50 protein-coding genes (2 of these 50 cut by a window edge) are annotated in these 57671 nt (G+C 41.8%); 43 read left to right on the forward strand and 7 right to left on the reverse strand.

Going from position 1 to position 57671, the window contains the following annotated elements; translation table 11 throughout:
- The 3 genes from AC58CZ_RS04610 to AC58CZ_RS04620 form a co-directional block, all read left to right on the forward strand.
- On the forward strand, positions 1-89 hold the 3' portion of the coding sequence (locus AC58CZ_RS04610) for an NrtR DNA-binding winged helix domain-containing protein (protein WP_494223923.1). 943 nt of this gene lie to the left of the window's left edge; the window shows 89 of its 1032 coding nt (coding positions 944-1032); its start codon lies beyond the left edge, outside the window; its stop codon occupies positions 87-89.
- Positions 90-259: 170 nt separating this feature from the next.
- Positions 260-1120 (forward strand): carboxylating nicotinate-nucleotide diphosphorylase, encoded by an 861-nt coding sequence (gene nadC, locus AC58CZ_RS04615; protein ID WP_093070670.1) that lies wholly within the window; start codon positions 260-262, stop codon positions 1118-1120.
- A 219-nt stretch (positions 1121-1339) separates the two neighbouring features.
- Positions 1340-1981 carry a MarC family protein gene (locus AC58CZ_RS04620; RefSeq protein ID WP_340050235.1) on the forward strand — a complete coding sequence of 214 codons (642 nt, stop codon included), beginning with the start codon at positions 1340-1342 and terminating at the stop codon, positions 1979-1981.
- 119 nt (positions 1982-2100) lie between these two features.
- On the opposite strand, the gene AC58CZ_RS04625 is transcribed toward AC58CZ_RS04620, so the two are convergent.
- On the reverse strand, positions 2101-2703 hold the full coding sequence (locus AC58CZ_RS04625) for a LysE/ArgO family amino acid transporter (RefSeq protein ID WP_186474895.1): 603 nt from the start codon (positions 2701-2703) through the stop codon (positions 2101-2103).
- Positions 2704-2882: 179 nt separating this feature from the next.
- On the opposite strand from AC58CZ_RS04625, the gene AC58CZ_RS04630 reads away from it, so the two are divergent.
- From AC58CZ_RS04630 to AC58CZ_RS04640, 3 genes are all read left to right on the forward strand, one after another.
- Complete coding sequence (locus tag AC58CZ_RS04630; protein WP_186475400.1) at positions 2883-3632, forward strand: hypothetical protein; 750 nt, start codon at positions 2883-2885, stop codon at positions 3630-3632.
- Between the two features lie 207 nt (positions 3633-3839).
- Positions 3840-4508 (forward strand): hypothetical protein, encoded by a 669-nt coding sequence (locus AC58CZ_RS04635; protein ID WP_228724617.1) that lies wholly within the window; start codon positions 3840-3842, stop codon positions 4506-4508.
- A 67-nt stretch (positions 4509-4575) separates the two neighbouring features.
- Positions 4576-5127 carry a hypothetical protein gene (locus AC58CZ_RS04640; RefSeq protein ID WP_186474894.1) on the forward strand — a complete coding sequence of 184 codons (552 nt, stop codon included), beginning with the start codon at positions 4576-4578 and terminating at the stop codon, positions 5125-5127.
- Between the two features lie 140 nt (positions 5128-5267).
- Here AC58CZ_RS04640 and rluB read toward each other — a convergent pair whose 3' ends face one another.
- Positions 5268-6194 (reverse strand): 23S rRNA pseudouridine(2605) synthase RluB, encoded by a 927-nt coding sequence (gene rluB / locus AC58CZ_RS04645; protein WP_186474893.1) that lies wholly within the window; start codon positions 6192-6194, stop codon positions 5268-5270.
- A 552-nt stretch (positions 6195-6746) separates the two neighbouring features.
- Here rluB and AC58CZ_RS04650 point away from each other — a divergent pair.
- From AC58CZ_RS04650 to AC58CZ_RS04750, 21 genes are all read left to right on the forward strand, one after another.
- On the forward strand, positions 6747-7832 hold the full coding sequence (locus AC58CZ_RS04650) for a polysaccharide biosynthesis/export family protein (protein ID WP_058024345.1): 1086 nt from the start codon (positions 6747-6749) through the stop codon (positions 7830-7832).
- Between the two features lie 12 nt (positions 7833-7844).
- Entirely contained in the window at positions 7845-8276 is a 432-nt protein-coding gene (locus AC58CZ_RS04655) for a low molecular weight protein-tyrosine-phosphatase (protein ID WP_252962858.1), read from the forward strand.
- Between the two features lie 45 nt (positions 8277-8321).
- A complete protein-coding gene (locus AC58CZ_RS04660; RefSeq protein WP_494223922.1) occupies positions 8322-10601 on the forward strand; it encodes a GNVR domain-containing protein in 2280 nt (759 codons plus the stop codon).
- A 113-nt stretch (positions 10602-10714) separates the two neighbouring features.
- The gene (locus AC58CZ_RS04665) at positions 10715-12634 is read left to right on the forward strand and encodes a polysaccharide biosynthesis protein (protein ID WP_228724616.1); all 1920 of its coding nucleotides are present in this window, start codon (positions 10715-10717) and stop codon (positions 12632-12634) included.
- Positions 12635-12674: 40 nt separating this feature from the next.
- Positions 12675-13952: a Vi polysaccharide biosynthesis UDP-N-acetylglucosamine C-6 dehydrogenase TviB gene (gene tviB, locus AC58CZ_RS04670; protein WP_494223921.1), complete on the forward strand. Its 1278-nt coding sequence runs from the start codon at positions 12675-12677 to the stop codon at positions 13950-13952.
- A gap of 39 nt (positions 13953-13991) precedes the next feature.
- Positions 13992-15026: an NAD-dependent epimerase/dehydratase family protein gene (locus AC58CZ_RS04675; RefSeq protein ID WP_494223920.1), complete on the forward strand. Its 1035-nt coding sequence runs from the start codon at positions 13992-13994 to the stop codon at positions 15024-15026.
- Between the two features lie 42 nt (positions 15027-15068).
- Positions 15069-16388, forward strand: a complete 1320-nt coding sequence (locus AC58CZ_RS04680) for an oligosaccharide flippase family protein (protein ID WP_494223919.1) — start codon at positions 15069-15071, stop codon at positions 16386-16388.
- A gap of 2 nt (positions 16389-16390) precedes the next feature.
- Positions 16391-17593, forward strand: a complete 1203-nt coding sequence (locus AC58CZ_RS04685) for a polysaccharide pyruvyl transferase family protein (protein ID WP_494223918.1) — start codon at positions 16391-16393, stop codon at positions 17591-17593.
- A gap of 111 nt (positions 17594-17704) precedes the next feature.
- On the forward strand, positions 17705-18796 hold the full coding sequence (locus AC58CZ_RS04690) for a glycosyltransferase (protein WP_494223917.1): 1092 nt from the start codon (positions 17705-17707) through the stop codon (positions 18794-18796).
- Between the two features lie 59 nt (positions 18797-18855).
- Entirely contained in the window at positions 18856-19977 is a 1122-nt protein-coding gene (locus AC58CZ_RS04695; protein ID WP_494223916.1) for a glycosyltransferase, read from the forward strand.
- Between the two features lie 9 nt (positions 19978-19986).
- Positions 19987-21333: a phenylacetate--CoA ligase family protein gene (locus AC58CZ_RS04700; protein ID WP_494223915.1), complete on the forward strand. Its 1347-nt coding sequence runs from the start codon at positions 19987-19989 to the stop codon at positions 21331-21333.
- A gap of 112 nt (positions 21334-21445) precedes the next feature.
- On the forward strand, positions 21446-22477 hold the full coding sequence (locus tag AC58CZ_RS04705; protein WP_494223914.1) for a hypothetical protein: 1032 nt from the start codon (positions 21446-21448) through the stop codon (positions 22475-22477).
- Entirely contained in the window at positions 22474-23616 is a 1143-nt protein-coding gene (locus AC58CZ_RS04710) for a glycosyltransferase (RefSeq protein ID WP_494223913.1), read from the forward strand. The genes AC58CZ_RS04705 and AC58CZ_RS04710 overlap by 4 nt, the downstream gene beginning before the upstream one ends.
- The gene (locus AC58CZ_RS04715; protein WP_494223912.1) at positions 23613-24206 is read left to right on the forward strand and encodes a sugar transferase; all 594 of its coding nucleotides are present in this window, start codon (positions 23613-23615) and stop codon (positions 24204-24206) included. The genes AC58CZ_RS04710 and AC58CZ_RS04715 overlap by 4 nt, the downstream gene beginning before the upstream one ends.
- Positions 24203-24991: a metallophosphoesterase gene (locus AC58CZ_RS04720; RefSeq protein ID WP_494223911.1), complete on the forward strand. Its 789-nt coding sequence runs from the start codon at positions 24203-24205 to the stop codon at positions 24989-24991. The genes AC58CZ_RS04715 and AC58CZ_RS04720 overlap by 4 nt, the downstream gene beginning before the upstream one ends.
- Positions 24988-26001 carry an ATP-grasp domain-containing protein gene (locus AC58CZ_RS04725; RefSeq protein ID WP_494223910.1) on the forward strand — a complete coding sequence of 338 codons (1014 nt, stop codon included), beginning with the start codon at positions 24988-24990 and terminating at the stop codon, positions 25999-26001. The genes AC58CZ_RS04720 and AC58CZ_RS04725 overlap by 4 nt, the downstream gene beginning before the upstream one ends.
- The gene (locus AC58CZ_RS04730) at positions 25998-26684 is read left to right on the forward strand and encodes an NAD-dependent epimerase/dehydratase family protein (RefSeq protein ID WP_497413138.1); all 687 of its coding nucleotides are present in this window, start codon (positions 25998-26000) and stop codon (positions 26682-26684) included. The genes AC58CZ_RS04725 and AC58CZ_RS04730 overlap by 4 nt, the downstream gene beginning before the upstream one ends.
- Before the next feature lie 78 nt (positions 26685-26762).
- A complete protein-coding gene (locus AC58CZ_RS04735) occupies positions 26763-27971 on the forward strand; it encodes a DegT/DnrJ/EryC1/StrS family aminotransferase (RefSeq protein WP_494223908.1) in 1209 nt (402 codons plus the stop codon).
- A 61-nt stretch (positions 27972-28032) separates the two neighbouring features.
- Positions 28033-29511, forward strand: a complete 1479-nt coding sequence (locus tag AC58CZ_RS04740) for a capsule assembly Wzi family protein (RefSeq protein WP_284719168.1) — start codon at positions 28033-28035, stop codon at positions 29509-29511.
- 229 nt (positions 29512-29740) lie between these two features.
- Positions 29741-30619 carry a bifunctional methylenetetrahydrofolate dehydrogenase/methenyltetrahydrofolate cyclohydrolase FolD gene (folD, locus tag AC58CZ_RS04745; RefSeq protein WP_494223907.1) on the forward strand — a complete coding sequence of 293 codons (879 nt, stop codon included), beginning with the start codon at positions 29741-29743 and terminating at the stop codon, positions 30617-30619.
- A 95-nt stretch (positions 30620-30714) separates the two neighbouring features.
- Complete coding sequence (locus AC58CZ_RS04750) at positions 30715-31233, forward strand: phosphate-starvation-inducible protein PsiE (protein WP_240365313.1); 519 nt, start codon at positions 30715-30717, stop codon at positions 31231-31233.
- Between the two features lie 64 nt (positions 31234-31297).
- Here AC58CZ_RS04750 and corA read toward each other — a convergent pair whose 3' ends face one another.
- Entirely contained in the window at positions 31298-32452 is a 1155-nt protein-coding gene (corA, locus tag AC58CZ_RS04755; protein ID WP_494223962.1) for a magnesium/cobalt transporter CorA, read from the reverse strand.
- 163 nt (positions 32453-32615) lie between these two features.
- Positions 32616-33005, reverse strand: a complete 390-nt coding sequence (locus AC58CZ_RS04760) for a DUF2237 family protein (protein WP_058024362.1) — start codon at positions 33003-33005, stop codon at positions 32616-32618.
- A 487-nt stretch (positions 33006-33492) separates the two neighbouring features.
- On the opposite strand from AC58CZ_RS04760, the gene AC58CZ_RS04765 reads away from it, so the two are divergent.
- Both AC58CZ_RS04765 and AC58CZ_RS04770 read left to right on the forward strand, forming a co-directional pair.
- The gene (locus AC58CZ_RS04765; protein WP_494223906.1) at positions 33493-34788 is read left to right on the forward strand and encodes an ATP phosphoribosyltransferase regulatory subunit; all 1296 of its coding nucleotides are present in this window, start codon (positions 33493-33495) and stop codon (positions 34786-34788) included.
- A 147-nt stretch (positions 34789-34935) separates the two neighbouring features.
- Positions 34936-36225 carry an adenylosuccinate synthase gene (locus AC58CZ_RS04770; RefSeq protein WP_348653735.1) on the forward strand — a complete coding sequence of 430 codons (1290 nt, stop codon included), beginning with the start codon at positions 34936-34938 and terminating at the stop codon, positions 36223-36225.
- A gap of 228 nt (positions 36226-36453) precedes the next feature.
- On the opposite strand, the gene AC58CZ_RS04775 is transcribed toward AC58CZ_RS04770, so the two are convergent.
- Positions 36454-37761: an RNA-guided endonuclease InsQ/TnpB family protein gene (locus AC58CZ_RS04775; RefSeq protein ID WP_427618980.1), complete on the reverse strand. Its 1308-nt coding sequence runs from the start codon at positions 37759-37761 to the stop codon at positions 36454-36456.
- A gap of 348 nt (positions 37762-38109) precedes the next feature.
- On the opposite strand from AC58CZ_RS04775, the gene ndk reads away from it, so the two are divergent.
- From ndk to AC58CZ_RS04825, 10 genes are all read left to right on the forward strand, one after another.
- Positions 38110-38541 (forward strand): nucleoside-diphosphate kinase, encoded by a 432-nt coding sequence (gene ndk / locus AC58CZ_RS04780; RefSeq protein WP_058025095.1) that lies wholly within the window; start codon positions 38110-38112, stop codon positions 38539-38541.
- Positions 38542-38841: 300 nt separating this feature from the next.
- The gene (gene rlmN, locus AC58CZ_RS04785) at positions 38842-40071 is read left to right on the forward strand and encodes a dual-specificity RNA methyltransferase RlmN (RefSeq protein WP_186474867.1); all 1230 of its coding nucleotides are present in this window, start codon (positions 38842-38844) and stop codon (positions 40069-40071) included.
- A 215-nt stretch (positions 40072-40286) separates the two neighbouring features.
- Positions 40287-41222 carry a type IV pilus biogenesis/stability protein PilW gene (pilW, locus tag AC58CZ_RS04790; RefSeq protein WP_227517153.1) on the forward strand — a complete coding sequence of 312 codons (936 nt, stop codon included), beginning with the start codon at positions 40287-40289 and terminating at the stop codon, positions 41220-41222.
- The gene (locus tag AC58CZ_RS04795; protein ID WP_494223905.1) at positions 41213-42034 is read left to right on the forward strand and encodes a RodZ domain-containing protein; all 822 of its coding nucleotides are present in this window, start codon (positions 41213-41215) and stop codon (positions 42032-42034) included. The genes pilW and AC58CZ_RS04795 overlap by 10 nt, the downstream gene beginning before the upstream one ends.
- A 117-nt stretch (positions 42035-42151) precedes the next feature.
- On the forward strand, positions 42152-43267 hold the full coding sequence (gene ispG / locus AC58CZ_RS04800; RefSeq protein WP_494223904.1) for a flavodoxin-dependent (E)-4-hydroxy-3-methylbut-2-enyl-diphosphate synthase: 1116 nt from the start codon (positions 42152-42154) through the stop codon (positions 43265-43267).
- 121 nt (positions 43268-43388) lie between these two features.
- Positions 43389-44690, forward strand: a complete 1302-nt coding sequence (gene hisS, locus AC58CZ_RS04805) for a histidine--tRNA ligase (protein WP_427643266.1) — start codon at positions 43389-43391, stop codon at positions 44688-44690.
- 70 nt (positions 44691-44760) lie between these two features.
- Positions 44761-45555 (forward strand): YfgM family protein, encoded by a 795-nt coding sequence (locus tag AC58CZ_RS04810; RefSeq protein ID WP_212563754.1) that lies wholly within the window; start codon positions 44761-44763, stop codon positions 45553-45555.
- A 158-nt stretch (positions 45556-45713) separates the two neighbouring features.
- Positions 45714-46934 carry an outer membrane protein assembly factor BamB gene (bamB, locus tag AC58CZ_RS04815; RefSeq protein ID WP_277077951.1) on the forward strand — a complete coding sequence of 407 codons (1221 nt, stop codon included), beginning with the start codon at positions 45714-45716 and terminating at the stop codon, positions 46932-46934.
- A 317-nt stretch (positions 46935-47251) separates the two neighbouring features.
- The gene (der, locus tag AC58CZ_RS04820) at positions 47252-48673 is read left to right on the forward strand and encodes a ribosome biogenesis GTPase Der (RefSeq protein ID WP_071003380.1); all 1422 of its coding nucleotides are present in this window, start codon (positions 47252-47254) and stop codon (positions 48671-48673) included.
- A 184-nt stretch (positions 48674-48857) separates the two neighbouring features.
- Positions 48858-50819 (forward strand): ATP-binding protein, encoded by a 1962-nt coding sequence (locus AC58CZ_RS04825; RefSeq protein WP_494223903.1) that lies wholly within the window; start codon positions 48858-48860, stop codon positions 50817-50819.
- Between the two features lie 211 nt (positions 50820-51030).
- Here the strand turns inward: AC58CZ_RS04825 and AC58CZ_RS04830 are convergent, their stop codons facing one another.
- A complete protein-coding gene (locus AC58CZ_RS04830; protein ID WP_494223902.1) occupies positions 51031-52197 on the reverse strand; it encodes a serine hydrolase in 1167 nt (388 codons plus the stop codon).
- Between the two features lie 512 nt (positions 52198-52709).
- Positions 52710-53144 (reverse strand): MCR_0457 family protein, encoded by a 435-nt coding sequence (locus AC58CZ_RS04835; protein WP_494223901.1) that lies wholly within the window; start codon positions 53142-53144, stop codon positions 52710-52712.
- 494 nt (positions 53145-53638) lie between these two features.
- On the opposite strand from AC58CZ_RS04835, the gene surE reads away from it, so the two are divergent.
- The 4 genes from surE to AC58CZ_RS04855 form a co-directional block, all read left to right on the forward strand.
- On the forward strand, positions 53639-54484 hold the full coding sequence (gene surE, locus AC58CZ_RS04840) for a 5'/3'-nucleotidase SurE (protein WP_494223900.1): 846 nt from the start codon (positions 53639-53641) through the stop codon (positions 54482-54484).
- A gap of 195 nt (positions 54485-54679) precedes the next feature.
- Positions 54680-55456 (forward strand): peptidoglycan DD-metalloendopeptidase family protein, encoded by a 777-nt coding sequence (locus tag AC58CZ_RS04845; protein WP_494223899.1) that lies wholly within the window; start codon positions 54680-54682, stop codon positions 55454-55456.
- A gap of 68 nt (positions 55457-55524) precedes the next feature.
- Positions 55525-56823 (forward strand): lytic murein transglycosylase, encoded by a 1299-nt coding sequence (locus AC58CZ_RS04850; protein WP_494223898.1) that lies wholly within the window; start codon positions 55525-55527, stop codon positions 56821-56823.
- 355 nt (positions 56824-57178) lie between these two features.
- On the forward strand, positions 57179-57671 hold the beginning of the coding sequence (locus AC58CZ_RS04855) for a molybdopterin-binding protein (RefSeq protein ID WP_494223897.1). It continues 803 nt past the right edge of the window; 493 of the gene's 1296 nt are visible here — the first part of the coding sequence; the start codon lies at positions 57179-57181; its stop codon lies off the right edge, out of view.

Raw genomic sequence — 57671 nt, forward strand, 5'->3', positions numbered from 1 at the left:
GTGGTCGCCCCGCCAAACTCTATCGTTTTCGCCATGATATCGAGCTACAAAGCTTATTGATGGACAGCAAACTTCCTAAGCGTAAATAATTGCTACTAACAAATACAGCTAGGTCAATTTCATATAGAAATCGACTTGCTCAATAAAAACTTTTTCACCTTCCCTTGCAGGAGCGTCAACTTTACGCTATATTTATGCTCATTTTGAGTTTAAATATTTAGACGTTTTTATTCATATTACGCCTACATAAGGGTCAAACATGACAATTGAAAAAGAGCCAGTATTAGATGACGTATTGCTTAAACCTTTGGTAGAAGATGCGCTAGCGGAAGATTTGGGCAGGCGTGGTGATGTCACCTCGCAAGCCACTATCCCAGCAGATATGCAAGCCCAGCTACAAATCAAGGCGCGACAATCAGGTGTGATATGCGGTATGGATTTGGCGCGGTTGTCTTTTGCCTTAGTTGATGCAAGCATTGAGTTTGTGGCTCAAGTGCAGGATGGCGAAACAGTCGCCGCTGGTGCCGTATTGGCTACTGTAAAAGGTAATGCACGCCATCTGCTAACAGCAGAACGTACAGCATTAAACTTCATGACGCATCTGAGCGGTATTGCGACTGCGACCCGCCAGATCGTCGATAGCGTGGCGCAATATCCGGCACAAATTACTTGTACGCGTAAAACCATTCCAGGTCTGCGTATTGTACAAAAATACGCGGTACGCTGCGGTGGCGGTCGCAATCATCGTTTGGGCTTGGATGATGCGATCTTAATCAAAGACAATCATATCGCCATTGCTGGTGACATAAAGACGGCTATCGAGCAAGCACAGCATTTTGCTGGGCATCTGATTCCGATTGAGGTTGAAGTCGATACACTAGAGCAATTAGAGCAGGCATTAGAGGCGGGTGTGAGTTTGGTGTTGCTAGACAATATGTCGCCAGAAATCTTATCGCAAGCGGTTGCTATGTGTAAAGGTCGCGCAAAGACTGAAGCATCCGGTGGTATTACGCCTGAAACGGTACGAGCCGCCGCCAGTACAGGGGTTGATTTTATCGCGATGGGCTACCTAACGCACAGTACTACTGCGCTGGATATTGGCTTAGATTTTAGTGCATAGGCCATCAATTATTTCAGCTTAACCTGAGTCATAGCTTTTATATTCGCTGGATTTCTCGCCAAGATGACATAGAAGGGTAACCGAGCAAAGTTAATGATTTAACTCGCTTATCTGCCTATGTTACAATGCTATTATGAATTGCCTATTGGGTCATCGTCGCACTCGCACGATGGCCTTATCTTTTTGCACCAATGCTATCAATAGACAAGCGAGCGCTCAGTGAATACTGAAATTATCAAGATAATCCTAGCCTTTATGGTATTGATCAATCCATTTAGCGCATTGACGTTGTTCTTGGATTTGACTCGCGGCTATTCGATGAACAATCGACGCAAAGTCGCACGTGTTGCTTGTCTGACCATTTTTATCACCATCAGTTTTTTTACGGTGGCAGGTGAGGCCTTACTAAAAGCACTAGGTATCTCTATTGGCTCGTTTCAGCTAGCTGGTGGTATATTGGTGTTCTTGATTTCACTAAATATGATGAACGGTGAAGGCAACCCTGTTAAGCCTGATCAAGAGAACTTCGATGTCGACCACGTGCAAGATGCACTGCCGACGATGGCATCCGCAGTGGTCCCCATTGCGATACCGATGATGATTGGACCAGGTGGTATTTCTACCGTTATTATTTATTCATCACAAGTCTCAGGCATTTTGCAGGTATCTGCCATCATCATTGCTGGTCTCTTCATTAGTCTATTTTGCTACCTGGCATTGATGGCTGCTGGTCGTATCAGTCGTTTGTTGGGTGATACCGGCCTTAACATCATGAGCCGGATCATGGGTATGCTATTAGCAGCCGTGTCTATCGAGATTATCGTTAGCGGTCTGCGCACACTGTTTCCTGCTTTAATCTAAGCTATTTATTCTGTGTCTAATATTGAGCACTTAAAATCCTAATAATTGAATTAAGAGGCCGTATCAGATAGCTGATAATGGCATCTTAGTTTAACTAGATTTAATGCCTAATGTTGTATTTAGCTTTGGTATAAATGCCAAGCCAGATACAACATCAGCAGTCCTACCAACGCATCGAGTATGTTCCAAGCTTTTGGCTTTTCAAATAACGGCCTGAGCAGGCGTGCACCGTAACCGAGCGCAAAAAAGAAAAAGAATGAGGCGCTAATTGCCCCAATGGCAAAGGTAAGTTTGCTAGCAGCGCCTGTTGAAACCATCCCAACGAGCACCAATGTATCTAAGTAGACGTGCGGATTGAGCCAAGTGAAACCAAAGCAGAGTAGTAGCGCTTTTTTTAAGCTGGTCACTACTTGCCCATCAACGTTCAAAGCGTGTGATACACGGATACTGGCATACAAACTTTGTAAGCCATAACCCAACAAAAATAAAACGCCTGCTATTTTTGCGATATCTATCACATGCGGATAGCGTGCGGTGACCGCACCAAATCCACCAACGCCTGCTGATATCAACAGCGCGTCGCTCACTGCGCAAAACAGGCAAACAAAAAATATGTGCTCACGTTTGAGACCTTGTTTGAGTACAAAGGCATTTTGTGAGCCAATGGCGATGATGAGCGATAACCCAAGCAGGAAACCAGAAATATAATCGGGAGCATTCATAACAAGTCGCTTAGCATTTAGGAAGTGAGCGGAGAGAGTAGGAATGTTGACACTTTGCGTACTGGCAGGTCAGCAAAAACCTGTTAAGATAAGCTATTGAATGAACGTATGCAATACGAGCACAACGTGTGTGTACTGGATGAGGGGCAGAGCAAGTCATGGTAGTCAGTTTGACAAGAATGCTAAAGTCATTTGGGCAAGCGCAAGATGACCTACCAACGTTAGCTGCCAACAATGCGCAGGAGATGGGTGTTAACCATAATTTAAATGACAATAGTGATAATATCGATATCCATCATAATAATGACGGCACTCAATCAAATCACGAGCGTGCTGCATTAACGCCACCTGAGCGGGTACACCGTATACGTGATGCACTAGCGCAAGTGAACGATATTCACTCATCAACCCCGCTGACTGATCGCTATTTGTCCAATCGCGCCCAAATGCAACCGACCAATAGACCACCTTTTGACCCCGATACCTTGTGGTATCTCAAACATGGACGTTGTCCGATTATGACTGAGCTTGTTGATGTGGTCGACGAGGCCACCCTAAATGCGATGCCTATCGAAGCCGTTGCGATATTAGATCGTATCAATGGTAAGCTAAAACGCTATCGTGAGTGGAGTAGTGAGCTAAACGAGCAACAGCAGCAGCAACATAATGAGCGCCAGTTTGTCATTGATAAGCTGGTGTCCGAGAGCATCCCTGAAGCGCTACATCATTATGAGCAGTTGCAGCGCTTTAGTCCGCATCGCACCAAAAACAATATGGTTCAGGGAAAAATGACCGCAGGTGATATGTTGACCGATTTGTTTTTAGAAATCGATTATGAGCTTGATGAGCTATTGGATGAGTTGCATCAAACCGTTTTAAATCGTCTTGCCTCAACCCATCGTTATGTCAAGAGCCGCACGCAAAGCTAGCGTATTTTATAAAATAAAAGATTATCCAAAAACATAACAGACTCAATGTATAACAATATAAGGCTTTCATAGAGCCTTATTTTTTTGTTTAATAAAAGCAGTGCTAAGCAATAAAGTTGACGACACTAAAACCGCCTAGCTTAAAATACTGATTAAAATAACAAGAAATCTGCCAAACTATTCTGTCAAAACAATAAGGAAAACCCGATGACCCAAGTGACTGCTATGTTAGTGATGTTTGTATTATACGGAGTGCTGCCGGCCGCTGGGTTATATTTGGGGTATCGTGGTATTAAGAAAGTTACCGCGCCCAAAATGCTGGAATATACTGCCATGCCGCAACTGGGATATATACCAGAGAAAAGCCTACCTGTTGAAGTCAAAACAGCACTTGAGCAAATCAATCGAAAAGGCAAAAAACTCCGCTTGATTTATGGTGATACCAATAATGACGGCAAAATTGACGATAAAGACACCATCAATGAAACTTATATTATGATCCAAAATCTGATGGACCGACACATTCCGCAAGCTGTGGCCGATTATCGCCGCTTATATGACTTAGATGTGACAGATGGGGCGCGTGCTGATACCACCAAAATCAAACATTCAGATGTCACTGGTAAACAAGCATTGTTAGAAGTGCTTAAAACGATCAATACCCAGTTTGACGATTTACTCAATGCCTCATACCATCAAGATGGGCAAAAACTGCTCGCGACCAATCGCTATCTGCAAACACGCTTTGATCATCCAAATATGGATTCAACAATGCAGCCGCTGAGTAATCTCAGTAAGAAAACAGAGGCTATTGAGTCACCTACTTTGAGTAGCACGGATGTGAAAAATCCAGTAGCAGAAGATATTAAACGCTAAATGCTAAATGCTAAGTGCCAACGATAAGTAGTCATACATAGAATTGAGTGATGAGTAGCGAGCAGTTATGAGTATATTAATAGGCATCGGTATTGTAACGACCGTCACAACTTTTTATCTAGGTAGAAAAGGCTGGCATGCATTGCACAAAGCGGTCGGTATTACTCCAGGTGTGCTTATATATCAAGATGATCATGCGCCATTGTCACTGGCTACGTTAAGTTGGGAGCAGCTTAACTTAAATAAAAAGCACTTAAAAAGCTTGTCAGATCAGCAGCTACGGCAATTAAAACGTATCGATAACAAAGTGAGTGGCTATCAAGCTTATCAGGCAGCATTACAAGCTCAACATAAAACACCTGCTATAACAGAAGCACAGTTTGTATTGAACAAAATGTTGCAAACTCGGCTACCCGAAATGCTAGCCACTCACTACCAATTAACAAATATAAATGTCACTAATGAGAATAGTGAAAAGAGGTTAGAGGCTAGTGAGTTATTGCAAAGTGTTTTAGATAACATCGAACAGCGTTTGGATAGACTACTGGCACAAATGGACGAGGAGCAGCTAAAAGAGCTGCGAGTCATGACGCATTATATTAATACCCACGATAGCTGAGGCGTTATTTTTATACTGAGTCACTGTGAGGCCTGTAAAAAATACATAAAAAAAGGGGTCAATGATGAATAGTCATTGACCCCTTTTTTATGTTTATTCTAAATCTATCAAAAACTTAGAATAATGTTAAATCAATTGAATTAGCGCTTATCATTGCGGTCACGACTATTACGCGTACCGCGGCTGGCAGGGCTAGCACTGCTTTTAGGCTTCGCGCTGCTGTTGCGATTGTCATTACGAGTGTCCGTGCGACGCGCTTTAAGCGGCTTGTTTCTGATACGCTCTTGCTTTTTTTTAGCCGCACCATGTAGACCTGTGCCATAACGTGGGCGTAAGCTCACCAAATCGGTCAATGTATTGATCTCTTTTTTATCGAGCTCTAAGAAACGACCTGTACGTAACTCTTTTGGCAAGGCAATCGTACCGTAACGTGTACGCAATAGGCGGCTAACTTTCAGACCTTGTGACTCAAACAAGCGGCGTACTTCACGGTTACGACCTTCTTTAAGCTTGACGTGATACCACTTATTAACGCCTTCACCGCCGCCTTCTTTGATGTCGTCAAACTGCGCCATGCCGTCTTCTAACATGACACCAGCAGTCAAGTTGCGGGCGATATCGGGAGTGACTTCACCCAACACACGAACGGCATATTCACGCGTCACTTCGCTAGAAGGATGCATCAGGCGATGCGCCATCTCACCATCATTGGTAAATAATAGTAAGCCAGTTGAATTGATATCCAAACGTCCAACCATGACCCAACGATCATGAGTGAGCTTTGGCAAGCGCTCAAACACAGTCGGACGACCTTCTGGATCCTTGGCTGAGCAGACTTCGCCTTCTGGCTTGTAATAAGCGATCACTCGGCGACGCTTTTCATTTTCGGCGGTATATTTGATCTGACGACCATCCACACGTATTTCATCGCCTTGCGATACACGATCACCAATCGTTGCTGGACCGTTATTAACAGATACGCGACCTGCTTTAATCACTTCTTCCATTTGACGGCGTGAGCCAAGGCCCATACGGGCGAGTGCTTTTTGCAATTTTTCGTCTTTCATCTTAATGTCCTTGAGTCGGTGGGTTTACATTTCTCAATGTATAATGATTCACAATTGTTTATACTAGATTATAAATGATAATAGGTAAGAAAATGCATTGTTTGCTGTGAGCAGCATTATACTAGTAAAAGACTGCTTATACTGTATTTTTTGACTTATTTCTTTGACTTATACACCTCGCAACTGTACTCAAGCCAATTTGAACAAAATCTTGCATATTTTTACTAAGAATGTTTAACAGCTTTTAGGTAGTCGTACATATGCAGCAACATAGCAGTGTAAGAATTTAATATAAATTCAATCAATTATTAATATACGTAATATATTTAATTGTAATTGATAAAAAGAATTTATATGCTACATGGAGTAATTAGTTTAAAAATAGCTTTTTGTATCAATCAATAAGAACATTACTGTATAACAGATAACTTATGTTATGATGCCGATTATTTTTGTGAAAGATGTAAAAAAATAACATCGATACAAATTTATTAATACAAAACTGTTTTTAGTCGTTTTATGTGATTGCAGTAATAGAAGAGGCTTTTTGATATGAGACAGACAACTAAGTTGTTGAGTGCAGCGTGTTTGTTAGCCAGTAGTATGCTCTATGGATGTGCTACTACAACCATCAATTCTGGGCTTCAAGCTGGTCAGTTACCGCCCAGTGGATCTTTTACTGCAGAGAATGGTATTAATTTCAATGTACTGCCATTGACTCTCGCCACACTGCCACCTAAACAAATCGCTCGCTCACAAATGAGTGCCAACCTATCTGACCTAGTACGATCGTCTAATAGGATGAATTACCGTATTGCATCCTCTGATGTATTAAGTATTATTTTGGTAGATTATCCTGATATTAATGCTGCAGGAGCATCTGGTTATCCTGTTGATCAGCAGGGGTTTATACAGTTTCCGTTGATAGGTCGTATACAAGCTGGCGGGCTAAGTGTTCCACAGTTCACCGCAAACCTAAGTTCAAGATTGCAACGCTACCTAAAGTATGCAGATCCGCAAGTGAAAGTTGCTGAGTATCGAGGCAATAAGTTTTTTATCGATGGTGAGGTTAACAAGCCTGGTCAATTCAATATTGCTGACGAACCTGTGTCATTGTACAGTGCAATATCTATGGCTGGTGGTACGACGAGAGAAGGTAACTCAAACAGTATTGTATTGAGAAGAAATGGTATTGATTATCGTATGGGATTACAGTCTCTGCAGCAGGCGGGATTATCAGCCAATCAAATTTATGTACAAGATGGTGACTCTATTCGTGTCAGTAGCGAAGACATCAATAAAGTGTATGTTTTGGGAGAGTTTGGCAAAGTTGCACCTGTACCTATTATTGACCAGGGGTTGAGCTTAGCGCAGGTGATTGGGGAGTCAGCTGGTCTGAATTCTAATACGGCTAATGCGGCTAAGATCTACGTAGTACGTGATCAACCTGAATATCAGCGTACAAATATATACTATGTAGATATGCAGGCGCTCACTAGCTTTCCACTGACTAGCCGGTTTGAGATGTTGCCTAATGATATTGTCTATGTCGACCCAACTGGTCTGACGCGCTGGAACCGTGTTATCAGTGCTTTGTTACCATCAACTTCAGCAATCAGAAGTTTTTCAACTTTATAGGAAGTGATAAGCATGGCTTTTGATAATATTTTGGTTGTTTGTGTAGGTAATATTTGCCGTAGCCCAATGGCAGAAGCTTTGCTAAAAAAGCGTTATCCTAACAAAGTAATTGACTCCGCAGGCGTTGGCGCTTTAATTGGGCATCCTGCAGATTCATCTGCTCTCAAAATTATGACTGAACAGCAGATAGATATTACAGACCATATAGCCAAACAAATCGACGAAAAATTAGTAAAAAAGGCTGATCTTATTTTTACCATGTCAGATAGTCAGACTAAATGGATTGAGGAACGTTGGCCATTTTGCCGTGGTAAAACCTTTAAGCTTGGTCACTGGCAAAATAAGGATATTGCTGACCCATATAAACATGAAATGAGCGCTTTTGAGACAGCATATCAAGATATTGTTGATGGTCTCGATCAGTGGGCCGATAAAATTAACTAAGTAATGCTTATCCGATGAACAAGCTGAAGTGGTAGACCTATAGTTATGAGTACAGATTCGAAAAATTTATCAAACCCTGTTTCGAAAGAAAATAATGATGACATTGATCTTATGGCGCTGCTATTTGCCATTTTGCGTGGCTGGAAAACTGTATTGTTTTTCGCATTAATTGGCTTATTGATTGGTGTGCTGTACGGGCGCTATGTGAACCCCACTTTCAAATCCGATGCTTTGATACAAATAGAGGAAAACTCTCAAGGTATATCAGCATTAGGTACAACTGCATCAGAGCTCATCGCTCCACAATCGAGCAAAGCTCAGACAGAGTCCGAGCTGATAAGATCTCGTATGATACTTGAGCCTGTAGTAGATAAGTTAAACTTGCGTATACGTCTAATGGATCCTTCTATCGGCTATATTGATCGGATCAAAAGTGATCGCGTCGCTACCCAAATTAATACTCCTGATGGTGTATCGTTACAAACAGAAGACGGCGATGCTCAGATTAGCCAGTTCAATGTATCGCAAGCTTATCTTAATCAAACATTTACTCTGACCAAATCCGAAACAGGTTTTGTCTTGAGCAATGGGTTCGATGATTTTAAAGGCCAGTTGAATAAACCGCATTTATTTAAGGGTGTAGATGGTCAGATTCAGATTACTGTGACTGATTTACCTGACAACTCTCATCCTATCAACTTAGCCAAGCAATCTCTACAGACTACTACTGATTCAATAAACAGCAAGCTATCCGTAGTTGAGCAAGGGCAACAGACTGGTATTGTTGAGCTGTCTATGACAGGGTCTAACCAACAGCAAGTCAGTTTGATATTGAAAGAAATAATTCTGTCTTATGTAGATCAGAACCAAACGCGGGGCACTGAAGAAACAACCAGAACAATCAAGTTTATGGAAACACAGATTCCAGACTTGAAGAAAAAGTTAGAAGATTCTGAAGCAGCATTTAATAAATTCCGTGAAAATAACGGTACTATTGACGTTAGCAAAGAAGCTGAACTTTTATTATCAGAGAACTCTCAAATTGATACACAGATTAATGAGCTCAAGCTGAAAAAAGCTGATTTGACTACCTATTATACGGAAGAGCATCCATTAGTCATCCAGATCAACGAACAACTCGACGTACTTAATCGTAGAAAACAAAATATAGATGACACCATTGAAGGATTGCCGGAAATACAAAGGGAGTTCTTACAGTTGTCTGAAGATACAGCGATTAATAGAGAAATATACCTAACACTGCTAAAAAATTATGAACAGCTAAAAGTCGTGAGAGCTGGTCAGATCGGCTACGCTCGTATTATTGATTTGCCTATCAATACTTTCAATGCTATTGCGCCAAATAAGCCACAAATTTGGGTGTTAGCAACGCTACTAAGCACTATGATAGGTGTATTGCTCGTACTCCTGAAAAACATGCTTAGAAATGTGGTTAAAGACCCTGAACGTATCGAAGCAAAAACGGGTGTACCTGTGGTCGCAACGATTCCTCGTTCACCTTTACTGACCAGATTACGTAAAGATAAGAAAACGCCTAGTCGTTTGCTGGCCTATACTGATAGTAACAGCTTGAGTTATGAAGCCATCAAAAGCCTAAGAACGAGCCTGATGTTCGGTATGACGACACCAGAGCAAGCGGGCCAAAGGGCGAAAGTTATACTTATCACTGGTGAGAGTCCTGGCGTTGGTAAATCATTTATCTCGGCCAATCTAACGGAAGTTTTTGCTCAGTTAGACAAGAAGGTGCTGATTATGGACGCAGATATGCGCTTGGGTGAGCTGCATAAAATATTTGGTATGACCCAATATAACGGTTTGGCCGACTATCTATCGCAAGATAAATTATCACAAAATATGACTGATTTTGCGCAGAATAACGCTCAAGTCCCAGAAGCTATCACCACCCAAAATATCAGTAATCTAGCGAGCTTTATCCATCCGACCAATATAGATAATATTGATTTTATGCCAAGGGGCGAGTATCCACGTAATCCTGCATCGCTGTTGTCTGATAGCAGGCTCAATAACCTAATGACAGAGTTAAGCTCACACTATGACTATATCATTATTGATTCACCGCCGATCCTAGCAGCTTCCGATGCAATGATACTGGCGCAATATGCTAATAAAGTATTGATGGTAACTAGATATGATAACTCAATTGAGGGACAGCTGGTCTATGCGGTCAATCAGATGAATAAGGCAAATATAGAAGTAGATGGAATTATCTTAAATGACGTACAGCAGGGTATTATGAGCAAATACAGCTATCATTATAGTTATGCCTATGGTAACAACCAGTAGTATGCTATTAACTAACTTAGTTCTTAAAAACGATGTGGTATGAATAGACAATCCATATGGTTGAAACGTCTTTACATAGTGTCAAACGTAAGCCGAAGCTTATAGGTGGAAATGTGTTGCAATCTATCGCTCAGTACCTGTTGTCGCTGCCAAGATATGTCAAGCGTCTGATTTTGATTAGCGCAGACTTTATAATGGCTATTGCCTGTCTGTTTTTGTCACTATTATTGCGATATGGTTATATCGAGCTTCATATTAGTTTATGGACATTAAGTTTATATGCCTTAATTCCTGTCATTGGTTTATACCTTGTAGGCTTTTATCATGGCGTATCTAGAGGGTTTCTTGATACGGTTATGAGTGGTGTATTGCAGCTGTTTTTTGTGCTGATTGTTTTTTATGAACTGATTATCTACTTTGATGTACTGCCACAAATCCCTCGATCGACCCCTATTTTGTTTCTGTTTTTGCTTTATATCTGGCTGTGGAACAGTCGTCTGACAATTAAAGAATTATTGAAGCGATGGCAAGGTAAGCGTTTTGAGGGTGAGCTTATAGACTACGATAATATTTTGATTTATGGTGCAGGTGAAGCAGGGCAGGAGTTGATGAAAGGTTTGAGTAACTCACATAAATATAGTGTGGTTGCTTTTGTTGATGATGATCGTCAGCTAACAGGTGCCCATATTATGGGTAAAAAGATTTACCATACTGATAACTTATTGGATATCGTAAATACCCTTGATATTGCCCAAGTATTTTTGGCAGTACCCTCGATTAGCCGTGCTCGTAAGCGCAAAATTATTGAAAAGCTTTCACATATCTCTATCAAGATAAAAGAACTACCCAGTCTAAAAGAATTGGCTGACGAAAAAGTCACGGTTAGCCATATGCGCAAGATCGATATATTAGACGTATTAGACCGCCAAACTGTAGAGCCAGACGAAGAGTTGCTGAAGAAAAATATCGCTCATAAATCTGTCTTGGTAACAGGGGCTGGTGGCTCTATCGGTAGTGAGTTGTGCCGTCAAATCATCAAAAATAAACCAACTTGTCTGGTGTTATACGAGCTATCAGAGTTTGCCCTTTATAGTATTCACCAAGAGCTTTTGGCAAAACAGGCTAGTAGTAATGAATATCAGGATATTCAAATCGTATCCATTATTGGTAATGTGACTGATGAGCATAACCTTATGCGGATATTTCAGACTTATCATGTACAAACAGTCTACCATGCAGCAGCATATAAACATGTGCCTATGGTCGAGCACAATCCGTTTCAAGGGGTTATTAATAATAGTCGCGGTACTTACCATTGTGCGCGTGCTGCTATTCAAACAGATGTAGAAACTTTTGTTTTGATATCTACTGACAAAGCTGTTAGACCTACTAATGTGATGGGTGCCACAAAGCGTTTAGCTGAGCTTGTGTGTCAGGCATTAAGTTATGAAGCCAATTCAATCAAGCCAGGTAGCAAAACCTGTATTAGTATGGTTAGATTCGGCAATGTGCTAGGCTCATCAGGATCTGTAGTACCTGTTTTTACCAAACAAATCGAAAAAGGTCTTCCAATTACTGTCACCCATCCTGATGTGACACGCTATTTTATGACTATTCCAGAGGCTGCTAATCTAGTAATACAGGCAGGTGCTATGGCGCAAGGTGGTGAGGTTTTTGTGCTTAATATGGGAGAGCCAGTAAAGATTGTCGATCTGGCTCAGCGTATGATTCGCCTAAGTGGGCATGAGGTCAAAGACGATAAGCATCCTAATGGTGATATCGAAATTGTCTTTACAGGTCTTCGTCCTGGTGAGAAGCTCTATGAAGAGCTCATAATCGGTGATGACAATGTTGAAGAAACTGCTCATCCTCTTATTATGCAAGCTATGGAGCATAGGTTTTCTCTAGCAGATCTTGAACGGGTATTAGAGAAGTTACCAGAAAAATCTCAATTATACGACGTTGTATGGTTAAAGTTGCAGTTCAAACATTTTGTAGATGGATATAAAGAAGATACTACAGTTCACTCCTAATTTGGAAAACACTCATTGATAAGGTTGGTTGATAGATACTATGCTAAATATTGATAATATTAAAATTGCCGTTATTGGTCTTGGTTACGTGGGGCTACCATTAGCAGTAGAGTTCGGTAAAAATCACTCGGTTATAGGCTTTGATATCAATGCTGAACGTATTTCAGCTCTGACTGCGGGAACGGACCACACGTTGGAAGTGAGCGATGAAGAGTTAGCGCAAGCCACGCATTTGAGCTATAGCTCAGATATCCAGATGCTTAAAGACTGTAACTTCTTTATCGTTACTGTACCGACACCGATTGATGCGTATAAGCAGCCAGATCTGACACCGCTTATCAAAGCTTCAGAGGCCATCGGCGGCGTGTTAAAGCAAGGGGATATCGTCGTCTATGAGTCGACCGTCTATCCTGGCGCAACTGAGGAAGTATGTATCCCTGTGCTAGAGAAAGTATCGGGATTGAGCTTTAACCAAGACTTTTATGCAGGCTATAGCCCAGAGCGTATTAACCCAGGTGATAAAGAGCACCGTGTGACTAATATTTTAAAAGTCACCGCAGGCTCAACGCCAGAAGTGGCAGACTTGGTAGACGAGGTCTATAACTTAATCATCACTGCTGGTACTCATAAAGCACCTAGTATTAAGGTAGCGGAGGCAGCAAAAGTGATTGAAAATACCCAGCGCGATGTGAATATTGCCCTTATCAATGAGCTTGCCGTTATCTTTAATAAAATGGGTATCGATACGCAGGCAGTACTAGAAGCTGCTGGTACTAAATGGAATTTCTTACCGTTCCGTCCAGGTCTGGTCGGTGGTCACTGCATCGGTGTCGATCCGTATTACTTGACGCATAAGGCTCAAGCAATCGGTTATAACCCTGAGATTATCTTGGCTGGCCGCCGTCTAAATGACAGTATGGGTGAGTATGTTGTCACTCAACTAGTCAAAACCATGATCAAAAAACGTATTCAAGTTGAAGGTGCCAAAGTTCTGGTATTAGGCTTGAGTTTTAAAGAAAACTGTCCTGACGTACGTAATACCAAAGTCATCGATATCGTACACGAGCTGCAAGAATATAATATCGATGTCGATGTGTACGACCCATGGGTAGATGCTGTAGAAGCTCAAAAAGAGTACGGTGTTAAGCCTGTCAATGAGCCTACAGCCAATAGCTATGATAGTATTATTTTAGCAGTAGCTCACAGTGAGTTTGTCGATATGGGCGTAGCGCATATAAGAAGTTTAGGTAAACATAATCATGTGCTATATGATCTGAAGTATGTGTTCGCCAAAGAAGACACAGATATCCGTCTATAAGCCTATATAGTCTTACAATAACAGCATGCGAGCAATACTATGACAGCGACAACCTACAATAAAGTGAAAGAAACATTAGTACAGACGCCTAAAACTTGGCTTATCACAGGAGTAGCGGGCTTTATCGGCTCTAATTTGCTTGAGACACTATTATTGCTTGATCAAAAAGTGGTTGGGTTAGACAATTTCGCCACAGGTTTTCAGCATAATTTAGATGAAGTAAAAAGTTTAGTAAGCGCTGAACAGTGGGAAGGTTTTACTTTCATAGAGGGTGATATTCGTCAGTTAACTGATTGCTCAAAAGCCTGTCAAGGCGTTGATTACGTGCTGCATCAAGCAGCTTTAGGCTCTGTACCGCGCTCTATCGCTGATCCTATCGCAACCAATGAGACTAATATTTCAGGCTTCTTAAATATGATGGTAGCCGCTCGTGATGCTAATGTAGCTAGCTTCACCTATGCTGCTAGTAGCTCAACATATGGTGATCATCCGGCACTGCCAAAAGTTGAGGAAAATATTGGTAATCCTTTATCGCCATATGCGGTGACTAAATATGTCAATGAGCTATATGCAGATGTGTTCTCACGTACTTACGGCTTTAAGACGATCGGTCTGCGGTATTTCAATATCTTTGGTAAGCGTCAAACCCCTGATGGTGCCTATGCGGCGGTGATACCGAAATGGACGGCCGCTATGATCGCAGGTGATGAAGTATTCATTAATGGCGATGGTGATACCAGTCGCGACTTTAATTTTATTGAAAATGCCGTGCAGGCCAATATTCTGGCAGCAATTGCCACTGAAGAAGCTAAAAATCAGGTGTATAACGTGGCAGTAGGTGGACGTACGACCCTTAATACGCTGTTTTCAGCACTTAAAGAGCATTTAAGCGCTAATGGCGTTAGCTATACTCAAGCACCAGTCTATCGAGATTTTAGAGCAGGGGATGTGCGTCATAGTCAGGCTGATATTAGCAAAATACAAAATGCATTAGGCTATGAGCCACAGTTCGATATTATTCAGGGTATTGAGAAAGCAATGCCTTGGTATGTGAAGTCCTTAACTAATAAGTAATAATTATATTATTAGAATCTTTTAACTCAGGCTAATTAAAATATGAGTAAACAAAGCCTCCTGACATCTAAACTATCTAGGTTGCTTGCAGGAACTTTTTTAGTACGAGTATTGTCTGTAGGAGCTACTTTCCTATGTTCTGTATTACTTGCTAGAACCTTAGGACCTGAGCATTTTGGGATTTATTCTTATATCCTAGCTATAGTTAGTCTTTTAGCTTTACCTGCGACGGCAGGGATGCCGACCTTAGTACTTAGAGAAACTGCTAGTACTAAAGCTCTAAATGATTGGGGTAAGATGAAGGGTATATGGTTATGGAGTGGTTTTGTAATAATGACACTATCACTCGTAATATATTCTTTTTCTACTTTGGCAATTTTGAACTTCTTTGAAGGAGCTAAGGTATTTATAGAGTATAAAACTTTCGCTTTAGGCCTAGCTATGTCTCTTCTCATGGCAATGGGAAATGTGCGAGGAGCCGCCCTTAGAGGATTAGGGCTCATAATCCAAGGTCAACTCCCTGAGAGCTTAATAAGACCTATCCTTTTTGCAGTATTTTTGTTAATACTAATACAGCTAGATATTACTTTAGATCCAGCGTATTCCATGGGTGTCCACCTAGTAGCAGCGTTGATAGCATTTATCATAGGAGCAGGACTACTACTAAAAGCTAGACCTCCAGAGTTAAAGGTTACTAAGCCTGTTTTTTTCAACAGGCCTTGGTTATTTACTATTCTACCACTAGCTTTAATGACAGGAATGCAGTCGCTGAGCTCACAAGTAGATATCTTAATGCTAGGTAGTATGGGAATAGCTTCAGATGTAGGTGTATATAAAATTGTTGTATCTGGTGCTGCTCTAGCTGTCTTTGGATTACAAGTCGTAAATATGGTTATTACACCTAGACTGGCAAGTGCTTTTGCCCAAAAGGATACCTTGAAAGCTCAAAAAACAGCCTCTCTTGGCTCAATTCTAAGTTTTGGTCTCACTTTTCCAGTAGTATTGGTCTTTTATTTTTTTGGTACAGAAATATTGGGTCTTATTTTTGGTAGTGAATATGTAGTTGGCTATCGTGCACTACTAATAATTTCATTGGGACAAGCGGTAAATGCTTTTTTTGGCTCTTCCATCTCAATCTTGACAATGTCAGGTAATGAAAAATTCGTAATTAAAGGTATGTCATTATCTACCATAATAAATGTGGTATTAAATCTAGCTTTAATACCACATCTTGGCATAGATGGGGCAGCTTTAGGGGCCACTACAGCTCTGCTAGTTTGGAATATTTATCTTTGGATAGTAATAAAAAAACAATTAAATATAGATTGTACTTTCTTTGGTTTAATTAGAAGGATAGCTTGAAAATGAAAAAGATAGTAATAGCAGCAGAGGTCTTTAGCTCTAACCTTGGAGACTATGCAATTTACGACAGCTTGAGTAAACTTCTTTCATCAAGAGATATTAAAGCTATACCTCTAGATATATCTTTCAGACGTGGTTTTCCCGTAAGGTCCACTGACTCGAAGTCAAAGTTGACCAATAGTAGTTGGAAATCGTTAATACCAAAGAAGATAAAGCATCATAAGCTCACCCAGTATATGATAACTCATACTATGTGGTATTTAGTACATCGACAGGACATTACAAACTACTGGAGCGAATTAATTAGTAGTTCTGATGCGGTAATAATTGGAGGTGGTCAATTATTAACAGATACTAGCGCTGGTTTTCTCACTAAATTAGCACTAATAACTGATATAGCTAATAAGTTTAATAAACCTATCTGTATATTAGGTTGTGGCGTTGGAAGTGACCTTAGTAAGAAAGCACAAAAAAATATTAAAAAAATTCTGAACTCTGCAAGGTTTGTCTCTCTAAGAGATCTTGATTCTGCAAATAGGCTTAAACATTTTGTAAGAAAAGATATATCATTAAATGTCTATCCTGATCTAGCATTTTCACTTAGTTCATCCGCTAATAACGATTTAGATAAAAAAATTTTAGAGCAGAAAAAAAAGGTCTGTGGTTTTAATGTTATGCCTTTAAATGCTTTTAAAAAATATAATCCAAATTTAAAAGACGTTGACTCCGATACATATATTGATTTTTGGAAGCGGCTGGCTTATAAAGCTAAAAAAGAAAATATTCGAATTCATATCATGACTAACGGCAGTATTCAAGACTATGAACAAGCAGAATCTATATATAGTTCGATGCTATTAGAAGGAATTGATGCAATATTACTAGACAGGCCTTTATCTCCTCTCGACTTATATGATCAAATATCTAATGTAGACTATTTGATTACGATGCGTATGCATGCTGGAATAATTGGTCAGGCCTATGGTAAATCAGTATCAACCTTAATCTGGGATGATAAGATCCCTGGGGTATGGCAGGAAGCTGGTGATAAACGGGTAGCTATTAATAGCGACATCATCCTAAACCCTCACCCTTGGAATGAAGTGAAGTCAGCATTTGAAGCTTCTAACAATATTCAATTGTCTGATTTACATAGAAAAATATCTATTAGTGTAGATAAATGTTTGAAAGTAGTTTATGCCTAAACGATAAGCAACATCTATTTATCAAATACAGCTATCTATCAGAATAAAACTCAGACTCTTTATGCAGTTAATAAAACATCAGCAGACAAAGAAAAGCTAATAGGATATCAAATGAAAAAAGTCGCCTTATATATTCCGTCAATGAATGGTGGGGGTGCTGAACGCGTTATGCTTGCCCTCGCTAACGGCTTAGCTGAAAAGGATATCCAGGTTGATTTAGTATTAAACAAAGTAGATGGCCCATATCTAAAGAACGCCTCCGAAAAAATCAATATTGTTAATTTAAACACATCTAGAGTATTAAGTAGCATAATTCCTTTAGCCAAATATTTACGTAAAGAAAAACCCGATGTTATTCTGTCAGCCATGAATTACGTCAATATCGTCACAGTATTGGCTCAGTTAGCTAATGGTTCAAATACAAAGGTTATCGTAAGCGAGCACAATAATTTAACTGAGACAAAAAAGGAACTAAGTTTTGTTAAAGGTTGCGTTCTAACGTCATTAATGAAGTGGAGTTATAGAGAAGCGTATCGTGTCATAGCGGTCTCAAATGGAGTCGCAGATGCTTTAACTAATGAGCTTAAAATTGATCGCAATAAGTTTACGACCATCTACAATCCTATATTTTCAGAAGACCTAGTCAAGCGCTCTCAAGAATCAATTTTACACCCATGGATCAACAATGCCGCTTTTCCTTTAGTTTTGAGCGTAGGTAGACTCACCTCTCAAAAAGACTTTAGAACACTAATTCATGCCTTTAAGCAAGTGCTTGAGAAGAAGAATTGCAACTTGATAATTCTTGGTGAAGGTGAACTTAGACCTGAGCTAGAGAAACTGATTAAGAGTTTAGGTCTGGAAAATAATATACAGTTACTAGGATTTGTTGATAATCCTTATGCCTGGATGTATCATGCTGACCTATTTGTCCTGTCATCGATTCGTGAAGGGTTTGGTAACGTAATAGTTGAGGCTATGGCATGTGGCACTCCAATTGTAAGCACAGACTGTCCTAGCGGACCAAGTGAGATTTTAGAAGATGGAAAATGGGGAGAGTTAGTACCATCAGGCAATTCTGACTTATTAGCCCAATCTATAATTGATTCATTAGATAATCCAGTGAAGGTAGATGTAAGAACTAGAGCTGAGTTTTTTAGTGTGGATAATGCGGTAAATAAATATCTTGATATTTTTCAGCTATAATCTAATAGCTAGAATTACCATATATAAATCAATGATAAATTAAATAGTATAATTAAACCATGAAAAAAATAGTACATATCATCATAGGCTTAAATATCGGCGGTGCTGAGCTGATGCTTAAGCGGTTAGTGCTCAAAAGCCAAAGTAAAGGTACCTTTCAGCACGAAGTCATTTCTCTAATGGATTTAGGAGCTATAGGCAAAGATTTGCAAGAGCAAGGTATAACCTTACATACACTTAATATGTCCTCTATCTTATCTAGTCCAGTAGTCTCGTTACGACTATATAAACTATTGAAAAAGATACAGCCTAATGTCGTACAAACTTGGATGTATCATTCAGACTTGATAGGCGGACTGGCTGCCAAAAAACTGGGTGTTAAAAATATTATCTGGGGTATACGTAACTCTGAGATAGACAGCAATAGTGGTATTGCCAAAAAAGTGATTCGCCAAGCTTGTGCCAGTGTTTCAAGCTTCGTGCCTTCGTCTATCGTTTGTGTTGCAGACAAAGCTAAAAAGGTTCATTCTGCATTAGGGTATGATAGTCAGAAAATGATAGTCATTCCCAACGGGTTTGATTTGTCAGTATTCTATCCTGATGAACAAAAAAGAGAAAGATTGCGGACACAGCTCAATATATCTTCTGAAGAGCTGGTTATTGGTCACATGGGACGCTTTACACCTGCTAAAAATCATATCAATTTTATTAAGGCGTGCTTATTGTTGCTTGATAAAGGATATCGTTTTAAAGTGCTTCTAGGCGGTCGTGAGGTTGACCTAGATAATCTTGAAATTGCGGGATTATTTACCAATAACTTATACAAAGATAGTTTCGTGTTTTTAGGTCAAGTACAGGATACCGCCGTCTTTTACAACGCTATAGATGTATTTTGCTTAACCTCAATCACAGAGGGCTTTCCTAATGTATTAGGTGAAGCAATGGCGACTCAAAAAGTATGTTTGAGTACTGATGCAGGGGACGCAAAAATTATATTAAACGATAGTGGCTATCATATACCGTCGACTGATTATCAAGATATCGCTAAAACACTCGAGAAAAATGTGTTAAATGCTGATCCTTTGCAGTTAGAGACTGTGGCTAAAAAGGCGCGATTAACTATTGAGAGAAACTATACTTTAGATAAAGTTGTCAATGATTTTGAAGCACTGTATCGCTAGGAGGTCAATATGTCCTTGAAAGAAAAAGTAATTAAAAAAACGCCTATGTTCGTACAGAGCTCTGCTATTTCTTTGTTCAATACATATCAGTATAAGGTTCGTCATGGTGGTGAATACAAAAAATTTCGTGAATATTATGCTAAAATTGAAAGCTTTACTGCTAGCCAATTGGACAAAGAAATTAAAAAGAAAAAAAAATATTTTTTCAAATATGTCAGAAAAAATTCATCTTGGTATAACAAGCTAAATGTTAGAGATTTAACACAAAATAGCTTCCTAGAAAAGCAAGATATTATTAATAATTTTGATAAAATTAAGACTATTAGAGAAAAGAACGGCATTGTAAGCCTGACGGGTGGTACGACAGGTGCATCTATGAAAGTTGTGTATACAAAAAAAGATATGCAAGAACGTTTTGCTATTTTGGATCACTTTCGGGCGCAGCATGGCTACCGTTTAGGTAAAAAGACAGCCTGGTTTTCTGGAAAAAACCTAATATCTAAGCATGATATTCAAAATAATGTCTGCTCACACTATGATTTTATTAATAAAATTCGTTTCTATTCTACTTTTCATATTAATCAAGACAGTTTTGATGTGTACTGGCAGTCGTTGGTTAAGTTTCAGCCAGAGTTTATAGTAGGCTTTCCCTCTAGTGTTTATGAGCTATGCGAGATTGCAGACAGTTTGGGTTTGCAATTACCCACACCTGTGAAAGTGTTTTTTCCTACAGCTGAGACAGTGTTGCCAAAGTATCGTGAAGTTATTGGGCGTGTGTTGGGCTGTAAATTGGTTGATCAATATGCGTCTTCTGAAGGTGCACCATTTATATTGGAATGTACGCACGGTCGTTTACATATTCATCCGTTGACAGGTGTTTTTGAAGTATTGGATGAGCACTTACAACCTGCACAAAGTGGCGAGCTGTTGGTGACTTCCTATACAACGCATGGGACACCACTCATTCGTTATCGTATTGGTGACCATATTACGCTGGCTGATTCTCAAGATGTCTGTACCTGCGGATCTATATTTCCTTTAGTGAAACAAATAGATGGTCGTACCTCAGACTATATTCTGTCACCGACACATGGTAAGGTGAACCTTGGCAATATTAGTAATAGTACTAAAAACATTAGTGGAATAATTAAGTTCCAAGTTATACAACATAATTCAGAGGCAGTTCAGGTGTTAATAGTAACTAACCAGGACTTTAATTCTTCAGAAAAAACTAAGTTCATAGCAGCATTAACAGAGAGATTAGGTAGTCAATTAGAGATTACAACAAAAGTTGTTGATGATATACCTACAGAAAAAAGTGGTAAATTTAGAATTGTTAAAAACTTATTAGGCTAATAAAATGTATGAGATAAGTTTTTATCAAAATATGCTGACTTTATTTATACTTATAATAAGTTATCTTATTGTATGTCTAGTTGGATGTAGGACAAAGAGCGACTTCAAAATAGTGAGCACCTTATTTATATGGCATACATTGTTTTCAGTAACTTACTACTTGTATAGTTTGGCTAATGCAGCAGATGCAACGCAATACTATGCACGTTCGGTAATTGGTGAACGTACTTATTTCTACCCAGGAACACCGTTTATTAATCTTTTTAGTTCTATATTGTCCCAAGGGGCTGATGCAAATTATTTAAATACTACCTTACAGTATAATCTTTTAGGTACTCTTGGACTGGTTTTAGTATATTTAACTTTAAAAAGATATCTTAACGTTTTCCCGTGGTACTGGATTTTTATAATTTTTATACCATCAATGAGTTTTTGGAGTGCAGGTTTAGGCAAAGATGCGGTGTCATTTTTTGCAACTTGTCTGCTTTTGTATGCTATTACGACCAGTAAGAGAGCCTCTTTATTAAATATCGCTATTGCTTTCTTTTTTATGTTTATGGTTAGACCTCACATTGCTGCACTGATAATGGTTTCTTATGTAGTATATTTTATTATTAAATCCAAAGTACATTTTATTTTTAAGATGTTTATTTTGCCTATTATTGGGTTTGGACTGTTTATCTCAGTTGGTTTCGTACAACAATATATTGGATTAGATGAAGCGTCATTAGATAGCGTCTCTGGTTATATAGATGGTAGACAGGGATTAAATAGTAGAGGTGGATCTTCTTTAGATATAGCTTCTATGAGTTATCCGATGCAGATGTTTACCTATATTTTTAGACCATTGCCATTTGAAGCCAGTAGTGCTGTCGCTCTGGTTACTAGCTTAGAAAATACAATAATACTATTTTTATTTATTTATATATTGATTAAGTCAAAATTCAACTTTCGACCGTTTATACAAGGTAAGAATCTTTGGTTATTTACCTATGTTTTTATAACTTGTAGTATTTTAGCAATGACTACAGCCAATTTAGGTATTGCTACTCGTCAAAAATGGATGTTTATGCCAGTTTTACTCTATTTGTTGATATACGTATATCATGATTATAAATCGAATAATTCAAAGGTTTGTAAATGAAATTCCTGATAATAGCTAGCTATCCAGCCTCTATTTTGAGATTCCGTGGCGCTCTCATTGCTGCTATCAAAGATGCAGGGTTCGAAGTGCATATTGTCGCGCCTGACTTTGGCGCCTATCCTGATGAGCACCAAGCGCTAAAAGACTTGGGCTATCGGGTGCATAATATTGCCATGCAGCGTACAGGTACCAATCCTAAAAAAGATTTCAGAACCATCATTGAGCTGTATCGCTTGATGACAAAGATTAAGCCTTATTATGTGCTTGGCTATACGATTAAACCTGTTATTTATGGTTCGCTCGCTGCAAAACTTGCCCGTGTACCGCATATTTTTGCACTGGTAACAGGTCTTGGTTATGCCTTTAGTGGGGCAGAAGAGGTAGGGTACAAAAAGTCCAATCTGCAAAAGGTCATGCATCAGCTGTATACCGCAGCATTACTGACCACAGATAAGGTATTTTTCCAAAATCCTGATGATCAAGCGCTATTTAAAAAAATGGGTATTTTAAAACCATCAACACCCAGTACGGTGGTCAATGGCTCAGGCGTTAATGTATCAGAATACAGCGTTGCGCCAATACCTACAGAAAACGACGTGCCTGTACCGCGATTCTTGCTCATTGCGCGTTTGCTTGGCGCAAAAGGGGTACGTGAGTACGCCCAAGCGGCAGCTATCATTAAATCTCGTCATCCTAATGTGCGGTTTGACCTAGTAGGCTGGGTCGATGACAACCCTGATGCGATTGAGCAGCGTGAGCTGGATGCGTGGATTGATGATGGACTGGTTAATTTCTTAGGTAAGCTCAACGATGTAAAGCCTACTATTGCAGACAGTTCGGTTTATGTGCTGCCTTCCTATCGTGAGGGGACGCCGCGTACAGTGCTTGAGGCTATGGCAATGGGTCGTGGGGTCATTACCACAGACGCGCCAGGCTGCCGCGAAACAGTTGTAGACGGGCATAATGGCTATCTAGTACCCGTCAAGGATGCGCACGCCTTGGCTGAAGCCATGCAAAAATTCATCGATGAGCCTGAGCTAATCGCTAAGATGGGTCGTGCTGCTCGCCAAGTGGCTATGGATAAGTTTGATGTCAATACGGTTAATCAAATGATGCTAACGGAGATGGGAATACAATGATAAAACGACTGTTTGATATTGCAGCGGCGTCCAGCGCGCTCGTGGTCTTAGCCCCTGTCTATGCAGTGACCGCTTATAAAGTAAAAAAGAATCTAGGCTCACCTGTCTTATTTCGTCAAGTTCGTCCTGGTTTGCATGGTCAACCGTTTGAGATGCTCAAGTTTCGCTCTATGAAAGATGCTGTGGATGCTGAGGGCAATGTACTGCCTGATAGTGAGCGCCTAACAGATTTTGGCAAGCGTCTGCGTGACAGCAGCTTAGATGAGCTGCCAGAGCTTTGGAATGTGATTAAAGGCGATATGAGCTTAGTCGGACCACGCCCGTTATTAATGGAATATCTGCCGCTATACAATGATGAGCAAAAACGCCGCCATCACGTGCGTCCTGGTATTACAGGCTATGCGCAGGTTAATGGACGTAATGCGATTGGCTGGGATAAGAGGTTTGCGCTCGATACTTGGTATGTGGATAATCAGTCATTATGGTTAGATATTAATATTTTACTTAAAACAGTGAAAAAAGTTTTTATGAAAGAAAGTGTTGAACATATAGATACAGAGTTTAACTCAAGGTTCAAGGGAAATAAATGAAATTCGTTGTCGTTAATGATATACATGCAAATAGTGTAGCATTAAAAGAGTTTATGGTAGGTTTGCGAAATATCAACTTTGATAAGTTGATATTTCTTGGTGACGCTTTAACATATGGGGTAGATGTAAAAGAAACTATAGATTTATTGCATCGGCTAGAAGAAAAATATGATTGTGTTTTTATTAAAGGTAATCATGAACAAATATATTTCGACTATCAAAATAATGAAAACTACCAATACAAGAGATTTCCTAACTTCCTTCTAGAATCAATATTGCATAGTGCAGAGCAGTTAAGTTTTATACTAGAAGATGAGTTTGAATGGGTTAATAGTTTTTGTTATGAAGGCGTCATCTTTTCACATGCTAATTTATTTGAATATAGCAACTGGTCGTATTTAAATACAGAAACAGATTTTCAATCAAACTATAATATTGTGGTTAGTAGCAAACTGCGCGGCGCTATATTTGGTCATACGCACAGAGCAAAATACAAGAAATATAAAGGCGGGGTTGTAGATTCTAATATTTTAGAATTGCCAATACACCAAACTCTTTCATTTAGTTCAAATGACATTTTTTTGGTCACTAACGGTAGTTTAGGGCAGCCAAGGGGGTCTGTACCCTCCTTCCTAACATGCGATATTAATAGCACTGAAGTTGCGATTACTTCGATCCCTCTAAGCTATGATATAGCTTTACATTGTCAATCAATTACTGAGTCAAATCTTACAGCTAGTACTAAAGAAAAGTTACTAAAATATTACGATAAGGTCTTACCATGATTAGAGTTCTCGTTACAGGTATGGGTGGTGGCGTTGGTCAGGGAATAGTAAAGTCTCTAAAATTAATAAATGATTTAGATATTTATATTGTCACTGCTGATATGAGTGAGTTAGCATCAGGTTTATATGGTGGTGACTATAGCTATTTAGTTCCTGCTGCTAGCGACGAGCTGTATTTTGATAGAATTAAGCAGATTTGTATTGAGCAAAATATTGATTTTTATTTTCCTGGTACTGATGTGGAACTAATCAATTGTGCTACTTACTCTAGTGAGCTTAAAGATAAATTTAATGTTGATATAATAATTTCGCCAGTTAATGTTATTGAAATAGCAGATGATAAATATAAAACAGTTAATTTTTTGAAAGAAAATGATTTTTCCTACCCTGAAACTTTTCTACCTAATGAAGTAGATTGGGAGCAGATTAAATTCCCACTAATTATCAAACCTCGAGTAGGTTGTCGCTCTATTGGCGTGCATTTTGTTAATAATATAAATGAAGCTAAAGAAGCGGTTAACTCTTTAGAAGACCCTATTGTACAAGAGTATATTGAAGGTAGTGAATATACGTGTACGGCAGCCATTTATAATGGTGTCATGTCAGATGTGTTATGTTTAAGAAGAGACTTAAGATCAGGAGACACCTTTAGAGCTTTTCCTGTGAAATCTGAAGTTATAGAAAGCTATGTAAGAAAGATAGCAGTGAAAATTGGTATTCTAGGTTCCTGTAATTTTCAACTCAGACTAACAAGCTCTGGTGAACCTAAATTATTTGAAATTAATAGTAGGTTTTCTGGTACAACTCCTTTTTGTTCTTATTTGGGGTTTAATCCAGTAGAGTTTTGTTTGAAGGCTAAATTAGGTATTAAGTACCAATCAAATATTAACTATGAAAAGGTTGTTTTGAGGCATTGGGCAGAGGTTATGGTCGAAAAATGTAGTCTAGATGATCTCAAAGAAAGTCTCCAAGGCAAAGTCTCTGCTTTACAGGTTTCAAATTTACTATGAGAATTCTAGTTACTGGGGCGAGAGGTCAACTCGGGCGCGAAATTGTTCAGTGTTTACGCTCACATGGCTTGGAGGTAATTCCTTATAGTCATTCTATGCAACTTTCAGAATTAGACTGGTGTGATATAACAGTGATAGTTAATTGTGCTGCCGTTATACCATCTAATAGTATAACTAAAAATCAGTATTTAGATGGAAATATTGTTTTTTTACAGAACTTATTGAAATACTCCAAAGGTAAGACCTTTATACACTTTTCAACTTTCAGTGAGTTGTATAAGAGTGATTTTTATCAGTTGTCAAAAATGATGGCAAATAGCCTATTGTTGATAAACTCTCACATTCTTAAGGGTTTGACTATCCTACCTTTGCCTACTTTAGAAGATGACTCTCTTATTGAAAAGATTGTTGGCTCAGCATCGGCTGGATTAATGCCGAAAGTTTATAGACTAAAATATAATTATATGAGCTTTAAGAGCGTCGCTTATTTTGTTAAAGATATGATTACCGAGAATGACAATATTAAAATAACTGATTTATATGAGAAAAAAGATTTGTATGACGAAGTTATTAGAAGAATTGATGCTAGCTATATTATTGAAGGTGAACTTGTTGATAGAACATTACTCGATAATGGAGTTTATCATATAATGCCAGATTTGCTTGAGTCTTTATCTAAATAATAAGTTTGCTTAGTTTTATACCTACTATTAAGGTTTTTATTTTTTAAAATAACCATTTTTAAACGAGATTTACAAACTATGTTAAACACTCCCTTTTCACCATGGCCAAGCTTCACCCAGCGAGAGGCCGATGCTGTCAGTCAAGTCCTATTATCTAATAAAGTAAACTACTGGACAGGACAAGAAGGGCGCGAGTTTGAAAAAGAATTTGCAGCGTGGGCAGACAGCCAATACGCAGTAGCCGTTGCTAATGGCACCCTAGCATTGGATGTAGCATTAAAAGCGCTGGATATCGGTGCGGGTGATGAAGTGATTGTCACGCCGCGCACCTTTATCGCCAGTATCTCTTGTGTGGTCAATGCAGGGGCGACCCCTGTTTTCGCTGATGTAGAAGCGGACACGGGCAATATCTCGCCTGAGACCATCAAAGCCGTATTGACCGATAAGACCAAAGCCGTCATTTGCGTGCATTTGGCTGGCTGGCCGTGCGACATGGATGGCATCATGGCATTGGCAGACGCGCATAATTTATATGTCATCGAAGACTGCGCGCAGGCGCATGGCGCAACCTACAAAGGACGCAGTGTCGGCAGTATCGGTCACGTAGGCGCATGGAGCTTTTGCCAAGACAAAATCATGACCACAGGCGGTGAAGGCGGCATGGTCACCACCAATGATGAAAACTTGTGGCGCAAAATGTGGGCGTATAAAGACCATGGCAAAAGCTACGCCGCTGTCTATGAAACCGAGCACCCACCTGGCTATCGCTGGCTGCATGAAAGCTTTGGTACCAACTGGCGTATGCCTGAGATGCAATCAGCAATCGGGCGTATTCAGTTGACGCGAATGAGCGATTGGACACAAAAACGCACGCAAAACGCACAGGCAATTTTGGATGCCTGCGCACGTTGGGCAGAAAAAGGCTATTTGTCTGTACCCCGCCTAGAAAACAGCGCCGACTTTGCTGATGCCAAACACGCTTACTATAAGCTTTATGTTTATGTAAAGCCTGAAAATCTCCCTGAAGGCTGGACACGAGATGCTATTATTGCAGCGATTAATGAGCAAGGCGTCCCGTGTTTTTCAGGCTCGGCGTCGGAAGTGTATTTAGAAAAAGCCTTTGATGATACAGGTCTGCGTCCAGAAATCAGGCTGCCAATAGCCAAACAATTGGGTGAAACCAGTTTGATGTTTTTGGTGCATCCGACCTTGACAGAAGCAGAGATTACGCAAACTGTTCAGGCTTTAGACAAAGTTCTTGCCCGTATCGATGCGGATGCTAAATAAATAATGATTCATTAAAACTTATCTATTCTGGATAAGTACACTTTATAAAGAGTAGATAATTATGTCTAAACAAAGAAAGTACAAGCAGCTGAGTGTGTTAGTAGGGCTGGGTATGATATCCATGCTGGCCTCAGCACAGAATTTGTATATGAATGATATGAAGCTCAAGTCAGAGCTAGAATGGTTAAATGCGCAAGGCGTCACTCACATTAGTACCAGTACATGGCCTTTAACTGCTAATGAAATTACAAAAGCAATCACCACGGCTCAGGTGAGTACTGACGCGCAGCAAAAAGTACTACAGTCAGTCCGTGCCACACTTGCTAAAAACCCCAACTCCTTGGTGAAGGCTGAAGTAGACGCTTATGTACAGACCGATCGTCAGCAGTTGCCGCAAACTTTTGCTGATGACCATTTAGCAGGGCAAGAGGTTTCAGCAGCGCTCAGTTTGAGTGAAGAAAATTGGGAAATGAAACTTCAAGCCAATCTAAAAAACGACAGTTTGCTCGAAGACAGTAACGACTTGAGTTTTGAAGGCTCATATATTGCTGGCTCTGCTGCCAATCAATGGTTGATTGCCGGTCAGATCCCGACATGGTGGGGTCCTGGTACTGACGGCAGTTTGATTCGTGGCGATGCCAGTCGCCCTGTTGCAGGTATCACCATGCAACGTGATGAGCAAAATGCACCAACCTCGCCTTATCTTTCATGGGTTGGTCCATGGCAGTATCAATTATTTGCAGGTCAGCTTGAAGATTATGATGCCGTACCAGATGCTAAGCTATTTGGTGCTCGTCTGACGGCCAGTCCTTTACCATGGCTAGAAGTTGGTGCGTCTCGAACCTTTATGTGGGGCGGGGAAGGTCGTCCAGAGAGTTTTAGCTCCTTTGGTGATGCTATTTTAGGCACTAAAGATAATGGTGACAATGGTGCGACGATTGGTGAAGACCCTGCTAATCAATTAGGTGGTTTTGATGCGCGTATGAATCTTGCGCCTTTGGTAAATATCCCAGCCACAGTATACGCACAATATGTGGGCGAAGATGAGGCGGGCGGGCTACCAGCGAAGAACATGTACCTTGCCGGTGCTGACTACGCTTCGGAAGCTTATGGTATGCCATATCAATTGTATACAGAATATGCAGACACACGTACTAGTGGTAAAGTCCGAGGCGTATCCTATGATCATAGTACATATACCGATGGTTACTACCAGCAAGGCTATCCACTCGGGCATTCTTTGGGCGGCGATGCAGAGAGCATATCAGTAGGTGGCAAGCTATGGCTAGATAGTCGAAACTTTGTCAATACAAAACTGCAATATGCTAAGGTTAATCAGTCAGGAGAGTTGGATCGTCGCACTGGAAAGTCTGATAACCAAGCCTTTCCAATGAAAGATAAACTGACCGCTATTGACATATCATGGGCGCATCAGTTGAATCCAAAAACTTTAGTGACATCTCGCTTATGGGGCGTAGACTCTGATACTCAGTCAAGTGATATTGGAGCAGGCGTTGGGCTAGAGTTTCAGACTTATTAGCCCAGGCCTATAGCGGCTAATAAATAACGTGAATACATGAGAGTCAAATGGTCTACTAAATGATAGTAGGCCACTTTTTTATTGTATCCCAATACACGCTAGGATTTTGCAGCGTACACAGGTACAATATTATTATCAGTCAAAGGTTGACGAAGCAAAAGACAGGCATGCAAAGTACTTGCACGCGCTGTCTTTATTTTTTTATATCGTATCCTCTATTGGAGTTACTATGTCTATTGCCCACGAGTCCGCCACCGTTTTGGACGGCAAAGCACTTGCCAAACAAATAGAACAGGATCTACGCACGCGCGTGGATGCGATCAAAGATAAAACGGGACGCACCCCAAGCTTAGCGACGATATTGGTTGGTGACGATCCAGCCTCTGCCACTTATGTCCGTATGAAAGGCAACGCTTGCAAGCGTGTTGGCATGGACTCTATACGTGTTGAGATGCCAAGCGCCACGACCACTGAGCAGCTCATGGCAAAGATAAATGAGCTAAACAGCAATCCAGACGTACACGGTATTTTGTTACAGCATCCTGTCCCTGAGCATATCGATGAACGTGCTTGCTTTGAGCAAATCGATTTGGCAAAAGACGTCGATGGTGTGACTTGTCTTGGTTTTGGTCGTATGGCGATGCAGCAGCCAGCTTACGGCTCATGCACACCGCAAGGCATTATGCATCTATTAGAGCATCATAATATCGAGCTTGCGGGTTTGGAGGCTGTGGTCGTAGGACGTAGTGCTATTTTGGGTAAACCAATGGCAATGATGCTATTGAATGCGAACTGTACGGTGACTATCTGTCATTCAAGAACGCAAGACTTAGAGTCTCATATTAAGCGCGCCGATATTGTAGTTGGTGCTGTAGGTGTGCCTGAGCTGATCAAAGCCGCTTGGATCAAAAAAGGTGCGGTAGTTGTTGATGCTGGTTTCCATCCAACGGATAACGGCGGTGTTGGCGATATCGAAATGCAAGGCATGGAAAACATTGCTAGTGCGTATACACCAGTGCCAGGCGGTGTCGGCCCAATGACCATCAACACGCTTATTCGCCAGACAGTCGATGCGGCTGAAAAATCAGCAGGTTTGGGTATTAGCTAGAAAATAGCCATGTGAGTGCTGATTGCCGATAGATAAAGGGGCCTGATTGATAGAGTCAGGCAAATCAACCACCTCTTCGTTGATAGGACCTAAAAATGGCTAAAAAAGACGTAGGTATTCATGAGCGACTACAAGGTATTGGTAGAGAGTTTGTCGATGTCTGTCATTACGTTATCTTATTTTTAATCAGCGTGGTGGTGGTCTGGACGGCAGGTAAAGAGTTTATCTATATTGTCCAAAAAGGCTCAGCGGATTTAAAAGATATTTTGATGCTATTCATTTATCTTGAGCTGCTGGCTATGATAGGGATTTACTTTAAAACCCATCGTCTGCCCGTACAGTTTTTGATATTTATTGCGATAACGGCTTTATCACGACATCTAGTGGTTGATGTGCAGGCAGTGTCAGATTATTTTCATCTATGGTTGCTGGCCACCATTTCCGTGGCAATCATGCTATTGAGTGGGGCTATTGTCATACTCACTTGGACGGCAAAAACATTTGGTCGCCCAGAAGACAATCTTGATAGACAGTATGCAAATTTAACGGTCAAGGCTATACTGCCTGATAATGCGCAAGATCCAGACAGCCATACCAAGCACCGCCGCGAATAATGATTGACGATCAGCATAAAAAAGGGCTACCAGTGGTAGCCCTTTTTTGTGTATGAATGAGTTATCACAACCATTTGAGTCGCTTAAAGTTGTAATACAAGAAGCTACACAACGCGATGATAATTATCATAATAATGAAGTAAGCATACTTCCAATGGAGCTCGGGCATAAAATCAAAGTTCATTCCATAAATGCCAGCGATAGCGGTTGGGACGGCAAGGATACCCGCCCAGGCGGCAAGTTTACGAACGACTTCGTTCTGTCCCATATTGACCATGGCCATATAGGTATTCATGACCACACTTAGCATCTCATTTAGACCGTTAATGGCATCCAATGAGTGCAGGAGATGATCGTTCACATCGCGAAAATATGGCTTGGCTGCTTGAGAAAACCCAGAGACTATCTCGCTTTTTTTATGATTGATAAAGAAGCTACAGATGTCTTGCACGGGTAGGATAATAGCGCGCATATGTACCAGCTGTGATTTGAGCTGGTACAGATTTTTTAATGTGCCTTTATCAAATTCATAGGTGAAAACATAACGCTCTTGCTCACGCAAATATCGTCCCAATCGATCAGTGATCGGCATATAGTTATCAACGATAAAATCGAGTATGGCATGGAGTACAAATATGGGACCCATGCGTAGCTTTTCTGGGCGACGATGACAGTGCTCGCGTACAGGCGCATAGGAGTTTGACGGACCATTACGAATCGTAATCAGGTAGTTTTTGCCCATAAATATCGCAGTCGTACCATAACGAATGACGTTGTCTTCGAGTTTGGCGGTACGTATCACGACAAAGACCATATCGTTGTCGTAGTTCTCTACCTTGGCTCGCTGGTGATCGGCAAACGCATCTTCAATCGCCAATTCGTGTAGATCAAAGGCGTCTTTGACTTTTACCATAGTCTCTAGGCTTGGGTCGTAGAGACCGAGCCAAATAAACTGACCGTTATTACTCAGCGCACGGCTCACATCAGTAAGGGCGATTTTGTCTAGATTTTCGCCTGTTTTTCGCGAATACGCATAGCAATTAACCACCTCATCCTTACTTGATGAATCAATATCTTCATAGCGCTCAGAGTCAGGATCGTAGACCGTCATGGTCTCAATGGTGTCCTCAGTTGTGGCATCAACGTCGCCGTAGATATAGCTGTCATCGTCATCTAGATAGAGATGCCTGTCATTCATATTGGCATAAATGTGGCTCATATTAGAGTCAGGTGCAATGTGAGCCGTTTTTTTGATTAATTGGTTATTTTGGTTGTTGTCGTTTTCCACACACCCTCCTGTCATATAATAAACAGCTGCAAGAATCAAAACTTGTCTTAAGCAAAGCCATTATCATTTGATCGCACTATCTATGAACAACCTTTTACAATGCATAGCTTTTTAGCGTGTCGATATCTACCAATGCCAATAGGCTCTCGTGGCAAGCTTCTAGTTTTATCTGCGGGGCAATGTCAAAATCTAGTGCTTCAACCCAGCGCAGGGCGCAGATACACCAGTAATCACCAGGCTTAAGACCGGCAAAGTTATATTCAGGTAGCGGGGTGATAAGGTCATTGCCACGACTGGCTGAGAAGTTTAAAAACTCGCTGGTCATCTTGGCACAGACGGTATGTTGACCAACATCATGGTTGCCCGTATGACAAAAGCCATTGCGATAATAGCCAGTGATAGGGTCGAAGCAACAGCTGGCAAGCGCTGTACCTAAGACATTGGTTTGGTTGATGGCAGGGTTTGGGTGGTAATCAGATGACATAAGGCTTCCGAGATAAAAATATGTGTTAGTGTACCATGAGTCTGTATTGATGACGCTGCCGTAATCATGCTCATCAGTGTATGTATAACAAAAAATAAACGCTGTTGTGGTCTGTCAATGCCGAGCTGAATATATGAGTGTCAACGGCTACCTATACCGTACTAATGAGAAGCACTTAGACAGTAATTAGATACGGATTGTGGCTAATTGTCACTAGGCGAACCTTGAGTGCTATGCTAAACTAAAGCATAAAGTGCCTTGATTATTGGTCGCAATTTTTTAGCGCATAAAGATACTCGTCTTATCATTCCAAATTATACTTATTACTCACTCTCTTAAAGTCACCTGGTTTGTTTATAAATAATTGGGTCAATGATGTTGCGCGTTAAAAATAAAAACACTCGGCGTCAATACTTGGTAAAACAACCTTTGAGTACCGCATCAGTACCGCGTTTTTGGTAAGCGATACGCCAAACAAGGATTTATTGTGTCTGTTAGTTCTGATTCTGCAAAATCTGCCCAGCAAAACCCTCCAAATGAAACAGTGACTCAGCCTGCCAAAAGCAGTGCTGCATCTAATAGTATGCCGTACTTGAGCAACTTTGGTAGTGATGTTGCCAATAGCTGGCTGTTGCCTGATGGGGTGGTCGATGTCCTGTTTGAAGATGCCCATAAGCAAGAAGTGCTTAGACATCAACTGATTGAGCAGCTTATCACTCATGGTTATCAGCTGGTTTGTCCGCCGATGATTGAGTTTACTGAATCTTTGCTGAGTGATGCATCAGAAGATCTGAAACGTCAAACCTTTAAGATTATCGATCAGTTGACGGGCCGTCTAATGGGCGTGCGTGCTGATATTACTCCTCAGATCTTGCGTATTGATGCGCATCATGGCGGTACGGGTATCGCTCGTTATTGCTATGTCGGTGATGTGATTCATACCTTGCCATCAGGATTGTTTGGCTCACGCACACCATTGCAGCTAGGTGCTGAGATATTTGGCTGTGCATCACTGGCAGCAGATATTGAGTTGATCGATGTGTTGTTTACCATGGTAAATAAACTCAATATAAGTGCAGCGCTCCATATTGATTTGGGTCACGTGGCGATATTTAAGCGTTTAGCCGAATTGGCTGAGTTGCCAGACAGCGCCACTGAGCAATTGATGTACTTGTACGCCAATAAAAACCTACCAGAGCTTAAGCGTCTCTGCCGAGACTTGCCGATGGGCGATGATTTTTATGTGTTGGCACGCTTTGGTCATGATATTGCAAACTTATTATCTAAATTGTCAGACACAGCTCAACAAGACGATCAAATCGCGGCCGCTGTCGATGAGTTACAACGCCTCAAATCTTATTTAGAAAATCACTGGCAGTGCCCAGTCAGTATCGATGTGACAGAACTATCAGGCTACCACTATCATACAGGTATCGTGTTCAACGGTTATATTAATAGTGAGACACAGCCGCTAGTACGCGGCGGACGTTTTGACGGTATGCAAAGCCAGACGCAAACACTTCGTGCTGCCACAGGCTTTAGTATGGATGTCAGTCGCTTGCTGGCGCATACGCAGCTTGATGCACCAACCACAGTACTAGTTGATTTTGCTGCTATAAACAATGCCAACGAAGATGAGATGCAGACACTCTTACAACAAGTTGAGAGTCTACGTCAGCAAGGCTATCGCGTTACCATGCCATTAGACGCACAGGACAGCCCAAATGACGTTACTCATCGCTTAAGTTTTGCTGACAATCAGTGGCAGCTACAAACGATTTAATGAGTCATTTGTGAAACACACGCGCATCAAGCACCAGTTATTAAAACGCTATGTTGTTCGTTAGATAAAAAGATACAGTCAATAAAGTCACTTTAATTTTTTAGCTTTTATTGCACACACCTCAATACATAAAGGTAAGGATTGATCATGGGTAAGAATGTTGTAGTCTTGGGTAGCCAATGGGGCGACGAAGGTAAGGGTAAAATCGTTGATTTACTTACCGAAAAAGCCTCAGCAGTAGCCCGCTTCCAAGGCGGTCATAATGCTGGTCACACGTTGGTTGTCGATGGCAAAACCACGGTCTTGCATTTGATTCCATCAGGTATCTTGCGTGAAGGCGTTACTTGCTTTATCGGTAATGGCGTGGTGTTAGCGCCTGATGCATTGCTCAAAGAGATGAAAGAGTTGGAAGACAACAACGTACCAGTACGTGAGCGTCTACGTATCTCTCCCAACTGCCCACTTATCATGCCTTATCATGTGGCCCTTGACCAAGCTCGTGAAGCCAAGCGTGGCAGCGGCAAAATTGGTACAACAGGTCGCGGTATCGGCCCTGCCTACGAAGACAAAGTCGCACGCCGTGCTATCAAGCTTGCTGACTTGTTCCGTGAAGATCTAGAAGAAAAACTACGTAACCTAATCGAATATCACAACTTCCAACTGACTGAGTATTATAAAGTTGAAGCGATTGATTTTGATGAGACACTTAAGCTTTGTAAAGAGTGGCGCGATGAGATCAAAGGCATGGTTACTGATGTCACCGAAGACCTTAACCAATTGCGTCTGGCTGGCAAAAACCTAATGTTTGAAGGTGCGCAAGGCACACTACTTGACATCGATCACGGCACTTATCCGTTTGTGACCAGCTCAAGCGTAACCGCTGGTGGTGTATCAACGGGTACAGGTATCGGTCCATTGTATTTAGACTACGTACTTGGCATCACCAAAGCGTACACTACGCGCGTTGGTAGTGGTCCGTTCCCAACTGAATTGTTCGATGATGTTGGTGCTCACTTAGCCAAAGTCGGTCATGAATTTGGTGCAACAACTGGCCGCGCCCGTCGCTGTGGTTGGTTCGATGCTGAGGCATTACGCCGTGCAGTGGTACTGAACTCTATGTCAGGTATCTGCCTGACCAAGCTTGACGTACTAGATGGTCTTGAAGAGTTGCTCATTGGTGTGGGCTACAACCTGCCTGAGACTGAGTGTGCAGGCGCACATGATGCTGAGTTCTATGAGTCAGTAACGCCTAAGTACGAAACCCTACAAGGCTGGAGCGAGTCAACCGTTGGTATCACAAGCTATGATGACCTACCAGAAAACGCTAAAATTTACATCAAACGTATCGAAGAATTGATTGGTTGCCCAGTTGATATCATCTCGACCGGTCCTGACCGTGAAGAAACGATTGTATTACGCGATCCGTATGATGCTTAATTGGTTATAAAGATATTGTCTGTTTTATTTACAAAACCCTGATGCCAAACATTGGGGTTTTATTTTTGGTAAATAAGAAGATTGATGAGCGGTAAAACCTTGCTCAATTTATCTTTGTGTAAGTTATCGCCATAAATTAATCCTATCATTTATACGCTTAATCATTATATTGACATACTTCCACCACTTTCGCCAAGCTCAAGTGGGGAATTCTAAAAGCATAAGCTCTTAGGTGGCTTTCTCACGAAGGTCACAAGTTTTCTGTTTCAAAGGGCGACCTTTAAAGCATCCTCCCTCCGCAGACAAAACGGCATGTCCTGCCGCTAATATATTACGAGCCGCATTAACATCTGCGTTCGTAACATACCTGCATTCGACGCACTCAAAGTTTGCTTGAGTGCGTCTATTTTCCTTGGCAATATGCTTGCATTCAAAGCAGGTTTGGCTGGTGTAACGTGGGTTTACCTTAATGAGCAACCCGCCTTGCCATTGTTGCTTGTACTCAAACATATTAACCATCATGCCCCAGCCTTGATCTAAGATTGATTTGTTTAATGCTGATTTGGCTTTGACATGCCGACCTTTTTTCTCCATCGTACCGCTAGCTGATCTCGACATATTGGCGACTTTTAAATCTTCACAGGCAATCATGGCGTGGTTTTTGCTGATCGCGGTAGTGATTTTATGCAAGTAGTCATGGCGAATATTGGCGATGTGATTGTGTAATTTTTGAATCTTACGGTTTTGCCTTTTCCAGTTTTCACTGAACTTTACTTTCTTACTTAATTGACGCTGCAATTTGGCAAGTTTAATTTGATTGGCTTTAAAGCTGTTTTTGGGTTTGATGTATTGACCGTCTGAGGTGGTAATGAGTTTAGTGATACCTAAATCAATACCTATGGCGCTTTTGGAGGGGTGAGTTGGGTTCTCAGATAATGCTCGCTCAGTGCCAAACGACACGTACCAGTGACCTGATTTCTTGCTGATGGTGACGTTTTTAATGGTGCCGATGATATCTTGTGATTTTTTAAATTTTACAAAGCCCACGCCATTAGGTAGTTTGACGCGATTACCTTCAACACGGCAATATTTATCAAACTGAACAAGCCTGATTGAGTCGCAGCCATCGGATTTACGTTTAAATCTTGGCATCAGTTGTCGTAGTTGAATCTCTGTGCCATCACTTAGCTTAAAAAACTTGGGTTTTCGAAACTTCTTTTTGTTTTCTTTGAGCCTAGCATGAACTTTAGGGTCGAAAAATCGTGACCAAGCAGAGGCAAGATCACGTACTTTTTGTTGTAAAGACACAGCATTGGCATGGGTTCTTAAGAAGTCAAAATCAGGATTGTTCTTTAGAACCATGATTTTATTAACCAAGTTGGTGGCATTAATAAATTCATTTTTGGCAAACATCTCAAATGAGATCGCTAGCATTTGATTCCAAACAAAGCGTGCAGAGCCGACAAGATTATTTAGAATAATCTGTTGCTCTGCATTAGGCTCAAGCCTAAATTTATACGCTTTGTTGATTTTCATAACGCCGATTCATTTTTTTTGATATAATATAAACTCTAAAGTTTACAATAATTTATTTCAATATATTATTTGTGTAAAGATATAATATAATAAACGAAACGCTAGGCGAAATTCAATTCCACCCTAACATCAGGTGGAGTCCTTTTTCACGTTTTGATAAGCAATAATTCTGTTTTGGTCTGTCTTGAATTTATATTTATATTGATAAATCATGAACCATTTCAATAAGTCTAAGCCAATATAGTAGTCGGAGATAAAATGAGAGGTTCGTGATAAGGCGACTTCTTTGCTATTTCATTTCTTATTTTAGTTCAATTTTTTAACCCACTCATCCATTAGGAGCTTTTCATGGCTAACGAACGTACTTTATCTATCATCAAACCTGACGCAGTTGCTGGCAACCACATTGGTGCTATCTATGATCGTTTTGAGCAAGCTGGTCTAAAAATTGTTGCCGCTAAAATGCTACAACTTGATGACGAAAAAGCAGGCGGTTTCTACGCTGAGCACGCTGAGCGTCCATTTTACAACGACCTAGTATCATTCATGACTTCAGGTCCAGTATTGGTATCAGTACTAGAAGGCGAAAATGCTATCGCTAAGCACCGTGAAATCATGGGCGCAACCAATCCTAAAGAAGCTGCTGAAGGCACTATCCGTGCTGACTTCGCTAGCAGCATCGATGAAAACGCGGTACATGGTTCAGATTCAGCTGAATCAGCGGCACGTGAAATCAGCTACTTCTTCAATGAAGACGAAGTTTGTGCACGTACGCGTTAATAGCAGCTATTATTTGCAATATTGATTGTTAATAAATAGTATCGCGAGACGGCTTATATCTTATGGGTATAAGCCGTTTTAGCTGTTATATGTAATAACAGTGTCGTTGCTTATTGAAATTCATAGGCGCTTGCCTCATTATTAGATTTACTAGCGTTATCAATCCTTTATCAGCACATTGTCAATATAGATAATTATTTGCATTCTATATAGGACAAATTTTGCGCTCATAACGGATTGCTCAATGCATCATTTAATTGTATAACGACGTTCATGGCTTATGCCAAAAGGTTACCTATTATGTCCACTGTTCAATCACCGATCCAACACACACCCACTAACAAGACGGCTAGTATCAAGATAGTAGATGAGGCGCAGGCCAAGACCAATCTATTAGGGATGACGCAGTCGCAACTTGCCGATTACTTTAAAAGTATCGGTGAAAAGCCATTTCGCTCGACGCAAGTGATTAAATGGATATATCAGCACGGAGTCACTGACTTTGAGCAGATGACCAATCTGAGCAAATCATTGCGGGATAAGTTATCAGCCAATGCCTGCGTTACGCCACCAAAAGTGATTCATCGTCAATATAGTGATGATGGTACGCGTAAATGGGTGTTTGAAGTGACGGGCGGCTCATTGGTTGAGACGGTATTGATTCCAGCGGATGACAGTAAATTAAATGGTCGTAAGACTTTGTGTGTGTCTTCACAAGTGGGCTGTGCGCTAGATTGTAGTTTTTGCAGTACTGGTAAGCAGGGCTTTGAGCGTGATTTAAGCGCTGCTGAGATTATCGGTCAGCTGTGGGTGGCCAATGCCTCTTATATGACTGATAACAATGATAGTCTAGAACACGTTGATCATAGCCTGTGGGAAAACAATGTCACCAACGTGGTCATGATGGGCATGGGTGAACCATTATTAAACTATAAACCAGTGGTTGGCTCAATGGAGCTGATGCTGAGCGATCACGCTTATGGACTATCAAAACGTCGAGTGACCTTGTCAACCTCAGGCGTGGTACCTAAAATGTACCAACTAGCACAAGATATCGATGTAGCACTGGCTATCTCACTGCATGCCCCCAATGATGAACTGCGTAATGAGCTGGTGCCAATTAATAAAAAGTACCCGCTAGAAGAGCTGATTGCCGCTGCAAAAAACTACGTCTATGATGTCAATCCGCGTCATAAAAAGCACGTCACGATTGAGTATGTGATGCTTGATGGTGTCAATGATAGCAATGAGCATGCTCATCAGTTGGTCGTGCTATTAGAAGGGCTACCAAGTAAGATAAATCTTATTCCGTTCAATCCGTTCCCACATGCGTCGTACGATAAGTCAAGCAACAACCGCATTCATGCGTTTAGCAATATACTGAGTGAAGCTGGGTTTGTTTGCACCATTCGTCAAACACGCGGTGATGATATTGATGCCGCTTGTGGTCAATTGGTCGGACAAGTGGCTGACCGTACCAGACGCTCGGCTGCATGGCAACAAAGCATCAAAGATCGTGAAAATGTTTGATACGTTTTGCATATGACAGGATAAATATCCGTCTGTTCTAAAAGAAGCTTAGCTGTCTTTTATCTGTCGCAACGGTAATGAAAATGTATCAATAACGGTCAAGATTGAAGAACATAGCAATTAATAACAACTAAATTGTACTTATAGGGGCTAAATCTATTAAACTGATGCCTCGAAGATCGAATGCATTGAACCACAGTTTTATGATGGCGGCTATGATGACTTCTAAAAATTTTTATCAGTTGGTAGAGCAAAAACCATTTTTTAACCTTTATAAAAAGGCAGGTGTGGTGACGAACCGAGTCACTGCACCGAAGTGCGCATTACTGGCTGCCGCACTCGCATTATCATTGCTAAGTGGCTGTCAGAGTACACCAAACAATGACTTGTCAGGCATCGCGCCTTATCAGACATCCACGAAGCCCAGCGGTGACCGCAACTTAGATCAGCAAGAAATTGCTCGTGTACGTACCTCACTTGCTGCACAATATATCCGCAAAAATGAGCTCGATACGGCGCAGCGTCAACTCGAAAAAGCCTTTGCTGCTGATAGCCGTTACGCGCCAGCCTATGATATGATGGGCGTTTTGTTGCAGCAAGAAGGCAGCCGCATCAATCTTGCAAAAGCCGATCAGTACTTTAAAAAAGCCATCGCGCTGGATAAAGACTTTGTGCAAGCACACAATAATTACGGTGTTTATTTATCACAGATGAAGCGCTATCGTGAGGCGGCAGAGCAGTTTGAGATTGCAGGCGCCTCATTAGGTTATGAAGGCCGTATCGGTGCGTTAGAGAATTTAGGGCGTACATACCTTCAGTTGGGTGACAATAGTGCCGCTGCTAAAGCGTTTTTGCGGGCCCTAGATGGCAATCGCAATAGTATTATTGCTCATATTGAGCTGGTAGATTTATTGCTTGAGCAGCAGCGAGTACCGCAGGCTCAGCGCTTGTATGACGAGACCTTGATATTGGTACAAGGGCAGGGCATCAGTCCTAGATTGCTCCTACAAGGTATCAAACTTGCGGCAGCACAAAACAACATTACAACTCGCCAGCAATTGGCACAGCAGCTTTTATCCGCTTATCCATTGAGCGACGAAGCGAAACAACTTAAGACTTGGCTTAACAATCCAGAGGCACCATGGAAATGATCACCCCATCATCAAACACTCAATCTAACGCTCAGGGATCATTTGGTGCCACGTTGCAGCAAGCCCGTAAAACGAAGCAAGTCAGTTTAGAAGAGGCAGCCGCCGAGTTATTTATCTTAAAACGTCATCTAGAAGCACTAGAGAGCGAAAACTTTGCTGAATTACCGCAAGCGGCATTTGCTCGTGGCTTCGCTATTAACTATGCCAAATATTTGGGCCTAGACTCAGCCAAAATCGCGAGTAGTTTTGATGCCGCTTACCCCAGTGAACTCAAAGCCAAATCGGTCAATAATACTGATACACCATTGCAACCAATGGGCACGCTGCAACGCGATACACACAATCGCATTCGTTTTAATCCGCTATTGATCATCGGTGTGATTGGACTCATTATCTTGGCAGTATTTTTATTCCGTATGGTGAGTAATGCGAGTAAAGAAAATAGCCAAGAGCCTGTCTCTACTGTTGAAGATGTATCTGCTATTGAGCAAGCGCAAGGGGCTGCGATTAGCAATGATGCAAGTGATGTCGGTGCGTCTGGCTCTGCGTTGAATTTAGGTGCTGCCAGTGCAGATACGGCTTTTTTAAACGTGAAGTTGACCGGTGATGCTGTGGTTAGCATCACGGATGCATCGGGTAATAGTCTCATCAGCGGTTCACAGACGGCAGGTGACTATGACCTAACAGGCGTGCCACCATTTAGTGTACAAATTGATAATATCGATAATGTTAGCTTGATGCTCAATCAAGAAACGGTTGCTTTAGATACTTATGCAACGGATAAGCAAGCTACCTTTGAGCTAGTACCTTAGTCATCATTGGCCTCTTATCGAGCATGATTACTAGCGTTTAATAAAACTACTATACGTCTAAGCTCATTTATATATACAAGCCTGTGGTTTTTCTATTTTTGATTTAAGGATTTATCTATGTCAATGCCATCGCCTATTAACCGCCGTTTGACCAAAAAAATCTATGTCGGCGATGTTGCGATTGGTGGTGATGCGCCAATTAGCGTACAGAGCATGACCAACACTGACACTTGTAATGTGGCGGCAACCGTCGCCCAAATCGAGCGCTGCGTAGAAGCTGGTGCTGATTTGATGCGCGTATCAACGCCGACGATGGATACCGTCAAAGCCTTTGGCGAGATTCGTAAACTGGTGAGCGTACCTTTGGTTGCAGACGTGCATTTTGATCATAAGATTGCCTTAGCAGTGGCTGAAGCCGGCGCTGATTGTTTGCGTATCAATCCTGGTAACATCGGTAGCGATGCCAAGGTGCGTGAAGTGGTTGCTTGTGCTAAGTATCACAATATTCCTATTCGTATCGGCGTCAATGCAGGCTCTTTAGAAAAAGACATTCAGCGTAAGTATACTGAGCCGACTGGGGAGGCGATGCTTGAGTCAGCAATGCGTCATATCGACATTTTAGAGCGTCTTAATTTTGACCAATACAAAGTGTCTGTCAAAGCCAGCAATGTGTTTTTGACATTGGATGCGTATCGCCTGCTATCAGCGCAGATTGATAACCCACTGCATTTAGGTGTCACTGAAGCAGGTGTCTACCGTACTGGTGCTGTCAAATCTGCCATTGCGCTTGGTGGTCTGTTATTAGACGGTATCGGCGATACGATTCGTATCTCCTTAGCGGCTGAGCCTGAAGAAGAGATTAAGATTGGTTTTGATATTTTAAAGTCGCTTAACATACGTTCGAACGGTGTTAATTTTATCGCTTGCCCAAGCTGCTCGCGTCAAGAGTTTGACGTGATTAAAGTGATGACGGCGCTAGAATCACGTTTGGAAGACATCCGTGAACCAATGGATTTATCCGTGATTGGCTGTAAAGTGAATGGTCCAGGCGAAGCAAAAGAAGCAGATATCGGTATCGTTGGCGCCGCACCAAGATCACTAGTATACCGTATGGGTCAAAAAAGTCATCTTATCGATACCGACAATGTAGTCGATGAAATAGAAAGTATGGTTCGCGCCCATGCAGAAGATTTGGCGAAAAAGCGTGAGAACGAGATTATTCGCGTAAAATAAGTCGCAATGCAAGTATCTGCTTTTTGCTGTGTAAACAAAGGGTAGGCAGCACATTTTTTTTGTTAATACGTAGATAACAATAATAGACATAACTGTTAAATTTTAAGGACATGACCGTATCATGATTAAAGCTATTAAAGGGTTTAATGACATTTTGCCTGACCAATCAGCAAAGTGGCTGCATCTAGAAGCGATATTGGCTGATGTACTTGGTAGATATGGTTATGAGCATATTCGCTTGCCTATCGTTGAGCAAACTGATCTATTCGCACGTGCTATTGGCGGTGCGACAGATATCGTTGAAAAAGAGATGTACAGCTTCACTGATAAATCTGAGCCACCGACGCCTTTGACCTTGCGTCCTGAGGGCACAGCAGGGGCAGTACGTGCCGTTATCGAGCATAACTTATTGCGTGGGGACACGCCGAAGCTTTGGTACGTTGGTCCAATGTTCCGCTATGAGCGTCCGCAAAAAGGCCGCTATCGTCAGTTTCATCAGCTAGGTGTCGAAAGCTTTGGTAGTGCGCTACCAGACGCTGATGCTGAGCTGATTGCAATGACGCATCTGATGTGGCAAGAACTGGGCCTAAAAGATGAGATGCACTTACAGTTAAACAGCCTAGGTGAGCTTGATGAACGCCATGCCTATCGCGAAGCGCTGGTTGCCTATTTGACGGACAAAAAAGATCAATTAGACGAAGACAGCAAACGTCGCTTGACGACCAACCCATTACGTATCTTAGATAGTAAAGAGGCAAGTACGCAGGCAGTATTAGCAGACGCACCAAAGCTTGCTGACTTCTTGGGTACAGAGAGTGTGGCGCATTTTGAACAAGTTCAAGCTTATCTGACTGCGCTTGGTATCGATTTTGAGATCAATCCACATCTGGTGCGGGGTCTTGATTATTATAATAAAACGGTCTTTGAGTGGGTAACGGACAAGCTTGGCAGTCAAGCGACGGTATGCGCCGGTGGTCGTTATGACGGTCTGGTTGGACAATTAAAGTCCATAGGTACAAACGATGATAAGTCAGATAAAAAACCTGTAAAATCTGAACCGGCTATTGGTTTTGCAATGGGGCTCGAGCGCTTATTGCTACTGATGGAAGCCGTGGCACCGATTGCTGACAAACCCGCTTGTGATGTCTTTGTCGTGGCGCATCCTGACGTTTATAGTGCAGGTATCAGCTACGCACAAAACCTACGTTATAGTCGTCCAGATGTACGCGTGAAGATGGCAAGTGCAACCAGTCTAAAAGCGCAAATGAAAAAGGCAGATAAGTCAGGCGCAGCATTGACAGTCATCATCGCACAGCAAGAGCTGGATGATAATACCATCAGTATCAAAGACATGCAGACGGGTGAGCAGCAGACTGTCACACAAGACTGGCTATCGAGTAAAGATAACTTTTCTCGTAAATAATCGTCTTGCAACGCCGCAGTTTTGATTTTGGCATCAGCAATTTAATGTACATTTTATCAGGTAAATATATATGGCTCTGACCCCCAATTCGCCGAATGCAGACAACTCCATGCAAGCGTTAAAGCAATATGGTAGTTATATTGTCACTGCGATTTTGTTGGCACTGGCTGCTTATTTTGGCTGGACATACTGGCAGAACAACCATGCGCGAGTAGATACTGTCGCCGCTGATCAATATGCCGATATCCAACGACTGAATGAAGAAGTCAGCTTGGCTTCGCAAAATCCAGATCTAGAAGCCGACGCGCAAGAGTCGCTGGTACAGAGCCGCACACAGTTAGACAAAGATATTGATGCTTTAGTCAGTACGCATGGTGAGTCAGTTTATGCATGGCAAGCGCTGATGATAAAAGCTCGCCAACAGGTCGATAATGATGATTTTACGGCGGCAGCTGAGACATTTAAGCAAGCACTCGCCATTGATTTGGATGATGCCGGTCTAAAGGCAATCACTCAGCTGCGTTATGCCAAGACGTTACTGGCGACAGGCGATGCAGATGCGGCCTTGTCAGAGGCCAACAACGATATGCCAAGCTCGTTTGAAGCCAGTCAGCAAGAGCTGCTAGGTGATATTTACTTGGCACAAGACAATAAAGAATCAGCGATTAAGTCTTACAATAATGCTTGGGAGCTATTACGTAGCCGCCAAGAAACGCGTGCAGTATTGGCCTTAAAGATGGAAAGCTTGGGTATCACTCCTGAGCCAATTGCTGGGCCCACCAGTCTTATCCAAGAATCAGCGACTCCTGAGCAGCCATTAGTGGTTGAAAACTCAGAAAATACGAGCGTTGAAGCTGCTCAGTAGGTCGCTAAGTTCAGTAGGTCACTAAGCTCAGTAAATCACTAAGCTAGTATTGAGCAGTAGCAATCGATTAAATGCTTTTTGATATGACGTCATAATGACTAATGTGCTGTTGGCCAATGCACCAATTAATAATAATTCATTTGTAGTGAGAACATATAATGACTCAATCTATTCGCTCTAGCAAAATGTTAAAAACTACGTTAAGTAGTCAGACTATCAAGAAGACAGTCATGCATGTGGCAGTACTTGCCGTAATGAGCACTGCAGTGATTGGGTGTAACCGCGGCATCAAGCCAGTGGTTAATGACCCAGTAAAATTGGTACAAATTGCGCAACCGATCAGCGTGCTCCAGCCAGTATTTAGCACTGATGTAGGTAACAAAAAAGCCAGTAAGAAAGACCCTCTAGATTTGCAAGTTGGTTACGCCAATGGGCAAATCGTTACGGCATCACGCGGTGGTGATCTGATAGGGTTTAATCAGGCAGGCGAGCGCTTATGGTCGGTTAACGTCGGTGATCAGATCACAGGCGGTGTGGCGTTGGATGCGCTGAGTCAGACAGCGGTTGTGAGTACTCGCAATGGTCAAGTAATGGCGTTTGATACTATGACTGGCGCAAAACGCTGGCAGCAGCAGTTGTCAGGGTCGGTTTTATCCCCAGCGCTTATCAGTAATAATCGTGTGGTATTATCAGCGAATGATGGCTTCTTGCATGGCTTATCACTACAGACTGGTGAATCAGTGTGGCAGTTTGCGACGCAAGTACCAGCGATCAGCGTGCGCGGTAGTGCGGCACCAACTTTGCTAGATAATGAAACGGCGTTGTTGGCGACTGCTGATGGTCGTTTGCATGCAGTCACCGTTGATAATGGCTTACCAAAGTGGTCAAGACGTGTTGGCATTGGGTCTGGAAGCAGCGAAGTTGAGCGCATGAGCGATGTCGATGGCAAGCCTATCGTGGATAAAAATCAGCTGTTTGCGATTAGTTATAGTGGTCAGCTATTAGGTATTGATTTGGCCTCACGTCAAGTGATGTTTGTCAATGAGCTTGCTAGTTTAAAAGCACTTGCCGTCAACCCTCAGCAAGTGATTGCTACTAGCCTAGATGGTAAAGTGGTTGCCTATGATCGCAATAGCGGCGAGACATTATGGGAAAGTGAGGCACTGGCTTATCGTGACCTAACCAATCCTGTCATGATTGGCAATTATATTGCAGTCGGTGATTTTGACGGTGTGGTACATTTATTTGACCCTGCTACTGGCAATATTGTTAGCCGCGTGCAGACAAAAGGGACGTTGACGAACTTGCAAGTACAAGGCAATCGCCTGATGACTCAAAGCACATCAGGACAAGTTGCTATCTGGCAGTTAACGCGCTGATAAAACAGTACACTGGTTTTTATCTACAAGGCACTAAACGCTGCTTAGTCAGCGTTTAGTGCCTTCTGTAAATCGCTTGTTTAAGTACAGGCTTTCGCGTACTCTATGCGACCGATGTGCTAACCATATATACTATATATAATTTAGTCGTCCCAATTATTTTTTAACCATAAAATAGCCAGCTACTATTTTTGCTATTGTTTTATCATTCATTTTAATTTGCGGTTAAGTGCAGCCCTATTCGTTACTATTGTTATATCAGTGGTCATAAGAATAATTGTACTGTCCGTCATTGTGCCTTTCACTGAGAGTAACCCATGAGTATCAAGCCTGTGGTCGCCTTAATTGGTCGTCCAAACGTCGGTAAATCCACCTTATTCAATCAGTTCACAAAAAGTCGGCAGGCATTGGTTGCTGATTTGTCGGGATTGACTCGTGACCGTCAATACGGTGATGCAACTTATGAAGATAAGTCATTCATCGTTGTGGATACTGGTGGTATTGGTGAAGCAGATGACGGCAGCGGTAATATCGATGACTATATGTCTGAGCAGTCGCATACCGCGATTCACGAAGCAGATATCATTGTATTTGTCGTTGATGCTCGTGCTGGTATGATTGGTGCTGATGCTGAGATTGGCAAGTTTTTGCATACCCTAGGCAAACCGGTCTATGTCGTTGCCAATAAAGTTGATGGTGTCCACGATGCAGCGCCAGCAGAGTTTTACGCGCTAGGATTGGGCGAGCCGTATCCGATGGCGGCCAGCCACGGCCGCGGTGTGGGCAACTTGCTTGAAGTCTTAACAGCTGATATGCCTGAGCAAGAGAATATAGTTGAGCCAAACGGTTTGAAGCTTGCGATTATCGGTCGTCCAAACGTTGGTAAATCAACACTGGTTAACCGTCTGTTGGGCGAAGATCGCGTGGTGGTATTCGATATGCCTGGTACGACGCGTGATAGTATTTATATCCCTTATCAGCGTGAGGGCAGAGACTACGTATTGATTGATACGGCTGGTGTACGTCGCCGCGGTAAAATCGATGAAAAAGTAGAAAAATTCTCTGTTATCAAAACCTTGCAAGCGATTGAAGACTCTAATGTAACTGTCATTGTCATTGATGCGCATGAAGGTATTGTTGACCAAGATTTGCATATGATTGGCTATGCGCTTGATGCTGGTCGTGCTCTAGTCGTAGCAATCAACAAGTGGGATGGTTTGACACCAGATCAAAGAGACTATATTAAGCTTGAGATGGATCGTCGTTTTAACTTTATCCCATATGTAAAAGTACATTTGATATCAGCACTACATGGGACTGGTGTGGGTAATTTATATCCATCTATCTTGCGTGCTTACAAGTCTTCAATGTTTGAAGTCTCTACCAATCGCTTGACGCAAATCTTGCAAGATGCTGTCACTGCCAATCCGCCACCAACTATTGCTGGTCGCCGTATTAAGCTACGTTATGCACATATCGGTGGTCACAACCCACCTGTTATCGTAATCCATGGCAATCAAACCAGCGCGCTTCCTAAGAGCTATCAGCGTTACTTAGAGAACCAGTTCCGTCAAGTATTTAAGCTTGAAGGTACGCCGCTCAATGTTATCTTTAAACAAAATGACAACCCATACGCCAATAAGAGCGACACGCCAACCAAGGCAAAAACACAGCAATTGCGTCAGCGTGAGCGCAATCGTGCGAAGAAATTCACTACCAAAGATAAAAAGTCTCGTTAATCACATGATTTGCTATAACTTATTTTATCGTGCAGCTCAGCACGGTAAAATAAAAAAGCACTATAATCATATAGTGCTTTTTTTAGCAGTTCAGTGTACTCGTTAATTACCTCAATCTTTCGCTTATCACATCTCTCAAATACCTGTAATATAAGTAAAACTTTTCTTGACTCAGTAGAGTGATATGAACAATCGTTCGTCTCAAACCATTTCTATGCTCATTTGGCGCTCTGTTGGACAGGCCGTAATTCTGGCTCTGCTGGCAGGTTTTGTATTGCCTTTTATTTATGGTCTGGTGCATCACTACCAAGAAAAACATCAGCATATCCAGCAGTTAGCCTCGTTACTAACAACCAGTGCATCGACGCCAGACGGTGCTGACGTCGTCGCTGAGCAAGTGAATGTTTTATTAGAAAATGAGCCGAGCATTCAGAGTATTGTGTTTTATTCCACATCCCAGCCTATCAACGATATCAGCCAATCACTAGATGACTGGAAAAATGCTTTATTTGCCGATACGGTCAGCTTTAACTATCCTGTCGTTAGTAAGTATGAAGATTTTGAGAGTGTCAGACCCAATAAACCCACATCTAATCAGCAGTTAGCGACAGACCTATCTGAGAGTATGAGCACGTCATCAGTTACGGATGAATCGATCGGTAACACGAATAGGAATAACACGCTGATTGGCTATATCAACATCACTATGGATGTGAAAGTACTGCGCTCATATTGGTTTCGTAGCATTATTCCGTTATGGCTGACCACATTACTATTGACTATTATTTCAGGTATATATATCTTTCGAAAGCTGAATTGGCCGGTCAAAGATATCGAAGCGTTAAATGGTGTCTGCGGTATTATTATCAAAAACGCAGAGCTAGAGCAGCTACCTATTATTCCGCAGCGCTTTAACTTTCAAGAACTGACACAAATAAAAAAGGCCTTGGCTATCTTGTTTGGTCGACTGCAAGAGGCCAAGCAAGGATATGATACGCTTGCCGCCTTTGAGCAGCAACTACATAACAAAGATGTCTCGCTTGATGTGCAGTTGCATAATTTCCAAAGCATGATTACCCATGAACTAAAAACATCGCTCAACGCTATCGTGGGTGGATTACAGTTATTGGACTACGAAACCTTAACTAGAGAGCAAAAAGACGCTGTCGAAATTATCAGCAACGGCAGTGATAAGTTGGTGCTGTCACTGGATCATATTATTCAATTAAATCAGATACAAAAAGGACAAATAAAAATTCATAACAATGAATTTAATCCGCTACAGTTGATATCTGATCTTTTAATAAAGTTTGAACCTATAGCCAATCAACAAGGCTTAGCGTTAACCAGTAATATTCATCATGTAGATTATAGCCTTTATGGCGACTCCGCAAAAATTCAACAAATATTATCTATATTAGTCAGTAATGCCATTAAATTTACTCCTACTGGACAGGTAGTGATCACGTCACAACTGACGCATTTTGATAAAAGTAACCGTTGGAAAATCAGTGTCAAAGATACGGGCATCGGTATTGATAGCAATCATATTGATGATATTTTCAATCCTTTCTTTCAGGTGGATTCGTCACAAACGCGCCAGTATGAAGGCTCAGGTGTGGGCTTGCCTGTGGTTAAGCAAATGGTGCAGCTCATGGGGGCGACCATCGAAGTTGATAGTACCTTGGGATCAGGGACGCAGTTTACGTTGACGTTAGTAATGCCAAACCAACAACAATCTCGCCAGCAGCGGCTCTTAAATGGGCTAACGATTATTTATTATTATGATCAAGAGACGGGTGCGTTATTCAATGAGCTAGAGTATCTGGGCGCTACGGTGATCTGTCACCAGGACGTACAGCAAGTCATGAATGAGATAAGGGCACAGAAGGTCGATATGGTGATGTTCGCTGAGGACGTGCTCGCGGACAAAGCTGAGCTGTTAGCCAAGCTTATTCGCCAACATGAAAACGAAGAAAGCGTGCAACGTGCGTTATTGATATATTGGTATCCACAGCATCGAGCACGTTATATCGATAGTTTTGAGTATGGGCTAAAATCAGCAGGCGTTGACTACTGTCATAGCACAACCTACGAGAGCAAAGCATTGAGCGACTTGTTAAAACGTTGGTTGCTATGGACATAACATCATCCTAAAATGGTCTTGTCTGCTTTCAGGTTAGTCAACTCAGAAGTGCTGTAAGAGATTGTGTCAATACAAGCTTATTTGGCTATTGCTACCTCTGCCAGCTGTTAAGCTTAAATGCTTGTTGAAGAAAAAAAAGACGCCTTATCTAAGGCGTCTTTTTTGTTTCTTGAGTTGAAGTAGGCTGAAAAAACATACGCTCTAAAATTTTTTAGAACAGGTTTTTTGCCCAGCGTACGATATGTTGCCAAGTACGGCTCAAGAATCCTGATTGTTCGATATCATTGGTGGCAATAATAGGGACAGATGCGACAGCTTTACCATCAATAACGGCCATCATCTTGCCGATTTCTTGACCTTTCTTAATCGGTGCTTCTAGGCTTTCAGGAATATCAACCACGGTCGTGATTTTATTCTTCTGCGTTTTACTGGTTAGGATTTGTAAGTTATCACCCGTTGCCAGCTCTACCTCATCGGCTTCTCCGAACCATACTGGAACTTTGCTAACGAACTGACCAGCAGGTGCTTTGGTCACTGTGGTGAAGTGGCCAAAGCCCCAGTTGAGTAGTTCACGCGACTGATCAGCACGAGCCTGCTGGCTCTTGGTGCCCATGATGACAGAGATGAGGCGCATACCGTCGCGGTTACTCGAAGCGACTAAGCAATAACCTGCCGCATCAGTATGGCCCGTTTTTAGACCATCAACGGTAGGATCGGTTGCGAGTAGGGCGTTGCGGTTGCCCTGAGTGATACCATTATAGGTAAACTCTTTTTCGGAATAAATACTGTAGTAATCACCGCTGTTTTTGACAATAGCGCGAGCAAGTTTGGCCAGATCCAGCGCTGATGCCTGATGCCCTTCAGCAGGCATGCCAGTAGAGTTGACGAAATGAGAGTTTTCCATACCAAGCTTTTGCGCTTGCTCATTCATCAATATTGCAAATGATGCTTCGCTACCCGCGATATGCTCAGCCATGGCTTTTGACGCATCATTACCGGATTGAATGATAATACCGCGTAGCATATCGATGACACTAGCGGTCTTATTGACTGGCACATACATGCAAGACTGACTGCTGCTACCACGGCACCATGCATTTTGGCTCATGAGTACTTGGTCGTCTTCTTTGAGGTCGCCTGATGCTAAGCGCTGTTCGATGATATAACTGGTCATCATTTTTGTCAGAGACGCTGGCGGTAATGATTCATTCGCATTTTTTTGACCCAAGATCTCACCTGTATTATAGTCCATCAATACATAGGCGGTATTATCCATCTCAGGTGGTTGTATGGCTGCGTTTGCCATCACTGCACTCATTGAGATACTTACACCAACTACCAGCTGTACTAGCTGATTTTTTACACGCTTTACTGTCATATATCATTACACCGCATCATGGAACCAAATGTATCTATCGCTTGTATTCACTGTCAATTTTCATACATTATTTTAAGCAGCATGCCTTAAACATCATGTCTAAAATAATGTATTAATCAACACAAGAACGACTGTACGACAGACATAAAATTAACGCCTTATCTTAGCAAAATGCCAACCGATGGGGAATCGATAAATGCAAAAAAGTAAGGCATGAATAAAAAGAAAAGCGAGTAGGTATTAAGTGTTTGCTCTTACTAACCTATAGATAGCTTTTGATCAGTATAAATTCAACGACCACAAAAAAGCCTGCTGTACCGCTTGTGGTTTATAAGCGGAATGACAGCAAGCTTTTTTGTTCATTAAACTTAATGGGTAAGTGTAGAGTATTGTTCTTAACGATGATGAGAGTAGAGCTCCAGAAAGAACAAGGCCATTGTTTATTGTCGTTAATTATGACGGGCTTTTCTAGCGCTCAAGACGGCTCTCTACGCTTACACGCTTTTTAGCGATTAATATTCTGCGTTTGCAAGATCTTCGCATAGTGCTTTATTTTCTTGCTTTGAAAAGCCCATTGTCCAGCTACGAATACCTTGCAGTATCTGACGATAGTCTTGCTGCGTTGACAGATATTGAATCGCTGCTTTTGGGTCTTCTAACGAAGGCATCAGCTCATGCAATTGCACGGTATAAGACTTATAAAAACGTTGTTTTTGATTGCCGTTCAGCATTGATGGACAGATCTCTGATAGTACCTGCATCACAGCAATTTCATGCTTTGTGATATTAATGCCAGACATATCTAGCGGAATGGTGGTCGCAGGATTGTTTGCAGCATTAGACGCTTGAGACAGCATGGCAACAGACGTTATCAGTCCTGCCAGCCCGATTTTTGAGGCGGTCTTTGCTATCACACAAGCTATAGATAATATCGATTGATTCTTCATTCAGTATTACACTCGCTTATCTTTATTTGATGGTGATATGTTAATGGGTAAAAAAACAAAAGTCACATAAAATATTGATTTATGTGTAGATATCTTGTGAGCCAAAGGCATTTTACAGCAACATATCAGTAGCATATACCAATGAAGTCACCTCAGTATAAACGCATCAGTTTGTATTGTTGTATGGTGTTGCATATTGTAACGCGTTGCCTTATTTCTCTCATTTCGACTCCGTTTGAGGCAAATAATATAACAATAGACAAAAATGCCAGACAGTTTTTGGTCAAAGACTGAGTTCGGGATTATTTATTGTTCAGGTATAATCGCTCGTGCTATCAAGATAATTTAGCCATTTTAAGACCGCTAAATGATTGAATGGGCTAATTGATGACACGCCCTAGCCTTTGGTTGCTATTTTTATACGAATAAAGATATGGTACGGTAGCAAAAATTTCTACTAGAAAGACGGTTTGACACAAACATACTGAGCTGACATGAAGATTTTAATTAGTAATGATGATGGGGTGTATGCGCCAGGATTATTGGCACTGTCTCAAGCACTATCGACCATCGGTGAGGTTGTGGTAGTCGCACCAAACGAGGAGCAGAGTGGCTATGCTAGTGCATTGAGTGTATCAAAGCCATTGCATACGCATCAATTGCCATCGGGATTTATAGCGGTTAATGGTTCACCAGCTGATTGTGTCCATCTGGCGCTGCATGAGCTATACCGTGACGTGGATTTTGACTGTGTCATTACAGGTATCAATTCAGGTGCAAACTTAGGACAGGACGTGATGTTTTCTGGTACCTTTGGCGCGGCATTGACCGCGCAGTTATTGGGCATACCTGCTATTGCCACGTCTTTGGTAGGTGGCGGCGTAAAAAATGGCGGACAAGAATCAGCCAGTGATTATCAAGTGGCGGCAAATGAAATTGTCAAATTGCTCACTGATACCTCGATCTTAGAGTTTCTCAAAAGTTTGCCCTATCATGTATTAAACGTTAATATTCCTGATGTGGATAGCAGCAGTGATATCAAAGGGCGAAAGGTTACCTCGTTGGGACACAAGCAGATCGCTGAGCCCGTGCGTCATATGATTGACCCGCGCGGCCGAGATGCGTACTGGCTGTCTCTACGAAAATGTAAAAACAGCAAGCACAAAAATGAGCGACCCTTAGACAGTTCAGCTAAATCAACCAATCAAAAAAATGTTGTATTAACATCGGGCATGAGGGATGATCAAGCAGTGGCGGGAGGATACATCAGTTTGTCGCCAGTACGTCTACACCATACCCCAGCGGGGGCATTGGATAAGCTTTTGGCACTAGATTTATAAGTTCGATAGGATATGATTATCAATGACATAGGTGATAGTCACTATATCACCTGCTGTACGAGTGATATAAATCATCTGCTAGATCGCTAATTGTAGTAACAATATCTGGAGGCTTTTGAGTGATATCAAGCGCTTTTGGATGATAAAACAATAGATAAGCAACACAAAGAACAGGAACCTTGTATGAAAAGAATCATGACCGGATCGCACCTTGCTAAGGCGGCGTTGATTGGCACTATGGCAGTTGCTACCTTGTCTGTAGTCGGCTGTGCAACCAAGCCTACTTATCAATCACCAAACCAAGCAGGTCCTAAGATTATTACCAACGCACAAGGCGTCCCTAACTACCATCGCGTACAGCGTGGCGATACGGTCAGCCAAGTTGCGGCGCGCTATCGTCTTAACTATCGTCAGATTGGTGCCCTAAATAATCTGGACAGTAAATATACGATTTATAGTGGGCAATGGCTCAAACTATGGCAGGGCGGTGCAGCGACCACAGCGAGTAACAACAGCTATAGCAGACCAGTACAGTCGCAACCAACTTATATCCCACCTGTAACCCAGTCTCGAACACCAGCATACGAGGCAACTGCCAATTCGACCTCTGGTTATGATTATCCTACTCGCAATCCAGTGACGCGTAACTTTGATCCAGCGGCGGGCAATATGGGCATGTGGTTTGCTGGTAATGTCGGTGATCCAGTACTTGCTAGCCAATCAGGAACGGTGCTTTACTCAGGCAACGGTCTACCAGAATATGGCAACTTGATTATGATCCGCCATAGTGATGATTACATCACGGCCTACGCACACAATAGCCAATTGCTGGTAAAAGAAGGGGATACGGTACAGCGTGGCCAGCGTATCGCGACGATGGGTAGCAGTGGTCAGACCAATCAAGTGGGGCTGGAGTTCCAAGTTCGCTTGAATGGTAATCCGATTGATCCACGTACGGTACTTGGGCGTTAGTATTGAGCCATGTCGCTGATGGCTGGGCGGCTTTGGTCCATTTTATTTATTTATGTTTGAGACTTTTTATGAAATTAAAAAAACAATACTTCACTCTTATGCCGGCATTAGTGATGGTCGGGTGTACAAGCCAGCAAGCCATGCAAAAAAAGCCTGTCCGTCAAGGTGGCGTTGAGATTACTCAAACCCAAACCGTGCAGGTTAAGCCAACACCAGCGCCAGTTATTAAGCCGCAGCCCGCCCCAAAGCCAAGCTATAGCAGCTTTTCTGATTGGAAGTCAGACTTTTCTATGCGTGCAATATCTTCAGGCTATGATGCGGGAGTCATTCGCCGATTACTCGATTCCGCTTATCTGAATCAGCAAGTTATCTCATTAGACTCAGGACAGCCTGAGTTTTCTAAGATGCCATGGGAGTATGTGGACTCTGCTGTCTCTAGTGGGCGTGTGAGCGTAGGTAAGCGCAAGTTTGGAGAGCAGCGTGCGTTCTTGTCTCAATTAGAATCGCAGTATGGTGTTGATGCAGAGATTGTCGCAGCGATATGGGGTATGGAGTCGTCATATGGCGCAGTCACAGGTAACAGTGATTTGCCAAGCTCGCTTGCCAGTCTGGCCTACGATGGTCGTCGTCAAAAATTTGCAGAAGCTCAGCTATTATCCTTAGCGACGCTACTCCAGCGTGGCGACGTATCATGGTCGCAATTAGATGGTTCTTGGGCAGGCGGCATGGGACAAACGCAGTTTATTCCTGAGACTTGGCTCAAGCAAGGCGTTGATGGTGATGGCAACGGTCACCGTAACCCTTGGGCCACAGGTGATGCACTCGCTTCTACTGCCAACTATCTGAGCAACTCAGGCTGGGTGCGCGGTCTAGCACCTTTTTATGAGGCGACTGTACCTGCTTCGTTTGATTATTCACTGATGGGGAGTAAGCAACCTGCAGCCAGATGGGCGGCGATGGGTGTCGATACGATAGATGACGTCTATTTAGATGCCAATACCGAGATGGAGCTATGGTTGCCAGCTGGTAAAGATGGTCCCGTATTGCTGCTAAGCCCAAACTTTGATGTGATCAAGGTTTACAATAACTCGTCGAGTTATGCGCTAGGGGTGAGTCTCTTGGGAAAAACAATTGATGGACAAAGTGGTCTGCGAAAATCATGGCCCCGCTATGAGCGTCCGTTGTCAACCACGCAAGTGACCAACTTACAGCGCCGTCTGACGAGTATGGGTTACGATACCAAAGGTGCTGATGGTATCGTGGGCACCAATACTCGTATGGCATTTCAGCGCTGGCAAGCAGATAATGGGCAAACACCAGATGGATTCATCACTCAAAATAGCGCCTCTTCATTGGCTGGCTGGTGAGGTAAGCTGACGGTATTTATACACCGTATGAAGGTCACGATTCATAAACGCTTTTAGCTATTATAAATCAGTCATTAATCATCAATTAAGCATGTTACCTTGCTCTACAAAAAGCACCTTGCCAAGGTGCTTTTTTTGCCTCAGGCTATGTCTGATTTTGCTGAAATTTATTGAATGGATAAATATTGTGATAATCATCAAATATTTGAGTTGGCTTGATCTCGCAATCTTCAAAGCTTATCAGAACAAGGTTAATACAACAAAATCGATACTGTGAATGATAGACTCTAAGGACAGCTTTTAATAATAAAGATTCAATCACAAATAATGAGAACGATCAAAAGAGCATACCTTTATGATTACCATGGAAGAATTACAAGCGGCAATAAAGCTGCGTATCAATGATTATAATGATGTGGATTTTCCGCTGCACAAAAGAGCCGTCAATATCTGTAATCTATTAGACAGTCGTAACCACATACTCGCGCAAGATATTGCATCACCTTTTGATGTGCCAAGACAGAATCTATCTGCTATGGATGGTTATGCCATTGCAAAAGGAAGTGAGCTGTCAGAAGGCAAGACGATTGAAATCATTGGTGAGTCTCAAGCAGGCAGTGCCTATGCTGGTGAGACAAAAGCAGGGCAGGGTGTGCGTATTTTTACTGGCGCGGTTGTCCCTGACTGTTGTGATACGGTCATCATGCAAGAGAATACCAACTTTGCTGATATCAAAGCGACCATTGATAAGACTCAGCCGTACAGCATCACTCTCACGCAAGCCGCCAATGCCAATAGTAATATCCGTGCGCAAGGCGAAGAGATTGAGTCTGGCGAAGCTGTGCTAA

Source organism: Psychrobacter sp. CR212 (assembly GCF_059693765.1).

Coding starts and splice junctions, on each gene's coding strand:
- ispG (WP_494223904.1), top strand. CDS start 42,152: ATGTCAATGCCATCGCCTATTAACCGCCGTTTGACCAAAAAAATCTAT.
- AC58CZ_RS04650 (WP_058024345.1), top strand. CDS start 6,747: ATGAGACAGACAACTAAGTTGTTGAGTGCAGCGTGTTTGTTAGCCAGT.
- AC58CZ_RS04835 (WP_494223901.1), bottom strand. CDS start 53,144: ATGAAGAATCAATCGATATTATCTATAGCTTGTGTGATAGCAAAGACC.
- ndk (WP_058025095.1), top strand. CDS start 38,110: ATGGCTAACGAACGTACTTTATCTATCATCAAACCTGACGCAGTTGCT.
- nadC (WP_093070670.1), top strand. CDS start 260: ATGACAATTGAAAAAGAGCCAGTATTAGATGACGTATTGCTTAAACCT.
- AC58CZ_RS04710 (WP_494223913.1), top strand. CDS start 22,474: ATGAAATTCCTGATAATAGCTAGCTATCCAGCCTCTATTTTGAGATTC.
- AC58CZ_RS04675 (WP_494223920.1), top strand. CDS start 13,992: ATGACAGCGACAACCTACAATAAAGTGAAAGAAACATTAGTACAGACG.
- AC58CZ_RS04725 (WP_494223910.1), top strand. CDS start 24,988: ATGATTAGAGTTCTCGTTACAGGTATGGGTGGTGGCGTTGGTCAGGGA.
- AC58CZ_RS04720 (WP_494223911.1), top strand. CDS start 24,203: ATGAAATTCGTTGTCGTTAATGATATACATGCAAATAGTGTAGCATTA.
- AC58CZ_RS04730 (WP_497413138.1), top strand. CDS start 25,998: ATGAGAATTCTAGTTACTGGGGCGAGAGGTCAACTCGGGCGCGAAATT.
- AC58CZ_RS04700 (WP_494223915.1), top strand. CDS start 19,987: ATGTCCTTGAAAGAAAAAGTAATTAAAAAAACGCCTATGTTCGTACAG.
- AC58CZ_RS04660 (WP_494223922.1), top strand. CDS start 8,322: ATGAGTACAGATTCGAAAAATTTATCAAACCCTGTTTCGAAAGAAAAT.
- AC58CZ_RS04715 (WP_494223912.1), top strand. CDS start 23,613: ATGATAAAACGACTGTTTGATATTGCAGCGGCGTCCAGCGCGCTCGTG.
- rlmN (WP_186474867.1), top strand. CDS start 38,842: ATGTCCACTGTTCAATCACCGATCCAACACACACCCACTAACAAGACG.
- AC58CZ_RS04625 (WP_186474895.1), bottom strand. CDS start 2,703: ATGAATGCTCCCGATTATATTTCTGGTTTCCTGCTTGGGTTATCGCTC.
- AC58CZ_RS04680 (WP_494223919.1), top strand. CDS start 15,069: ATGAGTAAACAAAGCCTCCTGACATCTAAACTATCTAGGTTGCTTGCA.
- AC58CZ_RS04640 (WP_186474894.1), top strand. CDS start 4,576: ATGAGTATATTAATAGGCATCGGTATTGTAACGACCGTCACAACTTTT.
- AC58CZ_RS04770 (WP_348653735.1), top strand. CDS start 34,936: ATGGGTAAGAATGTTGTAGTCTTGGGTAGCCAATGGGGCGACGAAGGT.
- AC58CZ_RS04740 (WP_284719168.1), top strand. CDS start 28,033: ATGTCTAAACAAAGAAAGTACAAGCAGCTGAGTGTGTTAGTAGGGCTG.
- tviB (WP_494223921.1), top strand. CDS start 12,675: ATGCTAAATATTGATAATATTAAAATTGCCGTTATTGGTCTTGGTTAC.
- AC58CZ_RS04695 (WP_494223916.1), top strand. CDS start 18,856: ATGAAAAAAATAGTACATATCATCATAGGCTTAAATATCGGCGGTGCT.
- AC58CZ_RS04735 (WP_494223908.1), top strand. CDS start 26,763: ATGTTAAACACTCCCTTTTCACCATGGCCAAGCTTCACCCAGCGAGAG.
- bamB (WP_277077951.1), top strand. CDS start 45,714: ATGACTCAATCTATTCGCTCTAGCAAAATGTTAAAAACTACGTTAAGT.
- AC58CZ_RS04690 (WP_494223917.1), top strand. CDS start 17,705: ATGAAAAAAGTCGCCTTATATATTCCGTCAATGAATGGTGGGGGTGCT.
- folD (WP_494223907.1), top strand. CDS start 29,741: ATGTCTATTGCCCACGAGTCCGCCACCGTTTTGGACGGCAAAGCACTT.
- AC58CZ_RS04630 (WP_186475400.1), top strand. CDS start 2,883: ATGCTAAAGTCATTTGGGCAAGCGCAAGATGACCTACCAACGTTAGCT.
- corA (WP_494223962.1), bottom strand. CDS start 32,452: ATGAGCCACATTTATGCCAATATGAATGACAGGCATCTCTATCTAGAT.
- AC58CZ_RS04655 (WP_252962858.1), top strand. CDS start 7,845: ATGGCTTTTGATAATATTTTGGTTGTTTGTGTAGGTAATATTTGCCGT.
- AC58CZ_RS04775 (WP_427618980.1), bottom strand. CDS start 37,761: ATGAAAATCAACAAAGCGTATAAATTTAGGCTTGAGCCTAATGCAGAG.
- AC58CZ_RS04845 (WP_494223899.1), top strand. CDS start 54,680: ATGACCGGATCGCACCTTGCTAAGGCGGCGTTGATTGGCACTATGGCA.
- AC58CZ_RS04750 (WP_240365313.1), top strand. CDS start 30,715: ATGGCTAAAAAAGACGTAGGTATTCATGAGCGACTACAAGGTATTGGT.
- AC58CZ_RS04830 (WP_494223902.1), bottom strand. CDS start 52,197: ATGACAGTAAAGCGTGTAAAAAATCAGCTAGTACAGCTGGTAGTTGGT.
- AC58CZ_RS04760 (WP_058024362.1), bottom strand. CDS start 33,005: ATGTCATCTGATTACCACCCAAACCCTGCCATCAACCAAACCAATGTC.
- der (WP_071003380.1), top strand. CDS start 47,252: ATGAGTATCAAGCCTGTGGTCGCCTTAATTGGTCGTCCAAACGTCGGT.
- AC58CZ_RS04810 (WP_212563754.1), top strand. CDS start 44,761: ATGGCTCTGACCCCCAATTCGCCGAATGCAGACAACTCCATGCAAGCG.
- AC58CZ_RS04635 (WP_228724617.1), top strand. CDS start 3,840: ATGACCCAAGTGACTGCTATGTTAGTGATGTTTGTATTATACGGAGTG.
- hisS (WP_427643266.1), top strand. CDS start 43,389: ATGATTAAAGCTATTAAAGGGTTTAATGACATTTTGCCTGACCAATCA.
- pilW (WP_227517153.1), top strand. CDS start 40,287: ATGATGACTTCTAAAAATTTTTATCAGTTGGTAGAGCAAAAACCATTT.
- AC58CZ_RS04685 (WP_494223918.1), top strand. CDS start 16,391: ATGAAAAAGATAGTAATAGCAGCAGAGGTCTTTAGCTCTAACCTTGGA.
- surE (WP_494223900.1), top strand. CDS start 53,639: ATGAAGATTTTAATTAGTAATGATGATGGGGTGTATGCGCCAGGATTA.
- AC58CZ_RS04850 (WP_494223898.1), top strand. CDS start 55,525: ATGAAATTAAAAAAACAATACTTCACTCTTATGCCGGCATTAGTGATG.
- rluB (WP_186474893.1), bottom strand. CDS start 6,194: ATGAAAGACGAAAAATTGCAAAAAGCACTCGCCCGTATGGGCCTTGGC.
- AC58CZ_RS04795 (WP_494223905.1), top strand. CDS start 41,213: ATGGAAATGATCACCCCATCATCAAACACTCAATCTAACGCTCAGGGA.
- AC58CZ_RS04825 (WP_494223903.1), top strand. CDS start 48,858: ATGAACAATCGTTCGTCTCAAACCATTTCTATGCTCATTTGGCGCTCT.